The organism is Nocardia kruczakiae NBRC 101016, from assembly GCF_001612965.1.
GTDB classification, from domain to species: Bacteria; Actinomycetota; Actinomycetes; order Mycobacteriales; family Mycobacteriaceae; genus Nocardia; species Nocardia kruczakiae.
On sequence record NZ_BDBL01000022.1, the window covers coordinates 57672 to 112268 of the forward strand.

At 68.1% G+C, this 54597-nt stretch carries 62 protein-coding genes (2 of these 62 running past the window's edge); 38 read left to right on the forward strand and 24 right to left on the reverse strand.

Features of this window, described 5'->3' with window-relative positions; genetic code table 11:
• Nucleotides 1-1165: the 5' portion of a serine/threonine-protein kinase gene (locus NK1_RS16540; RefSeq protein WP_063009630.1), read on the reverse strand. 467 nt of this gene lie to the left of the window's left edge; 1165 of the gene's 1632 nt are visible here — the first part of the coding sequence; it begins with the start codon at nucleotides 1163-1165; the stop codon falls past the left edge of the window.
• A gap of 73 nt (nucleotides 1166-1238) precedes the next feature.
• A complete protein-coding gene (gene metH / locus NK1_RS16545) occupies nucleotides 1239-4817 on the reverse strand; it encodes a methionine synthase (RefSeq protein WP_063009632.1) in 3579 nt (1192 codons plus the stop codon).
• 161 nt (nucleotides 4818-4978) lie between these two features.
• Between metH and NK1_RS16550 the strand changes: the two genes are divergently transcribed.
• Complete coding sequence (locus tag NK1_RS16550) at nucleotides 4979-5839, forward strand: PAC2 family protein (protein ID WP_245660595.1); 861 nt, start codon at nucleotides 4979-4981, stop codon at nucleotides 5837-5839.
• 73 nt (nucleotides 5840-5912) lie between these two features.
• Here the strand turns inward: NK1_RS16550 and NK1_RS16555 are convergent, their stop codons facing one another.
• Nucleotides 5913-6218 carry a hypothetical protein gene (locus NK1_RS16555; RefSeq protein WP_062965122.1) on the reverse strand — a complete coding sequence of 102 codons (306 nt, stop codon included), beginning with the start codon at nucleotides 6216-6218 and terminating at the stop codon, nucleotides 5913-5915.
• A 481-nt stretch (nucleotides 6219-6699) separates the two neighbouring features.
• Between NK1_RS16555 and NK1_RS16560 the strand changes: the two genes are divergently transcribed.
• From NK1_RS16560 to NK1_RS16580, 5 genes are all read left to right on the forward strand, one after another.
• Entirely contained in the window at nucleotides 6700-7644 is a 945-nt protein-coding gene (locus tag NK1_RS16560; protein WP_245660588.1) for an NsdA family TPR-like regulatory protein, read from the forward strand.
• Between the two features lie 58 nt (nucleotides 7645-7702).
• Nucleotides 7703-8467 (forward strand): DUF2127 domain-containing protein, encoded by a 765-nt coding sequence (locus NK1_RS16565; RefSeq protein ID WP_063009636.1) that lies wholly within the window; start codon nucleotides 7703-7705, stop codon nucleotides 8465-8467.
• 159 nt (nucleotides 8468-8626) lie between these two features.
• Nucleotides 8627-10135 carry a TIGR02677 family protein gene (locus NK1_RS16570; protein ID WP_063009799.1) on the forward strand — a complete coding sequence of 503 codons (1509 nt, stop codon included), beginning with the start codon at nucleotides 8627-8629 and terminating at the stop codon, nucleotides 10133-10135.
• Entirely contained in the window at nucleotides 10135-11568 is a 1434-nt protein-coding gene (locus NK1_RS16575) for a TIGR02678 family protein (RefSeq protein ID WP_063009638.1), read from the forward strand. Before NK1_RS16570 ends, NK1_RS16575 begins: the two co-directional genes overlap by 1 nt.
• A 3-nt stretch (nucleotides 11569-11571) precedes the next feature.
• The gene (locus NK1_RS16580) at nucleotides 11572-15795 is read left to right on the forward strand and encodes a TIGR02680 family protein (RefSeq protein WP_063009640.1); all 4224 of its coding nucleotides are present in this window, start codon (nucleotides 11572-11574) and stop codon (nucleotides 15793-15795) included.
• A 44-nt stretch (nucleotides 15796-15839) separates the two neighbouring features.
• On the opposite strand, the gene NK1_RS16585 is transcribed toward NK1_RS16580, so the two are convergent.
• Together NK1_RS16585 and NK1_RS16590 are read right to left on the reverse strand one after the other, a co-directional pair.
• A complete protein-coding gene (locus NK1_RS16585; RefSeq protein WP_063009642.1) occupies nucleotides 15840-16082 on the reverse strand; it encodes a hypothetical protein in 243 nt (80 codons plus the stop codon).
• 219 nt (nucleotides 16083-16301) lie between these two features.
• Nucleotides 16302-16790, reverse strand: coding sequence for a M15 family metallopeptidase (locus NK1_RS16590; protein ID WP_084461061.1), 489 nt, complete (start codon nucleotides 16788-16790; stop codon nucleotides 16302-16304).
• A 158-nt stretch (nucleotides 16791-16948) separates the two neighbouring features.
• Between NK1_RS16590 and NK1_RS16595 the strand changes: the two genes are divergently transcribed.
• Nucleotides 16949-17527 (forward strand): NADPH-dependent FMN reductase, encoded by a 579-nt coding sequence (locus NK1_RS16595; protein ID WP_063009644.1) that lies wholly within the window; start codon nucleotides 16949-16951, stop codon nucleotides 17525-17527.
• 10 nt (nucleotides 17528-17537) lie between these two features.
• Nucleotides 17538-18005, forward strand: coding sequence for a YybH family protein (locus NK1_RS16600; RefSeq protein WP_063009646.1), 468 nt, complete (start codon nucleotides 17538-17540; stop codon nucleotides 18003-18005).
• A 4-nt stretch (nucleotides 18006-18009) separates the two neighbouring features.
• Here NK1_RS16600 and NK1_RS16605 read toward each other — a convergent pair whose 3' ends face one another.
• Complete coding sequence (locus NK1_RS16605) at nucleotides 18010-18468, reverse strand: MarR family transcriptional regulator (protein ID WP_084461063.1); 459 nt, start codon at nucleotides 18466-18468, stop codon at nucleotides 18010-18012.
• 101 nt (nucleotides 18469-18569) lie between these two features.
• Between NK1_RS16605 and NK1_RS16610 the strand changes: the two genes are divergently transcribed.
• Entirely contained in the window at nucleotides 18570-18965 is a 396-nt protein-coding gene (locus tag NK1_RS16610) for a hypothetical protein (protein WP_063009648.1), read from the forward strand.
• A gap of 29 nt (nucleotides 18966-18994) precedes the next feature.
• Here NK1_RS16610 and NK1_RS16615 read toward each other — a convergent pair whose 3' ends face one another.
• Nucleotides 18995-20146, reverse strand: a complete 1152-nt coding sequence (locus tag NK1_RS16615) for a serine hydrolase domain-containing protein (protein ID WP_063009649.1) — start codon at nucleotides 20144-20146, stop codon at nucleotides 18995-18997.
• Nucleotides 20147-20312: 166 nt separating this feature from the next.
• Here NK1_RS16615 and NK1_RS16620 point away from each other — a divergent pair, with 166 nt between their 5' ends.
• Nucleotides 20313-20540, forward strand: coding sequence for a hypothetical protein (locus tag NK1_RS16620; protein WP_063009651.1), 228 nt, complete (start codon nucleotides 20313-20315; stop codon nucleotides 20538-20540).
• 76 nt (nucleotides 20541-20616) lie between these two features.
• On the opposite strand, the gene NK1_RS34570 is transcribed toward NK1_RS16620, so the two are convergent.
• From NK1_RS34570 to NK1_RS34575, 3 genes are read right to left on the reverse strand one after another with little or no spacing between them, the layout of a single operon-like run.
• Nucleotides 20617-20784: a hypothetical protein gene (locus tag NK1_RS34570; RefSeq protein WP_157104308.1), complete on the reverse strand. Its 168-nt coding sequence runs from the start codon at nucleotides 20782-20784 to the stop codon at nucleotides 20617-20619.
• A gap of 37 nt (nucleotides 20785-20821) precedes the next feature.
• Nucleotides 20822-21112, reverse strand: a complete 291-nt coding sequence (locus tag NK1_RS16625; RefSeq protein ID WP_157104309.1) for a hypothetical protein — start codon at nucleotides 21110-21112, stop codon at nucleotides 20822-20824.
• 60 nt (nucleotides 21113-21172) lie between these two features.
• Complete coding sequence (locus NK1_RS34575; RefSeq protein ID WP_157104310.1) at nucleotides 21173-21391, reverse strand: hypothetical protein; 219 nt, start codon at nucleotides 21389-21391, stop codon at nucleotides 21173-21175.
• Nucleotides 21392-21865: 474 nt separating this feature from the next.
• Between NK1_RS34575 and NK1_RS36230 the strand changes: the two genes are divergently transcribed.
• The 3 genes from NK1_RS36230 to NK1_RS16640 are packed head-to-tail and all read left to right on the forward strand — an operon-like array spanning nucleotide 21866 to nucleotide 22943.
• Nucleotides 21866-22432 carry a helix-turn-helix domain-containing protein gene (locus NK1_RS36230; protein ID WP_369689818.1) on the forward strand — a complete coding sequence of 189 codons (567 nt, stop codon included), beginning with the start codon at nucleotides 21866-21868 and terminating at the stop codon, nucleotides 22430-22432.
• Nucleotides 22330-22734: a DUF5753 domain-containing protein gene (locus NK1_RS36235; RefSeq protein WP_369689820.1), complete on the forward strand. Its 405-nt coding sequence runs from the start codon at nucleotides 22330-22332 to the stop codon at nucleotides 22732-22734. The genes NK1_RS36230 and NK1_RS36235 overlap by 103 nt, the downstream gene beginning before the upstream one ends.
• A complete protein-coding gene (locus NK1_RS16640) occupies nucleotides 22731-22943 on the forward strand; it encodes a DUF397 domain-containing protein (RefSeq protein ID WP_063009658.1) in 213 nt (70 codons plus the stop codon). The genes NK1_RS36235 and NK1_RS16640 overlap by 4 nt, the downstream gene beginning before the upstream one ends.
• Nucleotides 22944-23001: 58 nt before the next feature.
• On the opposite strand, the gene NK1_RS16645 is transcribed toward NK1_RS16640, so the two are convergent.
• On the reverse strand, nucleotides 23002-23421 hold the full coding sequence (locus NK1_RS16645) for a MerR family transcriptional regulator (protein ID WP_063009660.1): 420 nt from the start codon (nucleotides 23419-23421) through the stop codon (nucleotides 23002-23004).
• Complete coding sequence (locus NK1_RS16650) at nucleotides 23418-23753, reverse strand: hypothetical protein (protein WP_063009662.1); 336 nt, start codon at nucleotides 23751-23753, stop codon at nucleotides 23418-23420. Before NK1_RS16650 ends, NK1_RS16645 begins: the two co-directional genes overlap by 4 nt.
• A gap of 114 nt (nucleotides 23754-23867) precedes the next feature.
• Here NK1_RS16650 and NK1_RS16655 point away from each other — a divergent pair, with 114 nt between their 5' ends.
• From NK1_RS16655 to NK1_RS16665, 3 genes are all read left to right on the forward strand, one after another.
• Nucleotides 23868-24203, forward strand: coding sequence for an ArsR/SmtB family transcription factor (locus NK1_RS16655; RefSeq protein ID WP_063009664.1), 336 nt, complete (start codon nucleotides 23868-23870; stop codon nucleotides 24201-24203).
• Entirely contained in the window at nucleotides 24203-24907 is a 705-nt protein-coding gene (locus NK1_RS16660) for a cation efflux transmembrane domain-containing protein (protein WP_063009666.1), read from the forward strand. Before NK1_RS16655 ends, NK1_RS16660 begins: the two co-directional genes overlap by 1 nt.
• 205 nt (nucleotides 24908-25112) lie before the next feature.
• A complete protein-coding gene (locus NK1_RS16665; RefSeq protein ID WP_063009668.1) occupies nucleotides 25113-25844 on the forward strand; it encodes a dienelactone hydrolase family protein in 732 nt (243 codons plus the stop codon).
• 51 nt (nucleotides 25845-25895) lie between these two features.
• On the opposite strand, the gene NK1_RS16670 is transcribed toward NK1_RS16665, so the two are convergent.
• Nucleotides 25896-26357 carry a hypothetical protein gene (locus tag NK1_RS16670; protein WP_157104311.1) on the reverse strand — a complete coding sequence of 154 codons (462 nt, stop codon included), beginning with the start codon at nucleotides 26355-26357 and terminating at the stop codon, nucleotides 25896-25898.
• 53 nt (nucleotides 26358-26410) lie between these two features.
• Nucleotides 26411-26806, reverse strand: a complete 396-nt coding sequence (locus NK1_RS16675; RefSeq protein WP_063009672.1) for a DUF3224 domain-containing protein — start codon at nucleotides 26804-26806, stop codon at nucleotides 26411-26413.
• Between the two features lie 198 nt (nucleotides 26807-27004).
• On the opposite strand from NK1_RS16675, the gene NK1_RS16680 reads away from it, so the two are divergent.
• Entirely contained in the window at nucleotides 27005-27760 is a 756-nt protein-coding gene (locus tag NK1_RS16680; RefSeq protein WP_063009674.1) for a class I SAM-dependent methyltransferase, read from the forward strand.
• 82 nt (nucleotides 27761-27842) lie between these two features.
• Nucleotides 27843-28502, forward strand: a complete 660-nt coding sequence (locus tag NK1_RS16685; protein WP_063009676.1) for a nucleotidyltransferase domain-containing protein — start codon at nucleotides 27843-27845, stop codon at nucleotides 28500-28502.
• Nucleotides 28503-28578: 76 nt separating this feature from the next.
• Here the strand turns inward: NK1_RS16685 and NK1_RS16690 are convergent, their stop codons facing one another.
• Nucleotides 28579-28872 carry a hypothetical protein gene (locus NK1_RS16690; protein ID WP_063009678.1) on the reverse strand — a complete coding sequence of 98 codons (294 nt, stop codon included), beginning with the start codon at nucleotides 28870-28872 and terminating at the stop codon, nucleotides 28579-28581.
• Between the two features lie 414 nt (nucleotides 28873-29286).
• Here NK1_RS16690 and NK1_RS16695 point away from each other — a divergent pair, with 414 nt between their 5' ends.
• Nucleotides 29287-30378: an alpha/beta hydrolase family protein gene (locus NK1_RS16695; RefSeq protein ID WP_167354270.1), complete on the forward strand. Its 1092-nt coding sequence runs from the start codon at nucleotides 29287-29289 to the stop codon at nucleotides 30376-30378.
• Nucleotides 30379-30597: 219 nt separating this feature from the next.
• On the opposite strand, the gene NK1_RS16700 is transcribed toward NK1_RS16695, so the two are convergent.
• Nucleotides 30598-31359, reverse strand: a complete 762-nt coding sequence (locus NK1_RS16700) for a TetR family transcriptional regulator (protein WP_063009682.1) — start codon at nucleotides 31357-31359, stop codon at nucleotides 30598-30600.
• 94 nt (nucleotides 31360-31453) lie between these two features.
• Here NK1_RS16700 and NK1_RS16705 point away from each other — a divergent pair, with 94 nt between their 5' ends.
• Nucleotides 31454-32665, forward strand: a complete 1212-nt coding sequence (locus NK1_RS16705) for an FAD-dependent monooxygenase (protein ID WP_063906025.1) — start codon at nucleotides 31454-31456, stop codon at nucleotides 32663-32665.
• Nucleotides 32666-32706: 41 nt separating this feature from the next.
• Here NK1_RS16705 and NK1_RS16710 read toward each other — a convergent pair whose 3' ends face one another.
• Nucleotides 32707-32961 carry a hypothetical protein gene (locus tag NK1_RS16710; RefSeq protein WP_063009684.1) on the reverse strand — a complete coding sequence of 85 codons (255 nt, stop codon included), beginning with the start codon at nucleotides 32959-32961 and terminating at the stop codon, nucleotides 32707-32709.
• 93 nt (nucleotides 32962-33054) lie between these two features.
• Between NK1_RS16710 and NK1_RS16715 the strand changes: the two genes are divergently transcribed.
• Entirely contained in the window at nucleotides 33055-33768 is a 714-nt protein-coding gene (locus NK1_RS16715; protein ID WP_063009686.1) for a hypothetical protein, read from the forward strand.
• Between the two features lie 24 nt (nucleotides 33769-33792).
• Here NK1_RS16715 and NK1_RS16720 read toward each other — a convergent pair whose 3' ends face one another.
• Nucleotides 33793-34191, reverse strand: a complete 399-nt coding sequence (locus NK1_RS16720) for a PPOX class F420-dependent oxidoreductase (RefSeq protein WP_063009805.1) — start codon at nucleotides 34189-34191, stop codon at nucleotides 33793-33795.
• A 411-nt stretch (nucleotides 34192-34602) separates the two neighbouring features.
• Here NK1_RS16720 and NK1_RS16725 point away from each other — a divergent pair, with 411 nt between their 5' ends.
• Entirely contained in the window at nucleotides 34603-35826 is a 1224-nt protein-coding gene (locus NK1_RS16725; protein WP_063009688.1) for an FAD-dependent monooxygenase, read from the forward strand.
• A 243-nt stretch (nucleotides 35827-36069) separates the two neighbouring features.
• Complete coding sequence (locus NK1_RS16730; RefSeq protein WP_063009807.1) at nucleotides 36070-36375, forward strand: putative quinol monooxygenase; 306 nt, start codon at nucleotides 36070-36072, stop codon at nucleotides 36373-36375.
• A gap of 58 nt (nucleotides 36376-36433) precedes the next feature.
• Here the strand turns inward: NK1_RS16730 and NK1_RS16735 are convergent, their stop codons facing one another.
• On the reverse strand, nucleotides 36434-38110 hold the full coding sequence (locus tag NK1_RS16735) for a fumarate hydratase (protein ID WP_051024658.1): 1677 nt from the start codon (nucleotides 38108-38110) through the stop codon (nucleotides 36434-36436).
• Between the two features lie 251 nt (nucleotides 38111-38361).
• On the opposite strand from NK1_RS16735, the gene NK1_RS16740 reads away from it, so the two are divergent.
• From NK1_RS16740 to NK1_RS16765, 6 genes are all read left to right on the forward strand, one after another.
• Nucleotides 38362-38889: a MarR family winged helix-turn-helix transcriptional regulator gene (locus NK1_RS16740; protein WP_083870804.1), complete on the forward strand. Its 528-nt coding sequence runs from the start codon at nucleotides 38362-38364 to the stop codon at nucleotides 38887-38889.
• Between the two features lie 152 nt (nucleotides 38890-39041).
• On the forward strand, nucleotides 39042-39935 hold the full coding sequence (locus NK1_RS16745; protein ID WP_030518330.1) for an STAS domain-containing protein: 894 nt from the start codon (nucleotides 39042-39044) through the stop codon (nucleotides 39933-39935).
• A 12-nt stretch (nucleotides 39936-39947) separates the two neighbouring features.
• Complete coding sequence (locus NK1_RS16750) at nucleotides 39948-40322, forward strand: STAS domain-containing protein (protein ID WP_030518329.1); 375 nt, start codon at nucleotides 39948-39950, stop codon at nucleotides 40320-40322.
• Between the two features lie 17 nt (nucleotides 40323-40339).
• Nucleotides 40340-40738, forward strand: coding sequence for an ATP-binding protein (locus NK1_RS16755; RefSeq protein WP_174552734.1), 399 nt, complete (start codon nucleotides 40340-40342; stop codon nucleotides 40736-40738).
• Nucleotides 40731-41363, forward strand: a complete 633-nt coding sequence (locus NK1_RS16760) for a SpoIIE family protein phosphatase (RefSeq protein WP_063009690.1) — start codon at nucleotides 40731-40733, stop codon at nucleotides 41361-41363. Before NK1_RS16755 ends, NK1_RS16760 begins: the two co-directional genes overlap by 8 nt.
• A gap of 40 nt (nucleotides 41364-41403) precedes the next feature.
• A complete protein-coding gene (locus tag NK1_RS16765) occupies nucleotides 41404-43665 on the forward strand; it encodes a SpoIIE family protein phosphatase (RefSeq protein ID WP_063009809.1) in 2262 nt (753 codons plus the stop codon).
• 1 nt (nucleotide 43666) lies between these two features.
• Here the strand turns inward: NK1_RS16765 and NK1_RS16770 are convergent, their stop codons facing one another.
• A complete protein-coding gene (locus NK1_RS16770; RefSeq protein ID WP_063009692.1) occupies nucleotides 43667-44563 on the reverse strand; it encodes a TetR-type transcription factor C-terminal domain-containing protein in 897 nt (298 codons plus the stop codon).
• 130 nt (nucleotides 44564-44693) lie between these two features.
• On the opposite strand from NK1_RS16770, the gene NK1_RS16775 reads away from it, so the two are divergent.
• From NK1_RS16775 to NK1_RS16795, 5 genes are all read left to right on the forward strand, one after another.
• Nucleotides 44694-45902 (forward strand): acyl-CoA dehydrogenase family protein, encoded by a 1209-nt coding sequence (locus tag NK1_RS16775; protein WP_063009811.1) that lies wholly within the window; start codon nucleotides 44694-44696, stop codon nucleotides 45900-45902.
• The gene (locus NK1_RS16780; protein WP_063009694.1) at nucleotides 45899-46921 is read left to right on the forward strand and encodes a phosphotransferase family protein; all 1023 of its coding nucleotides are present in this window, start codon (nucleotides 45899-45901) and stop codon (nucleotides 46919-46921) included. The genes NK1_RS16775 and NK1_RS16780 overlap by 4 nt, the downstream gene beginning before the upstream one ends.
• Nucleotides 46918-47664: an SDR family NAD(P)-dependent oxidoreductase gene (locus tag NK1_RS16785; RefSeq protein WP_063009696.1), complete on the forward strand. Its 747-nt coding sequence runs from the start codon at nucleotides 46918-46920 to the stop codon at nucleotides 47662-47664. Before NK1_RS16780 ends, NK1_RS16785 begins: the two co-directional genes overlap by 4 nt.
• A 46-nt stretch (nucleotides 47665-47710) precedes the next feature.
• Entirely contained in the window at nucleotides 47711-48466 is a 756-nt protein-coding gene (locus tag NK1_RS16790; RefSeq protein WP_063009698.1) for a methyltransferase domain-containing protein, read from the forward strand.
• A gap of 450 nt (nucleotides 48467-48916) precedes the next feature.
• On the forward strand, nucleotides 48917-49255 hold the full coding sequence (locus NK1_RS16795; RefSeq protein WP_063009700.1) for a hypothetical protein: 339 nt from the start codon (nucleotides 48917-48919) through the stop codon (nucleotides 49253-49255).
• 4 nt (nucleotides 49256-49259) lie between these two features.
• Here the strand turns inward: NK1_RS16795 and NK1_RS16800 are convergent, their stop codons facing one another.
• Entirely contained in the window at nucleotides 49260-49523 is a 264-nt protein-coding gene (locus tag NK1_RS16800) for a DUF3618 domain-containing protein (protein WP_063009702.1), read from the reverse strand.
• On the reverse strand, nucleotides 49520-49933 hold the full coding sequence (locus NK1_RS16805) for a phage holin family protein (RefSeq protein WP_063009704.1): 414 nt from the start codon (nucleotides 49931-49933) through the stop codon (nucleotides 49520-49522). Before NK1_RS16805 ends, NK1_RS16800 begins: the two co-directional genes overlap by 4 nt.
• 270 nt (nucleotides 49934-50203) lie before the next feature.
• On the opposite strand from NK1_RS16805, the gene NK1_RS16810 reads away from it, so the two are divergent.
• The gene (locus tag NK1_RS16810) at nucleotides 50204-50542 is read left to right on the forward strand and encodes an STAS domain-containing protein (protein WP_030517651.1); all 339 of its coding nucleotides are present in this window, start codon (nucleotides 50204-50206) and stop codon (nucleotides 50540-50542) included.
• Nucleotides 50543-50586: 44 nt separating this feature from the next.
• On the opposite strand, the gene NK1_RS16815 is transcribed toward NK1_RS16810, so the two are convergent.
• Nucleotides 50587-51624 carry an LLM class F420-dependent oxidoreductase gene (locus tag NK1_RS16815; RefSeq protein WP_063009706.1) on the reverse strand — a complete coding sequence of 346 codons (1038 nt, stop codon included), beginning with the start codon at nucleotides 51622-51624 and terminating at the stop codon, nucleotides 50587-50589.
• A gap of 232 nt (nucleotides 51625-51856) precedes the next feature.
• Here NK1_RS16815 and NK1_RS16820 point away from each other — a divergent pair, with 232 nt between their 5' ends.
• Together NK1_RS16820 and NK1_RS16825 are read left to right on the forward strand one after the other, a co-directional pair.
• A complete protein-coding gene (locus NK1_RS16820; protein ID WP_063009708.1) occupies nucleotides 51857-52513 on the forward strand; it encodes a cyclodeaminase/cyclohydrolase family protein in 657 nt (218 codons plus the stop codon).
• A 140-nt stretch (nucleotides 52514-52653) separates the two neighbouring features.
• On the forward strand, nucleotides 52654-53394 hold the full coding sequence (locus NK1_RS16825) for a L,D-transpeptidase (RefSeq protein ID WP_063009709.1): 741 nt from the start codon (nucleotides 52654-52656) through the stop codon (nucleotides 53392-53394).
• Here the strand turns inward: NK1_RS16825 and NK1_RS16830 are convergent, their stop codons facing one another.
• Entirely contained in the window at nucleotides 53395-54243 is an 849-nt protein-coding gene (locus NK1_RS16830; RefSeq protein WP_063009711.1) for a bifunctional 5,10-methylenetetrahydrofolate dehydrogenase/5,10-methenyltetrahydrofolate cyclohydrolase, read from the reverse strand. It abuts the gene before it with no gap.
• A gap of 179 nt (nucleotides 54244-54422) precedes the next feature.
• Between NK1_RS16830 and NK1_RS16835 the strand changes: the two genes are divergently transcribed.
• Nucleotides 54423-54597, forward strand: the 5' end (the start) of a protein-coding gene (locus NK1_RS16835) for a YdcF family protein (RefSeq protein ID WP_063009713.1). Its footprint extends 698 nt past the window's final position; 175 of the gene's 873 nt are visible here — the first part of the coding sequence; its start codon is at nucleotides 54423-54425; its stop codon lies beyond the right edge, outside the window.

The window sequence follows — 54597 nt, forward strand, 5'->3', positions numbered from 1 at the left end:
GGGTCGCGGCGCCGGGCGGTGCGAAGGCGGTCGCCGAGGGCTGCTCCGGCGCCGAGGTGGTGCCGTTCCCCGCCGCCGCGGTGTGGTTGTCATCGGACCCGGACGTCGCCACCAATCCGATGATCACCGCGACGACGAGAACGGCGGCAGCGGCTGCCGCCCAGATCCGCCGGTCGCGCAGCGGGCCCGGCTTCGGTTGCGGCGCGGGCGTTTTCGCGGTGGACCCGCCTGCGGCGGGGGTGGCAGCGGCCGTGGTCTTCTCGGGAGTCGACAGCACCGTGGTCGCGGCGGCGTCGACGCCCGGTTGCGGGAGCACCTTGGTGGCCGCGGGGACCAACGCGGCCGATCGGCCGTCGGCGACGGCCTCGAGCGCCTGTTGCGCTTCCCGCATGGTGGGCCGGTCGGCGCCGTCGGCGGCCAGCAGGCTCATCAACACCGGCCCCAGCGATCCGGCGCGCTTCGGCTCGGGCACCTTGGCACTGACCACCGAATGCAGCACCGCGAGCGGATTGTCGCCCTCACCGAACGGCGGCGCGCCCTCGACCGCGGCATACAGCGTCGAGCCCAGCGCGAACACGTCGGACGACGGTTCCGGATCCTCACCGCGCGCGATCTCCGGCGACAGATAGGCCGGGGTGCCGGCCAGGAATCCGGTCGAGGTGACCGTGACGTCGCCGACGGCGCGCGAGATGCCGAAGTCGGTGATCTTCACCGTCCCGTTGTCGGCGACGAGGATGTTCGCGGGCTTCACGTCCCGATGCACGATGCCGGCGTCGTGCGCGGCCGCGAGCGCCGCGGCGACCTTCGCCCCGATCCGGGCCACTTCACGCGGTTCGAGCGGGCCTTTGTCGCGCATCAGCGCCGCGAGGCTCTGCGCGTCGACGTACTCCATGACCAGCCAGGGCTGGCCGTCCTCCTCCGCGACGTCGAAGACGGTGACCGCGTTCTGGTGGTGCAGCCGTGCCGCGATGCGTCCCTCCCGCATGGCGCGCATCTTCGCTTCGAGCGCCTGCGCCTTGGTCAGCCCGGGCGCCAGCAGCAGCTGCTTGACCGCGACGGTGCGCCGCAGCCGGACGTCACTGGCGCGCCACACCACGCCCATGGCTCCGCTGCCGATGGGATCGGCCAGTCGGTACCGCCCGGCGATCAGCCGATCTGAAGTCATGGTGTCGAACCCCTCCTGCGCTCACACGCCGAGCACCCCACCACTATGTGTGACGCACGGAAACGTTAAAAGTTTACGCGTTGAAGTACTTGGCTTCCGGATGCAGCAGAACGAAGGCGTCGGTCGACTGTTCCGGATGCAGCTGCAACTCCTCCGACAGCGATACACCGATCCGGTCCGCCTCGAGCAACGACACCAGTTTCGCGCGGTCCTCGAGTTCGGGGCAGGCGCCGTAACCGAAGGAGTAGCGTGCGCCACGGTAGCCGAGTTTGAAGTAATCCGTCACCTCGGCGGGGTCCTCGTCGGCAACCGAATGCCCTTCCAGCACAAGCTCTTCCCGGATCCGGCGATGCCAGTATTCGGCCAGCGCCTCGGTGAGCTGCACCCCGATGCCGTGCACCTCGAGGTAGTCGCGGTAGTTGTTCGCCGCGAACAGTTCGTTGGCGAAGTCGGCGATCGGCTGCCCCATCGTGACCAGCTGGAAAGGCAGGACGTCGACCTGGCCGCGCTCGGTGGCCAGCTTCCGCGAGCGCACGAAGTCGGCGATGCACAGGAACCGGTCGCGCTGCTGACGCGGGAAGGTGAACCGATACCGTTGCGGCGCAGCGGGATCCGGTTCGGTGAGAACGATCACGTCGTCGCCCTCGGACACGGCGGGGAAGTAGCCGTAGACCACCGCCGCGTGCTGCAGCACCCCCTCGGTGGACAACCGGTCGAGCCAGTAGCGCAGCCGCGGACGGCCGTCGGATTCGACCAGATCCTCGTAGCTCGGCCCCTCATCGCCGCGCTGTCCACGCAGACCCCACTGGCCCAGGAACAACGCGCGCTCATCGAGCAGGCCCGAGTATTCGCCCACCGCAAGGCCTTTGATCACGCGGGTGCCCCAGAACGGCGGCACCGGGACCGGCAGGTCGGCGGCCACGTCCGAGCGCTCGGGCACCTCGACGGCCACCTCCTTGGCGCGCCGCTCGGCCGCGATGCGCTTGGACCGCTCGTGGCGGGCCTTGCGCTCGGCGGCCTTGGCGCGTTCGGCCTCGGCCTCGGGGCTGTCCGGATCGACCGCGCCGCCGCGCTTGCGGGTCATGATGTCGTCCATCAGGCGCAGGCCCTCGAACGCGTCGCGGGCATAGTGCACATCGCCGGCGTAGACGTCGGTGAGATCGTTCTCGACGTAGGAGCGGGTCAGCGCGGCGCCGCCCAGCAGCACCGGGAACTGGTCGGCGACCCCGCGGGTGTTCATCTCCTCGAGGTTCTCCTTCATCACCACCGTCGACTTGACCAGCAGGCCGGACATGCCGATCACATCGGCCTTCTTGTCGGTCGCCGCGTCCAGAATCGCCGAAATCGGTTGTTTGATACCGAGATTGACGACCTCGTAGCCGTTGTTGGACAGGATGATGTCGACCAGGTTCTTGCCGATGTCGTGCACATCGCCCTTGACCGTCGCCAGCACGATGCGGCCCTTGCCCGAGTCGTCGGTGGCCTCCATATGCGGTTCCAGGTGCGCCACCGCGGTCTTCATGACCTCTGCGGACTGCAGCACGAACGGCAACTGCATCTGCCCCGAACCGAACAGCTCACCGACGGTCTTCATCCCCGCGAGCAGGGTTTCGTTGATGATCTGCAGCGGCGGCACTTCCCGCATCGCCGCATCCAGATCGTCCTCGAGGCCGTTGCGGTCGCCGTCGACGATGCGCCGCTCCAGGCGTTCGAACAGCGGCAGCGCGGCCAGCTCGTCGGCGCGCGAGGCCTTCGCCGAGGCCGCCGAGACGCCCTCGAACATGGCCATCAGCGTCTGCAGCGGGTCGTAACCCTCGCGGCGGCGGTCGTAGATCAGATCCAGCGCCGCGGTGCGCTGGTCCTCCGGGATCCGGCTCATCGGCAGGATCTTGGAGGCGTGCACGATCGCCGAATCCAGGCCGGCCTCCACGCATTCGTGCATGAACACCGAGTTCAGCACCTGCCGGGCGGCCGGGTTGAGGCCGAAGGAGATGTTCGACAGGCCGAGGGTGGTCTGCACCTGCGGGTGCCGGCGTTTGAGCTCGCGGATGCCCTCGATGGTCTCGATGCCGTCGCGACGCGATTCCTCCTGCCCGGTACCCAGGGTGAAGGTCAGGCAGTCGACGATGATGTCGCTCTCCGCCAGTCCCCAGTTGCCGGTGATGTCGGCGATCAGCCGCTCGGCGATCTCCACCTTGTGCTCCGCCGTGCGGGCCTGACCGTTCTCGTCGATGGTCAGCGCCACCACGGCCGCGCCGTGCTCGGCGACCAGGCGCATGATCTGCTGGAAGCGCGAATCGGGCCCGGCGCCGTCCTCGTAGTTCACCGAGTTGACCGCGCACCGCCCGCCCAGACGTTCCAGACCGGCCTGCAGCACCGGCGGCTCCGTGGAGTCGAGCATGATCGGCAGCGTCGAGGCGGTGGCGAGCCGGCCCGCCAGCTCCGCCATGTCGAGGCTGCCGTCGCGGCCGACGTAGTCGACACACAGATCCAGCATGTGCGCGCCGTCGCGGGTCTGATCCTTGGCGATGTCGAGGCATTTCTGCCAGTCGCCGGCCAGCATCGCCTCACGGAAGGCCTTGGAGCCGTTGGCGTTGGTGCGCTCGCCGATCATCATGATCGAGGCGTCCTGTTCGAACGGCACCGAGGTGTACATCGAGGACACACTCGGCTCGTGCTCCGGATTGCGCTGGGCCGGAGCCGCATTCGCGACCGCGTCGGCGACCTCGCGGATGTGCTGCGGGGTGGTGCCACAGCAGCCGCCGACCAGCGCGAGGCCGAATTCGGTGACGAAGCCGTGCAGCGCGCTCGCCAATTCGCCCGGGGTGAGCGGATATTCGGCGCCGTTGGCCCCCAGCACCGGCAGCCCCGCATTCGGCATCACCGACACCGGCAGCTGGGCATGCTTGGACAGATGGCGCAGATGTTCGCTCATCTCGTCCGGGCCGGTGGCGCAATTGAGACCGATCATGTCGACACCGAGCGGTTCGATCGCGGTCAGCGCCGCGCCGATCTCACTGCCGACCAGCATGGTGCCGGTGGTCTCGACCGTGACGTGGGTGATGATCGGAATGCGCCGCCCGGCCCGTTCCATCGCCCGGCGGCTGCCGGTGACCGCGGCCTTCACCTGCAACAGGTCCTGGCAGGTCTCGATCAGGATGGCATCCGCGCCGCCGTCGAGCATGCCCAGCGCGGCCTCGGTGTAGGCATCGCGCAGCGCGACGTAGGGAGCGTGGCCCAGGGTGGGCAGTTTGGTGCCGGGACCCATCGATCCCAGCACGTAGCGGGGCGTGCCGTCGCCGGACGGGCCCATCTCGTCGGCCACCTCGCGGGCGAGCCGGGTGCCGCGCTCGGACAGATCGCGGATCCGGTCGGCGATGTCGTAGTCGGCCAGGTTGGGCAGATTGCAGCCGAAGGTGTTGGTCTCGACCGCGTCGGCCCCGGCCTCGTAATAGGCGCGGTGGATGCCGCGCAGCACGTCCGGGCGGGTCTCGTTCAGGATCTCGTTGCATCCCTCGAGGCCGCGGAAGTCGTCGAGCGTCAGGTCCGCGGCCTGCAACATGGTGCCCATCGCACCGTCGCCGATCACGACACGCCGGGCAAGCGTGTCGAGCAACGTGGTATCGAACTCGGCGCGGGAGGACACAGACATGTACCCCAGAGTAGTGGGCGGCCCCGACAATCCTGACCACCGGACCGGCGGCCCGCGCCACATCGCCCTCGACACGCGGTATCCCGCAATATGCGGTGAACGACACCGCCGCCACGCCGTAGGCTGACCGGGTGAACCCCAGTGCCTCATCCGATCCGGCAATGCCGACGTTGCGTGATCCGGTTCTCGTCGCCGCCTTCGAAGGCTGGAACGACGCGGCCGACGCCGCCAGCGGCGCCGTCGAACATCTGGAACTGATCTGGGACGCCGAACCGCTGGCCGAACTGGATTCCGAAGACTACTACGACTACCAGGTCAACCGGCCGACCGTCCGCCAGGTCGACGGCGTGACCCGCGAGATCCAGTGGCCCTCGACCACCCTGTCGGTGTGCTCGCCTCCCGGTAGCGAGCGCGACATCGTGTTGCTGCACGGCATCGAGCCGAATATGCGCTGGCGAGCGTTCTGCTCCGACATCATCGATCTGATCGAGCAATTGCAGGTGACGACGGTGGTGATCCTGGGAGCACTGCTCGCGGACACCCCGCACACCCGGCCGGTCCCGGTCACCGGCACCGCCTACAGCAAGGAAGCGGCCGAACAGTTCAGCCTGGAACAAACGCGATACGAGGGACCGACCGGCATCACCGGCGTGCTACAGGACGCGTGCGTACGAGCGGGCGTGCCGGCCATCTCGTTCTGGGCGGCGGTTCCCCACTACGTCTCCCAGCCGCCGAATCCGAAGGCGACCATCGCGCTGCTGCGCCGGGTCGAAGACGTGCTCGATCTCGAGGTGCGGCTGGGCGAGCTGCCCGCGCAGGCCGAGGACTGGGAGTCCGCGGTCGACGAGATGACCGAGGGTGACGAAGAGGTCACCGAATACGTGCGGTCGCTGGAGGAGCGCGGCGACGCCGCGGTCGACCTCGACGACGCGATGGCCAAGATCGACGGCGACGCGATCGCCGCGGAATTCGAGAAGTATCTGCGCCGGCGAGGCGGCGGCAAGGGCGGTTTCGGCCTGTAACCGGTGGCGGCGCCGGACACTCGGCCGGCGGGCGGGTCCCGCGGACGCGTGTCCGGCGACCGGCCGCACACGGTCAGGTCTCGATGGTCAGCACCTGGGCTTCGGCGTCGTGGGCCAGCTTCGCGATCAGCACGTCGCGCGGAATGGTCTGGCCCGCAAGATGATCGAGCGACGGAACCACCACATGGTGTGCTTCGGCCCGCTTGAGCTCGGCCGTGAGCTCGGCGAACGCGGTGCCGTCACCCTGGGTCGATTCATGGAACGTCGCGGCGAAGCAGAGGCCGACTTCGCTGGCCAGGGTGCACATCGCATCCTCCAGCTCGGCGGCGTGACCGTCGGCCAAGTCGTCACGCACGTATCCATAGATCAACGCTTCCACCCGAACCTCCGTTTGGATGTGTAAGGGACTCGCTGTTCTGTTGTGGATCACCTGCTAGTGGATCACCTGCTGTGGACGGGAAAACCGCCCGAATCGAGCATCCGTCATCTGCAAATGCAATTGCAGATGTCAATGACGGACAACCGCGTGCCCTATCGGGTCCACCGGCGTTAACTGGTGGGATACTACAGACGTGGCCGTGAGTGACGATCGACCCGTCTGGGCTGTCAGGATGCGCTCCGAACGAGACGCGCGGGGGTGGTCCCAAGCGGATGCCGTCCGCGCGATGCGCGCGAAGTCATCCCACAACCTGCCGACAGACAGTACCCTCCTACGCAATTGGCGCCGTTGGGAATCGGGCGAGTCGCGCCCCGACGATTTCTACGCGCCGATCATCGCCGCGGCATTCGACACCGTCACCGCTGCGTTTTTCCCCAAGGCGCGCCCGAATCGGGACGACGAACTTTTGTCGTCAACGGGAATGGACACGCTCGAGTTCATCGGCCGGCTGCGGATGTCCGACATCTCTTCGGCCACACTGGATGCCATTCGCATCACCGCCGAGCGGCTGTGCTGCGAATATCCCTTCGCCGACCCGCACGAACTGCATACGGAGGGCACCGCGTGGCTGCGGCGCATCACCTCACTGCTGGACGGGCGGCTGACCCTGGCTCAGCATCGCGAGGTGCTGGTCCTCGCCGGCTGGGTGGCGTTGCTGGTCGGATGTGTCGACTACGACCTGGGCCGGCGCACCGCCGCGGAGGCGACCCGCCGCGCGGCGCTGTCGCTGGGCCAGGAGGCCGAACATCCCGAAATCGTCGGGTGGGGTGCGGAAATGGCGGCGTGGTTCGCCATCACCCAGGGCAATTATCGTGGCGCGATCGAGGTGGCCGAGTCCGCCCTCGACAATTGCCGCGGCATGGGTGTCGGCGTGCAGCTGGCCGCGCAGCAGGCCAAGGCATGGGCGCGCATCGGCGATCGCGAGGCGATGGAACGCGCGCTCGAGCGCGGCCGAGATATCCTGCGGCAATTGAACAATCCGGCAAATCTGGACAACCACTTCGTGGTCGACGCGCAGAAATTCGATTTCTACGCCATGGATTGCTGCCGGGTCGCCGGTGACGATCGCCCGGCGGAAGCCTATGCCCGCCAGGTGATCCGCAGTGCCACGGGCCCCGACGGTTCGGTCCGTCAGCCGATGCGCGTCTCCGAGGCACAGCTGACCCTGGCCGTAGTGGCGGTCCGCGATCGCGATCTGGAACTCGCCGTCGACGAGGCGATGCGCGCGTTCGAGGGCAAACGCCGCTCGCTGCCGTCGCTGCTGTGGATCGCGGGCGAGGCGGCGCGGGAGATGATCGAACGCTATCCGTCCGATCCACGCACCCGCACCTATCTCGAGCAGTTGCGGGTGCTGTCGATGAGCTGAGCGGATTGCGTTGCGCCGCTGAATTGCGTGACGCCCCCGGGGTTGTACCCTGCGACGAATGGACTTCAGTCTGCGCAGCTGCTCGTGGCACGGGCACGCTACCTACGCCCCCGACGAAGCGGAACTCGCTGCGCGCCTGCATGTTTCGACCGCCGCCGGCGAGGCCTGGCGGTGTCTGCGCTGCGGGAATTTCGTCATCGGCGAGCCGCGCGGGCGCGGTCCCGCCGATGCGGCGCCCGAGGTGCCGCGTGGGCGGCTGCTGCGCGATCGGCTGATCATGCGACTGCTGGCCGCCGAGCGCGTGGTGCGCGGACTGGTGTTCGTGGTGCTCGCCGCCGGGGTGTTCAAGGTGCGCAATTCGCAGGAGCAGTTGCATGCCGCCTTCGATCGGGAGCTGCCGCTGATCCGCCCGCTCGCCGACCAGATCGGCTGGAATCCCGACAATTCCAAGATCGTCGCCTTCATCGAGAAGGGCTGGACGCTCTCGCCGACCGTGCTCACCTGGATCGCGGTGGGGTTGCTGGCATATGCCGCCATCGAATTCGTGGAGGCCGTGGGCCTGTGGTATGTGCAGCGCTGGGGTGAGTATTTCGCGGTGATCGCCACCTCGCTGTTCCTGCCGCTGGAAATCTACGAACTCACCGAGCGCATCACCGTCGTCCGCGCCGGCGCCCTGGTGATCAACGTCGCCGCGGTGCTCTGGTTGCTGTGGTCGAAGCGGTTGTTCGGCCTCAACGGCGGCGGCGCGGCCTACCACCGCGAGCACAGTGAGGAGAGCCTGCTGACCGTGGAACGCTCGGCGGTCGCCACCGACGCGGGGTGACGGCACGCCGAGGCCCGGGTGCGCCGCCGCGGCGCACGGGCAGGTATTACGCTCGTGCCGGTGACCGAGTCCGCTGACCGATTGCTGCCCGCCGAACCCGCACTGTTCGACGGCGTCTCCCCCACCCGGGGTGAGACCGTGATCGAGCGCGCGGACCGGCTGCGGTTGTTCTCCTTCGCCACCGCCGACAAACGCAACGACTATCTCTGGGTGCTACGCGCATTCGACCACGCCCGCGCCGCCTATGTGGTGCTGCTGCACGCCTCCGATGTGGCCGACACCCTGGCTCGGATGCCGGACGCCCCGCATCCCACCGCCACCGAGATCGGTCCGCTGCTCGAGCAGTTGCACACCTGGGGTGTGCTGGAACGCAGTTACGACGGCACCCGCGCGGCGACCCTCGCCGAATATCGCAACCGGCACTACGTCTATCAGTTCTCGCAGGCCGGCTTTCAGGCGTATCGAGCGGTGAACGAGGTATTGGGCGCGCGCCTGGACGAGGCCTCGCTCTCGCGGCTGGTGCTTCCGGAACTGCTGGCCGATCTGCAGGCGCTGGCGCAGGCCAATCGCGACGGTGACGCCGAACGGGTGTATCGGATCCTGAAGCGGCTCGACACCGCGCTGTCCGAATTGGCCGACCACGCGGCGCATTTCTACCTCACCCTCGGCGATCTGGTCCGCACGACCGAGGCCACACCGGAAGCCTTTCTGGCACACAAGGATGCGCTGCTGGCGCATATGCGCGAATTCAGTATGGATCTGGCCCGCTACGCGCCCCGGCTGGCGGCCGCGATCGCCGAGGTCGACGACACCGGCGCCGAGTCGCTGATCAGCCGGGCCGCGTCCTGTGACGAGCGGGTGTTGCTGGACCTCGCGGCGCGCGAGGCCGATTGGCGGGCCCGCTGGCAGGGGCTGCGCGGATGGTTCGTCGCGGTCCGCGATCGCAGTGCGCCCGACCCCGGCGCCGAATCCGCCCCGGCGACCGAGGCCGAACGGTTGCGGGAGGCGACCATGAGCGCGATCGCCGCGGTGCTGTCGCTGCTGCGCCGCGTGACCGAAACGCGCAAGGGCGGGGTGAGCCGGGAGTCGGCGCTGCGGCATCTGGCCGGCTGGTTCGCCGCCGCGCCCACCACCGACAGCGCGCACGCTCTGTTCGACGTGGTGTTCGGATTGGGCAAACCGCGGCATCTGTCGATGGAACATCCGGACTCCGACATCATCCCCGCGCACCGATCCTGGTGGGAGGCAGCGCCGCTGGAGATCGCGCGCACGCTGGCCGAAACCGGCCGCCAGCCCACTCCGGGCGCGCCCGCGCGGCTGGTGCGCAACGATGCCGGGGTGCGGCGGCTGCGCCAGGCCCAGCTGGAGACGCAGCGGGCCCGCGCGGCGGCCGCGATGTCGCTGGCCGCCGCCGATGTGCACGACCGGGTGCTCGACGAACGCGAGACCGAGGTCCTGCTGCGACTGCTCGACGCCGCCTCCACCGCATGGGTGCCGGTGAGCGGCCGGGTGAGCACAACCGGCTCCGACAGCGGCGTCACGCTGACGGTCCGCGAACATCCCGGCTCCACGGTGGTGCGCACCGCCCAGGGTCTGCTGTATCTGGATCATCGACGGCTCGAGGTGCGCGAGAATTCCCGCGCCCGTACCGCCTCCGGGCGGTCGTGATGCACGCGAAAACCATCGATCCGCTGGCATTGGACAACTACCAGCGCGCCGCACGGGTCCTGCTTGCCAATCATCTGGTGACGCGCACCTTTCCGGATCGCATTGCGCTGCCGCTGATTCGGCGCTGGGCCACCGAACTGCGCGAGGACATGGCCGAACTGCTCGGCTACCGGCTCGAGGTGACCGAGACCACGGCGCGGCTGTTCCCGATCCCGGACCGGCTCGACACCGGCCGGCCCGCCCGCACCCCCGGCGATCGCGTCTTCGACCGTCGCCGCTACGCGTATCTGTCGCTCGCGCTGGCCGCCCTCGGTCGCGCCGGTGATCAGATCACGCTGTCGGAGTTGGCCGATCAGGTCGCCGCCTACGCGGTGCGGGTGGAGGGACTGGAACTGTCGACCGAACGGGCCGCCGACCGGGATGCGTTCGTGGACGCGGTGGCATGGCTGGCCGCCCGCGGCGCGTTGACCCTCGCCGACGGCGACGCCGGTGGCTGGGCCGCCGACCCGGAAGCGGGTGAGGCGCTCTACGACATCGACCGCTCGGTGGTGTTCGCGATCTTCCGGCCGCCGCGCGCATTGCAGCATCTGCACAGTGTGCGCACCCTGCTGGCCGACGACACCGATTCCGTCGCAACGACTTCCGTGCCGTCGCGGGCCGCGGCCGCGCGCCGGGTGCGGCGGGCGCTGATCGAACTTCCGGTCGTCTACACCGAAACCCTCGGTGCGGCAGAACAATCCGCGCTGGGCAGCGAGAAGATCGTGGCGGAGGTGGAGTTGCTCACCGGGCTGCGCGTCGAGCGCCGCGGTGAGGGAGTGGCCCTGATCGACACCTCCGGCCGGTTCTCCGACGTACGCTTCCCCAGCACCGGAACGCTCGCGCAGGTGGCGCTGCTGCTGATCGGCGAGATCGCCGACCGGGTCCTCGACATCGACGATCCGCTACCCCGGCAACCGCGCCCGCCCGCCGCCACCGGCACGGCCGACGGACTCGATGCCGCCATTCCGGCGGCGACCGTCTTCGCGCCGCTGGTCACGGCGCCGCAGGAACCCGTCGACGCGGAGGATCCGGCCGACGACGAGGAAAGTCCCGAGCCGGTCACCCATCCGTTCGTCGACGACGAGTGGATTCGCGCGACGGTGCACGCGCTCACCGAGCGGTACGGTTCGACCTTCGCCGCCCAATGGCAGGCCGATGTGGGTGGGCTCACCACCGAGGTGGTCGGTCTGCTGACGCGGTTGTCCCTCGTGGAGACGGTCGAAGGCGGCGTTCTGGCCCTGCCCGCGCTCGCCCGCTACCGGGGCGCGGTGGTCACCGTGCGCACGCGCGCCGAATCCGAATTGTTCGCCTCGGCACGATCGCTGGGCGCGCACGCCACCGGAGAACCGGCGGCCGCGGCGGGATCCAGCATTCCAGGAAAGGGGACGGAGTAACCCATGGACCTCATTCACGGTGGTGTCCGCTTCATTCCCACCCGCGCCGGGATCGTCAACCTGTGGGACTACCGGGATCAGGAATTCTGCTTCGCGGACGGACGGCTGGTGCTGCGCGGCCCGAACGGCTCCGGTAAGACCAAGGCGCTGGAGGTGTTGTTCCCCTTCGTCTTCGACGGCCGCATCGAGCCGCGCCGGTTGAATCCGTTCGCCGGTGAAGAGCGCACGATGAAGTCGAATCTGCTCTACCGCAAACAAGATTCGGCCTACTCCTACGTCTGGATGGAATTCGCGCGCGGGCGCTGGTCGGAGCCCGAGGTGGTGACCGTCGGCATCGGTATGCGCGCCACCCGGTCCTCGGACAAGGTGACGCGGTGGTATTTCGTCGCCGACGGCCGGGTGGGCGTGGACTTCTCGCTGATCGGTCCCGACGATCGGCCCTTCACCCGCAAACAGCTGGCCGAGCAGATCGGCACCGACGCGATCGTGGACCGGCCCGTCGACTATCGCGCCGCAATCGACGCGCGCATGTTCGGTCTCGGTGTGCAGCGCTACGACCAGCTGATCAATCTGATTCTGACCCTGCGCCGCCCGCAGCTGGCCAAGAACCTCGATCCGCGCGGACTGTCGCAGGCGCTGACCGACGGTCTGCGCCCGCTCGACGATCAGCTGATCCTCGACGCCGCCCGCTCGTTCAGCGATATGGAGGAGGTCGGCCGCACGCTCGAGGGGTTGGTCGCCGCCGATTCCGCCACCCGCGCCTTCGTCGACGTCTATCGCAAATACCTTGCGGTGCAGGCGAAGTCGGATGTGGATCAGGTGCGCTCCCGGTTGGACGCGGTGACCCACGGCAGCACGGCGCTGTTCGCGGCCGCGGCACTGCGGCAGCGTCGCGAGGCCGAGCGCACCGCGGCCGAGCATCGCGGCGAGGAGGCCGATCGCGCCTACGAGCAGGCCCTCACCGATCGGGAGACGCTGCAGCGGTCCAGCGCCTACGAGGGTAAGCAGCAGCTCGACGATCTGGCCGATGCGGTGCGGCGGCTGGAGACCTCGGCGGCGGTCCACCGCGACAAGGCGACCAAGGCCCAGCAGGCGGCCGATCAGCGCGGCGACGAATACGAACGCGCCACCGCCGCGGTCACCACCGCCGCCGCGGCCCTGGCCCGCGGTGAGGACGAACTGCGCGCGGCGGCCGAGGAAGCCGGAATCGCCTGGGCCGCGCTGCCGGAACAGGCCCGCACCGAACAGCTCACCACCACCGTGCGCAGCCACGCCGAGGAACGCGACGCCGATGTGCGCGCGGTGCGCCAGGCGATGACGGTGGCCGATGCCGCCGCGGCCGACCGCACCCGCGCGGAACGAGCCGTGGAACGCGCGAGCCGCCATCGCGATACCGCCACCGCCGAACTGGCCGAGGCGGAGGCCGCGGTGGCGCTGGCGCGCGCGAATACCGCCGCCTCCCTACGCGATTGGTGGGACACCTACCGCGACCTGCACTCCCCCGCGGCCGCCGGAGTGTTCGAGGCGCTCGACGCGGCACTCGCCGAGGCCGGCGGTGACGATGCGCCGCCGCTGCCGCAGGTGCTGGCCGAGCACACTGAATCGCTCACCGAAACGCTGCGGGACCGCCGCCGCCAGGCCCGCGCGGCCGCGGATCAGGCGCGCGACCGCGCCGCGGCGCTGCGTGCCGAACAGCAGCGGGTCGGGGCCGAACAGGACGACGCGCCCCCGGCGCCGCAGAGCCGCACTGATTCCCGGGCGATGCGTGCCGGTGCGCCGCTGTGGCGGCTGGTGCGCTTCGCCGACGACGTCGACGCCGAGCGCGCCGCCGGGATCGAGGCCGCTCTGCAGGCCGCGGGTCTGCTCGACGCCTGGGTCGGAGCCAAGGACGAAGCGCCGCAGACTGATTCGGATATCTTCCTGACCCCGCTCCCGCCCGCCGCACGGCCCGACGGCCCCACGCTCGCGCGGGTGCTGGTCGTCGAGGACGGTGTCGGCGACGATTCCGATGGGCCGATCGCCGCGATCTCGCGCACCCGTCTCGCCGACATCCTGGCCTCGATCGCACTGAGCGACAACGACTCCCATGCCTCTGAGAATTCGGTCGCCGTCGGCGGCGACGGTGGCTTCCGGCAGGGCGTGCAGCTCGGCCGCCACCACAAACCGCAGGCGGAATTCATCGGCGCCACCGCCCGGGCCCGGCGCCGGGAACGGCGCCTGGCCGATCTGGCCGAGGAGATCGCCGCCACCGAACAGGCCGAGCAGAGTGCCCGCGCGGACGCCGACGAGGCCTCCGGCGAGTTGGCCCGGCTGGCGGCCGCCGCGAAGGAATTGCCGCGCAGCAGTGCGGTGATCGCGGCGCTGCGTTCGGTCTCGGAGGCGGCGGGTGTGCTGCGCTCGCATACCGAGGCGGCGGCGCAGGCCGAACACGATCTGGACCAGGCCGTCTCGGCGTTCACCGCGGCCGACAAGAAGGTGCGCGCGGTCGCCGCCGCCCGCAACGCACCGCGCGACCCCGCGGAACTGGACGCGCTCGCCGCGGCGGTCCGCCATTTCGAGAACACCGGCACCGCCCTGCTGCGGCTACGCGGCGACCAGCAGCGTGAGGCCGAGCGTGCCCGCGAGGCGAACGACCGGCTCGCCGAATCCCGGGATCTGGCCGAGGCTTTCGCCGAGGAGGCCGAGGCCGCCCGTGCCGGATACGAGGAGCAGCTGCGCAAACTCGAGACACTGCGCGAGGCGTTGGGCGCCGACGCCGCCGATATCGACCGCGAACTCGAGCAGGCCCGCGAGCGCATCGACGCCGCCCGCGCCGAACAGCGCGCCGCCCGCAAGGCCGCCGCCGAGGCGATCGAAGCGGTCGGATCGGCCGAGGGCGCCTATCGCGCGGCCCACGAGTCGCTCGGCACGGCGCTGACCGAATTGCTCGCCGACGTCCGTCACCTCGCCCCCTACGCGCGGCCCGATCTGCTGTCGCTGCTGGGCGCGCCCACCGAGAGCCGGTGGCCGAGTTCACCGGCGGCCTGGTCGACCGCCGATCAGCTGCTCTATCGCATCGAATCCGGCGGGCCGGAGAGTGAGACCGCCGTCCTGCCCGTCGAGGTGCAGGAGTTGTTCGACAACCTCTGCGCCGCCACGGCTTCCGTGCGCGCCGGGGAGTCCGCCCGCAAGTCGACCCGCAGTGCGGTGACCGCGGCGCTGCAGGAATTCGACGCCGCACTGGCCTCCGCTCGCCAGGACTACCGTCTGCAGTGGGATGCCGCCGACGGCCTGACCGTGGTGCAGGTGCACGACGACAACGGGATGGCGGCCCTGGCCGATTTCGCCGACCGCATCGCCGCGGCCCGCGCGGATCAGGAACTGCTGCTGACCGATGCCGAACGGCGCATCCTCGAGGACGCGCTGCTGACCGGCCTCGCGCAGCAGATTCACGAACGCACCTGCGACGCCCGCGATCTCATCGCCCGGATGGGCGCGGAGATGAAGCAGCGGCGTATGTCCTCGGGTAACACCATCGGTGTGCACTGGGTGCTGGCCGACAATCTGTCGGAGTCGGCGCGCGCGGTGTGCAAGCTGCTCGACCGGGCGGCTGCCGATCTGGGTCCCGGCGAATTGGCCACGGTGCGTGCGCATTTCGCCGCCGAGATCCGCGCCGCGCGGGCGGCGCATCCGGAACGGTCCTATCCGGAGATCCTGGCCACCACCCTGGACTACCGCGCGTGGCGGGTGTTCTCGTTCACCCTGGTGACCGCCGACGGCTCCGAGGATCGGCTCACCGTGGCGCGGCACAGCGCGCTCTCGGGTGGCGAACAGTCGGTGTCGCTGCACCTTCCGCTGTTCGCCGCCGCACACGTGATGCTGGACTCGGCCGATCCGCAGGCGCCGCGACTGCTCGCGCTGGACGAGGCGTTCGCCGGCGTCGACGACAACGGTCGCAGCGAATTGCTCGGCCTGTCGGTCGATTTCGATCTGGACCTGTTCATGACCGGCTACGACCTGTGGATCACCTACGATCACGTGCCCGCGTGCGCGCATTACGATCTCGCGCATTCGGCGGCCGAGAACACCGTCAGCGCGACGCTGCTGGTGTGGGATTCCTCGGCGCTGCTGGCCGAACACGACGGCTCCGATCTGACCACCGCCCTGGGGTCCCCCAACCGGCGGCGCACCCCGCACACCGTCGAGGGCGGCATCACCTTCGACGAGGCGCTGGAACCGACAAGCTGAGCGTAACCCGTTGCGCGCCGGGCACATTCGCACCCGGCGGACGCTCAGCGGTCGCCGAAGGTGACCGAAAGTGAATCCCGGTCGCCGGGTGCGACCACGACGGTCATCGGCGGATCGGGAATCGGCCGGTCGGAGGCGGCGTAGCCGACCCAGCCGGTGCCGACGAAGACCGCGATGAGCAGTGCGGTCGGCAGTTCCGGCAGCAGCCATCCGCACGGGATCGAGGCCAGACCGGTTTCGGGGATCAGCTGGACCGTGGGTATCTCCGGACTGGTCTCGCTGTGCACCGCATTGCCACGTATCGCACCGCTCCGCCGTACCGGAACCCGCCCTCGCACCCGAACCTCCATCGCTTCGAGCGTCCCGGCCCGTCCGCCGGGAAACCGCCAGACATTTACAGTGCCCCATCCGCGAGTGCGCCACACCGGTATTGGACAGGACAATCGGCGTGTCTCCGAAAGTTTGCTGAATACCGGTTGGTAGCTATCCGATTCGCGAGTTTCGCGCTATCGGTGCGAACGAACGCCGGCGTCGGGCCATCGGGGCGGGCAGGCGCCGCCGGGGAACGTCTGGAGCTCGAAGTGCCACCACTCGTTGTCGAACGTCCGGCACAACCCCCACTGACTTCCGTTGTCCTGCAACCACTGTGCGCCCTGTTGCGGGCCGACGTCGATCGCCTTTCCGGTCACGTGCGTGGATTCGTCCGGCGGCAGCACCCACCGCCGCGCGGCGTCGGGGCCGCCGTAGGTGGCGATGCCCTGCTCCCACAGCTGTTCCTGCTCGTCGCGGGTGCGGTGCCCGGAGACGATCTCGAGCGGCACGCCCTGCTGATGGGCCTGGCGTTCGGCCATCGTGTAGGCGGCGGCCAGCAGCGGATCCAGTCCATCGGTGCCGGCGGCGAATGCGGTGTGGGTGGGTTCGGCCAGACCCGGTCCCGCCGCCCCGGCCAGAGCGACACCGACCACCACGGCAGTACCAGCAAGTCCTCGCAGCATGAAAACGATCCTAACCAGCGCCGATCCGCACATCGCGCAACCGGGCCCCGGCCCACCGTCGCGACCGCGAGCCGCCGGGCACACCCAGCGCCTGACATTCCGGGCGGCTGCGTCGTCGGAAGGATGTACCAGTTTTCAGCCATCCAGGAGTTCCGGAAATGACCAGAATCGGCATCATCCTCGGCAGTACCCGTCCCAACCGCAACGGGCCGCAGGTCGCCAACTGGGTTCTGGACTCGGCATCGCAGCGCGACGACGCCGAGTTCGAACTGATCGATCTGCGCGACCATCCGCTCCCGCATCTGGACGAGGCCGTGCCGCCGATGTTCGGCCCGTCGGTCCATGCGCACACCCGTGCCTGGGCCGAGCGAATCGCCCCGTTCGACGGCTTCGTGATCGTGACCCCGGAGTACAACGGCGGCGTCCCCGGAGTGCTGAAGAACGCCCTCGACCACCTGTTCGCGGAGTGGACCGACAAAGCGGTCGGGTTCGTCTCCTACGGTGCGGGCGGCGGCACGCGCGCCGTGGTTCAGCTGCGGACCGTGTGCAGCACGCTGGGTATGGCCGATGTGGGCCATTCGGTCGCGATTTCGGTGCTCACCGATTTCGAGAACCACACGACCTTCACTCCGCGCGACCACCACGGCGTCGCATTGCACAAGACGCTGGATCAACTCATCGCCTGGAGCGGCGCGCTCGCGCCGCTGCGCGCCGACACCACTCTCGTCAACTCCTGAGGAGCCGAACATGACCGTATCCAACGACTTTCCGTCCCGCGCCGACCGCATCGCGGCCGACGAAGCCGAGATCCGCCGGCAGATCGGCCGGGTGATCGACGGACTGCGCGCCAAGGATCTCGAGGCGGTGCGGCAGGCGTACGCGCCCGACGTGGTGTCCTTCGATGTCGAGCCGCCACTCCAGCACGTCGGTATCGCGGCGAAACTCGACAACTGGGCCAAGGTGTTCCTGTTCTTCGAGGACGTGAACTACGAGATTCGCGACCTGACGTTCACCGTGGGCGAGGACGTGGCATTCGGGCACGCGTTCGCGCGACTGCACGGCACGATGAAGAACGGGGTGGCCAACAGCGGTATGTGGGTCCGTGTCACCTACGGAATGCGAAAGATCGACGGCACGTGGCTGATCGCACACGATCAGGTGTCGGTACCTTTCGTCATCGCAAGCGGCACAGGCGTCGTCGATCTCGAACCCTGAGGTGTCAGCCGGATGAGACGGCTTCCTCGTAGGCGCGCAGTGTCGTGATGACCAGGGCCCGCTGCTCCGCGGTCAGCGGGCCCAGCGCGGCGCGCCACCCCCGATCCGCACCGCCGAGCCAGTCCGCCACCGCGGTTCGGTGCGCGTCGGCGATCGCGACGAGGGTGCGCCGCCGGTCGTTGTCGTCGGGGCGGCGTTCCAGGACGCCTTGCCGGCTGAGATCGCCGATCATCAGGCTCACGGTGGTCGGCGCCACCTCCAGTCGCCTCGCCAGTTCGTTGACCGTGATCGGCCCGTCGAACAGCACGTACGTCAACAACGACAGGTGGCGCGGGGCCAGATCGAACGATCGCAGCGCCTCGGGCACCGGCAGGCGTTTCGCGCGACCGACCAGTCGCGGCATCAGCAGCACCATCGCCCGGACACTCTCGTCCAGGGACAACCCGTCGTTCTCCGTTGACATACCTCTCTCCCTCAAATATCTTTGCTTTCAAAGCTAAATTGCCGAACAGGCCCATCGTCCCACGTGGACGAGCAGCCACCCCCTTTCCCGCAGGAGAAACGATGACCGATCCCACCGCCCGCCTCCGCGCACTGACCATCGGATTGCATCCACGAGCGCTGGACTACAGTCGTTTTCCCGATCTGAACGAGGAGCAACTCACAGCCCGGGTCGACGCCGCCAACGCCGCCCTTCGGGACACCGAATTCGACATCACACCGTGCCTGGTCTCCGCCTCACCCGACGAGGCCGAGGCCGAGCTCCGCGCAGTGCTGGCGAACCGATCGTTCGACCTCGTCATGGTGGGCGGGGCGGTGCGAGCCGTCCCCGAGCACACCCTGCTGTTCGAACGCGTCATCAATCTCGTCGCCGAGGCAGCGCCGGGAATCCGGTTCTGCTTCAACACCTCACCCGAAACCACTCTCGACGCCCTCCGCAGAGCGGCCGCATTCGCCTGAATCCGCGGTCCGCGAGACCGCGGTGACCGTCACAGGCAGTCGTAGACGGCGGTGACCAGGTCGTAGGCGCGCCGGTCACCGGCGAGCCAGTCGCGGCGCAGATTCGGAACGAAGGCGATCGCGACCCGGTTGTCGACATCGCCCATACCGATCGAGCCGCCCGCGCCGGGATGCCCGAACGCGGTGGGGGCCGCGGTATCCGGCAGCACGAAATTCTGCGACGGCAGCATGTATCCCCAGCCGAGCGCCGTCTCGAGTCGCAGCACCGCGTCCACCCCGCGCACCCGCTCCCGCGTGGCCTCCGCGAGGACCGCCCGCGGCAGCAGCGTTCCCGCGACGAGGTCGCGATAGAAGCCGGCGAGGGCGCGGGCGGTGACCACCAGACCGGATGCCGGCCACCCACCCGCCAGCACCTCTGAATTGTTGTACGCGGCAGCCGGATTGGACGAGGATCGCATCAGCAGCGAATCCGGATCGCGATAGGCCTCCACCAGACGGGCCGCGCCAGCCGCATCGATGGGCCCACTGTCGTCCGTCCATGCCATCTCGGCAGCGGGCGGGCGGGCCAGGCGCGCCGCCTGCGCAGCCTCCTCGGCGGAGACACCGATGCGCAGATCCGCGCCGAAGTGGCCGCGCACATACTCGCCGACCGTCGAATGCGTGTGGCGGCGAACGAATTCGCCCACGAGCCAGCCGAAAGTCAGTGCGTGATAACCATGTTCGCCACCCGGCCGCCAGATCGGGCGCTGCGCTGCGAGAGTACGCGCCATCAGTTCCGGATCGGCGGCCTCGGCCACCGTGATCGGCCGCTCGAAGACGGGCAGCCCGGCCCGATGGGTCAGCATGTCGGTGAGTGTCGTGGATTCCTTACCGGCGACGGCGTATTCGGGCCACCACCGCGCTACCGGCTCATCCGGGTCGACGCCGACGTCCTGCGCGACCGCGAGGGCCGCCGTCGCGGTGAGCGCTTTCGTGCACGAGAAGACCACGCAGGCCGTGTCCCGCTCCCACGATCGCCCGGTGCGTTCGTCCGCGACGCCGCCCCACAGATCCACCACCGGACGCCCGTCCACGCACACCGCCACCGAGGCGCCCAGATCACGCCCCTCGGCCAGGTTGGCGGCGAACACCTCCCGGACCGCCTCGAAGGCCGGATCCGCCCATCCCCGCACGTCGGTCATGCCGAAATTAGAACACGTTACAGAGAACCGTGGCCGATGTTCGCCACCGCACCTCGGCGCGCCGGGCGAATTGCGCGGCGGCGTGTCGCCCTGCCGTGGGTCCGAATCACCCGATAGCGTGCGAAGCGGTCGTGTGTTCTCTCGACCCGAGGACGAGGAGGCAGTCATGGCTCTTCCGCTGACCGCGAACGCTCTGGTGCCGCTGGCCGCCGCGCTGGGGGCGAGCGCGCTGGTCGCAGTCGCCTCCCTGGCGCCGGGACGGACGCGAAGGATCGCCGCGCAGGCCGACGAGGTGACCCGGCTGCGCCTGGTGCGCCAAGGCGGGGTCGCACCCGGCGGCCGGCACCGCGCGAAACGGTCCCGGTGGGGTGCGGTCACATCGACGTTTCGCTGACCGGTGACCGAGCCCGCCCGCCGCACCGTTCGTCACCCGCTGCCGCGCCCCCCTCGCGACGTCGTCGCAGTACGGATCACGAATCGAGCCATTCTTCGATCGCGTCGAGTTCCGCGGCACAGAAGACCTCTTCCCCGCTCTCTCTGTCGAGCAGTTTCCATTCCGGTTGCGGACGGACGCTGCGGAGGAGAACGTAGCCGGTGGTTTCGGCGCGCGCGGTGAGCTCGCGAACTCGTTCCGACATCGAATCTGCTTGCGCTGCTGCTGTATTCGTCTCGCGGTCACTCATCGTCTTCGCTCCTGACGGTGTTCCGGCGGGTGGAATCGGGCCGAATCCGGCCGGCCGCGACCAGCGCGGCGAAGGCCTCACGTTTGCGTGGGCAGTCGTGATCGCGATGGATCTGCATCCAGTGGTGGGCCTCGGCCGTAGTGAAGGATCGGGCGGGCGGGGCGCAGCTCCAGTCCGTGAGCCGCGTGATCGGCGGCCCGGGGTTCGCGCCGTTCGATCGCTCGACGCGCCCGGTACGCGGAGGATCATCGCTCGGCCAGAAACATCCGACGGCGAGCAGCACGACGCCGCACCCCGACAGCACCGTGACGACGCTCGACAGGACGTTCCAGGTTCCCATCGCTCACCGTTCACGAATGACGTTCGGGTGCATGCTATTCGCCAGTTCGGTCAACCCGGCGAGCACCTGCTGGAAAGTCTCGACAGGCACGGCGTTCTGACGGGACAAACCGGAAACGCCACTGCCGACCGGGAATTCGACCCCGCGCCGATGCGCGCGCTCGCGCGGGCTCAACCGCGTCGGCTCGATCCGCCGGAGATGCACCAGGGTCCGATAGGCCACCTGTCTCCACGCGCACTGTTCGATTCGGCAGCATCGGTGCTGCTGCATCAGATCGTGAGCCAGTTCGACCGGCGACAGATCGCAGATATCCGGTAGCGCGAGGAGAGCATCCTCGTCGATCGGCGAGTACGGCACTGGTTGCATCTCCTTCGATAATGTTGGGCTGGAAGGCAATTCACGACCGGCGCTCGCCGGGCCGTACCGACTCGGCTATCATGGGCGGTAGCCGTGGCACAGGGGGCGCACTCCACCTGTAGCCGCACTAGCGATTCGTCAGGTTCCTCTGTTTGTGCCGACCGCAGGAGCGGTCATGGTCTCGCGTCGGTCGTGGTCGCAGCACCAGAACACCATCGACCGGCCTGGTCCGCGCGCGCGACATGAAATCCCGCCGGAAGTGCCGCAAAGCGCCAGGACGGATTACAGGAATCCAGAGGCACCATTTCACTTCGGAATGAACAGAAAAGGGGGCATTCGATGGCCGAACGCGGGGAACCGCTGTCTCTGCCGAAACGCCAGCTCGGCTACTACCTCAGGCAGGCCCGGGAGGAGACCGGCATGAGCCTGGCCGAGGCCGCGGCACATATCGGACGCTCGGCACCGACGTTGATGCGGATCGAAAAGGGGCTCACCCAGAAGCTGTCGGTTCCCGAGATCGAGGCGTACTGCCGACTGTACGACTTCGATCAGGAGAAGATCGAAGCGATGAAAGGACTTGCTCAGCAGGCCAATACACAGAACTGGTGGCACGAATACGACGATCTGATTCCGGCCGGCTTCGACATCTACGTGGGGTTGGAGACCGCCGCACAGGAGATTGCCACGTACCAGCCCGAACTGATCCCCGGCCTACTTCAAACCCCCGACTATGCCCGGTGCTTTCGCGAAACGCATTGCCGAACGGCACGGATGACGCGATCGAACGGCATGTCCAACTCAAAATTCGACGGCAACTCCTCATCACTCGCAAGGTCAGGCCAGTCGGATTGCAACTCATCGTTCATGAGGCGGCTCTTCGTCGCGTCGTCGGAAGCGGCAAAGTGATGAGTTCCCAGGTGCGCTACCTGGCAGATATAAGTACACGCGCGAATATCGACATTCGGGTCGTTCCGTTTACCGCCGGCATCCCGTTGGGCGATCAAGTCGGCGCCTTTGTCATGCTGCGTTTCGGCGATGCCGCACACAGTGTTGTATACGTCGAGACCTTCACAGGCGACCTGTATTTGGAAAAACCCGCTACCGTCCGCCGGTACGCTGATGCTTACGAAGTCATGCGGTTTGCCGCTCTCGACGCGGCCGCCAGCAGGGCAGCGTTGCGACAGGTAGCGAAGGAGCATGCACGATGAACATCGACCTATCCCGGGCGCAGTGGTTCAAAAGCAGCCGGAGCAGCGGCACACGGGAGTGCGTCGAGGTCGCATTCCTCGACGGCGGCGCGGTCGGCGTCCGCGACTCCAAGAACCCAAGTGGCCCAGCCCTCGTGTTCACCCCCGCTGAGTGGGACGCCTTCACCAGCAGCGTGCACAACGGCGGATTCGCACCAGCACAGGCTTAGTCGACCAGCGCAGCGAGGCGGCCGGACAACGCGCAGTCGTTGGCTCCATCTCGGCGGGCTAAGCGCCGGCGCCGCCGGGAACATCGAAAGGAACTGGGCAAGAGGGCGATTCACTGCAGGCGAGTAGATCCTCGCATCCGGCGGCCAGCGCGGAGCGCAGGGTGTCGCGGACCGCGCCGAGTTCGACCAGCTTGGCATCGACCTCCGCGAGCTTGGCCCGCGCCCGGGTGCGCAATCCGGCATCGCGTCGATGGTGGCCGGTGCCGGAGAGCAGGTCGGCGACCTCGGCGAGGCTGAATCCGAGCCGCTGGGCAGCCTTGATCACCCGCAGCACCGTCACGGCCTCCTCCGGATACAGGCGGTGCCCGCCGAGGGTGCGCTGTGGTTCGGCCAGCAGGCCGCGGCGTTCGTAATAGCGCAGAGTCTGCGTGTTCACTCCGGCCGCGGCCGCGAGCTCGCTGGTGCGCAGCGCGGTCACCGTGTACCGCCGGTGGCGCGGGCGGCGAATGCGTCGAGCACCGCCGTATAGGCCGGTGGCACACCGATACTCAGCACCGGCCCTTCTTCTGCGGCGCCGACGTCGAACACGAAGAACGAACAGCAACTACTCTCCCGCGCCGCGAGGTCCCGGGCGCGCGGCTCGGCGCCGGGGGCGAGGATCAGTTCGAGCCGGTGCGGATTCGGTCGACGGACAGTACGGACCGCATCAGCGAAGAACCGATCGAACTCGGCCACCCGGATCGGTTGCTCGACCGTGGGCAGGGTGCACGCCGAGGGCACCCAGTCGTTCCGAGCCGGCGAAATCGTCATAGATCGACGGTAAACCTGTACCCCGGTACCGGATGCAACCTCTGGATTCACCCCAGCACGACCAGGCATGAATTCATGATTTTCTGTATACAGATTTCGATGTACCGTAGGTGTATGCAGACCTTACCGGTGGCCCATACCGATGCACTGGCTCGTTTCGGGCACGCCCTGTCGGATGCGACCCGCACCCGGATTCTGCTGAGCCTGCGTACCGGCCCGGCCTATCCGTCGGAGATGGCCGAGCAGATCGGGGTATCCCGGCAGATTCTGTCCAATCATCTCGCGTGCCTGCGTGGATGCAGACTGGTCGTGGCGGTCCCCGAAGGCAGGCGTAGCCGTTACGAACTCGCCGACCGCCGCATCGCCGCTGCTCTCGAGGATCTGCTCGGACTGGTGCTCGCGGTCGATCCGGCCTGCTGTCCCGCCGCCGAGACCGAGGGCTGCTGCTGATGTCGCGGTCACTGGGCATGCCGGCGGCCGTGGCGGTCGGTCCGTCACCGCAGCGGCGTGCGGTGCTGGCGCGGCGGATCCGCTGGTTCGTGGCCGCGACCATCTCCTACAACGTCATCGAGGCGATCATCGCCCTCACCGAGGGCAGCCGGGCGTCATCGACCGCGCTGATCGGGTTCGGACTGGATTCGGTGATCGAGGTGTCCTCCGCCGCCGCGGTGGCGTGGCAGTTCGCCGGACCGACCCCGGAGGCCCGGGAGAAGATCGCGCTGCGCATCATCGCGTTCTCGTTCTTCGCTCTCACGCTCTACGTCACCGTCGACTCGATCCGCGGCCTGCTCGGACTCGGAGAAGCACGCCACTCCCCCATCGGAATCGGTTTGGCCGCAGTCAGTTTGGTGATCATGCCGATCCTGTCGGCCGCGCAGCGCCGCGCCGGTCGCGAACTGGGCTCCGCCAGCGCGGTCGCCGATTCCAAACAGACCCTGCTCTGCACCTACCTGTCCGCGGTGCTGCTCGTCGGCCTACTACTCAACGCCCTGTTCGGATGGTCGTGGGCCGATCCGATCGCCGCATTGGTCATCGCCCTGATCGCGGTGAAGGAGGGGGTAAACGCCTGGCGCGGCGACACCTGCTGCCCCACCCCGGTCGCACAGCAGACCGACGACCACGCCTGCGACTGCTGCGACCACCAGCACCCTTGATCCCGCGTGTCAGTAGCCGCACATCGGCGCAATAATCCGTTGCCGGGCAACCGGGACCGCTGCTACCTTTCCCGAGACCGTGCAACAGAACGAGGAGGTGGTACCCGTGAACGCAGTATCGACATGGGTGCTCCCCTCCGGGGTCACGGTCGGGCGATAGGTCGTCCGGGAGCGCCGCGCGAGAGCACTCCCGAAAGGCACGACCATGCACTTCACCTCCGAACAGCGTCTCGGCGACGACGTCCTCGAACGCGAGTTCACCCTCGGCGAGATCCCCGGCATCCTGTGGACGCCCGTTTCCGCCTCCGCACCGACACCGCTCATCCTGCTCGGCCATCCCGGCGGACTGCGCAGGATGTATCCCCGGCTGGCGGGCCGCGCTCGGCATGCCGTGGCGGAAGGCTACGCCGCGGCCACCATCGAACTCCCCGGCAGCGGTGACCGGCCCCCGTCCGCCGCCGCCGAACAAGCCCGCGCCGACCTGCGCCGGGCCGTGCAGGCCGGCGAACCGGTCGACGACGAGATCGTGGACCGGCTCATCCTTCCGCTGGCCGACAAGGCGGTACCGGAATGGCGGGCCACCCTGGACGCACTCCTCTCGCTGCCGAGTATCAGCGGCCCGGTCGGCTTCTCGGGAGGGGTGATCGGCATCGCGGTCCGGCTGGCGGTCGTCGAGCCGCGCATCGCGGCCGCCGTCCTGTTCGCCGGAAGTTACGTGCCCCGCAGCATGTTCGACGAGGCCCGGCAGGTCACCATCCCGCTGCTGGTCCTGCTGCAGTGGGACGACGAAGGCAACGACCGGCAGCAGGCCCTGGACCTGTTCGACGCCCTCGGCTCGAAGGAGAAGACGCTGCACGCCAATATGGGCGGGCACACCGGCGTCCCGCAGTTCGAGGGAGACGACGGAAGTCGTTTCTTCGCACGGCATTTGAAGTGAGAGCGGGCGGTCCGGCCGACAGCAGCGAGGAGCTGCCGGCCGGGCCGTCGATCAGTTCTCGGGCCGGGTTCGGACGACATCGTCGATGGTGCGCGTCAAACGCGGCGCCGCCTCGTCGATGTCGTGAGCCGACAATGCCTGGTTGACGATCAGCCAATCCTCGATGTCGTCACCGCTCACGTACTTGCGAAAACAGTTGTAGATCGCGTAGTAGGCGAACTCGACCGGATCGGGGAAGACGAGATCATCGTCCTGCATCGCGCAAATGGGTTCGAGATATCGATCGCCCACACCCGCGAGATCCACACCGGCCCGAGCGGAGCGAAGGGCATCAGCCGGAAGCTCGACCTCCACCTTATGCCGCATCCCGACAACCGAGTCGCGATAGCGCAGCTCGCGGGGCTCTCCCCGGACGTAATCGACCCAAGTCGACAGCGCATCCTCGCACAGCGACAGATGAACCTCTCGTCTGTGCTCAGCTCCCAGCTGGAAGAAGAGATCGCTCGGCGTCATGAACGGCACTCTGCCAGAACGTGGATTGCCCTAGAGTCCGGCGACACGCCCGGTCACAGCATGTAGGTGAGGGTCAGGACCTCCTGCTGGGCCTCAGTCGCCTGGCCGGAGATTTCGGCGAGTTCCCCGGTACCCGAGCCTGGAACAATGGTCCCGTACGTGCTCTGGGTATCTCCCTGCATCACACCGCCGTGCTGAATGACGAAGGACCCCCGACGCCCGTCGAGGATGCCGTCGATGCGCTCCGAGGCAACGAATCCGGCGCCGGAATCTCCCTGGGCGGTAAGCACTTCCACAACGCCGGAGCCTTCGATCACACCGCTGTAGTTCTTGCGGATCTGCACCCGTGTCAGCTTGGGCCCCACCTCCGGCTGGTCATAGACCGTCTCGGTGAAATCGACGATCTGAAAACGCGCTTCGACGGTGCGGGCCTGGTGCTGGTCGGTCATGCCTGGGAGCCTATTGAGTCGGCCGCCGGCAGATTCCGATGGGTCGTACCCGTTGCCCCGATCCGCACCGCAGCCGAAACCTCCTCTCCGGCCGCGGCCGCGGATACCGCCCCACATCGCACGAGATGGTCCTCCGGATTGGTTGGCCGACAAGCCCTTACATCGCATGCGCGGCTCTGACGTGCCAGGATGAGGCGTATGACTCCGGTTCCCGAAGGCCATGCAGTTCCCGCCGATCCGGCCCCGGTGAGCGGCTACGACAGCATCGCCGAGGGCTACGCGGCCGAAAACGAGACCGGCCTTCTGCACGCGTACTACAACCGGCCCGCGATCCTGGAACTCGCCGGGGACGTGTCCAAGCGGCGAATCCTCGACGCCGGGTGCGGCTCGGGTCTGCTGTTCGCCGCGCTGCGCGACCGTGGCGCCGTCGTGACCGGCATCGACGCGAGTGCCCGGATGCTGGAGCAGGCCCGTCAACACCTCGGCGCAGACGCGGACCTGCGAGTCGCCGACCTGGCCGGCCCGTTGCCCTTTCCCGACGGGGAGTTCGACGACGTCGTCGCGTCTCTGGTGTTGCATTACCTGCGCGACTGGGGACCGGCTCTCGCCGAGTTGCGACGCGTGCTGGTCCCCGGCGGCAGGCTCATCGTCTCGGTCGAGCATCCCTTCGCCAACTTCCTCGGACAGCGTCTGGCCGGAGACTCGACCGACTATTTCCAGACCCGCAACCGAATCGACGAATGGACCATGGGCGACCAGACCGCCCGACTGAGTTTCTGGGACCGGCCATTACACGCGATGACCGACGCCTTCACCGCCGCCGGCTTCCGCATCGGCGTCATCAGCGAACCGCCGGCCCTGCCCGCCGCTCGCGAGCTGATCTCCGAGGTGCTCGGCGACAGCACCGACAACAGATTCCTGTGCTTCCTGTTCTTCGTCCTGCACGCCGACTGACACTCGCAGTCAGTCGTGAGCCGCGAAGCCCAGGATGGTGCAACGACCGCCGGCCCGTCCGATGTGAAGGAGGCGACCTGAGATGACCGGACGTCCATTGTCCGTCGAGGAATGCGACCGACTCTGGAAAGCCTGGACGCCCACCGAAGTCGCCGAACGACTGTCGGGCACCCCGACAGCCTGGTATGTCGCGGCCGGGTGGGCGCTGGATCTGTTCGTCGGCGGCCTCGGACGTGCGCACTCCGATCTCGAAATCGGTGTTCCCCGTGAGCAATTCGACGAAATCGCGGAAGCGCTCCCCGGCTACGAATGGGACGTCGTCGGCGACGGGCACGCCTGGCCATACCCGGAGGAAGCCGGCAACCACCATCAGACGTGGCTGCGCGAACCGGCGACCGGGCTCTATCGCCTCGACGTATTCCGCGAGCAACACTGCGGCGGTCGATGGGTGTGCCGCCGCGACGCCTCGATCACCCTGTCCCACGACGAGCTGATTCTCCGCACCGCCGACGGCATCCCCTACGTGATCCCCGAGGTCGTACTCCTGTTCAAGGCGAAAGCCCGGCGAGCCAAGGACGAGGCCGACTTCCTGCACGCACTCCCCGCGATGGACACCTCACGGCGATCCCGATTGTCCGGATGGCTGTCGCGAGTGCACCCGGGCCATCCCTGGCTGGAAACCCTCTCGGATTACGACGCCCTCGAGCCGAATGATCACGTGTCAAAAACAGAGTATTTATGAGACAGTCGGGCGATCGTGGGAAGTTGTGAGATTCCGGTTGTGGCCTTCGGCGATGGATGGCGCGGGATCTTCGGCGTTATCTGGCCGGTTGTTCGTCGCTGAACAGGTGCAGTTGCTGCGGCGCGGGGGTAGGGCCGCCGAGTTTGCGTAGGCAGCGGGCGCAGGTGATTTCTGCGCGTGTTGGTTCCAGTGCGGTGGGTGACCATCCGGCGACGCCGGTGTGGCACAGAAGTTCTGGGGCTTGTTCGTCGCCGATCCAGTGGCCGAGGCTGACTGCGTGCACGGTGCGTCCGGCTCGGACGACGGCGTGGACGCCGGGGTCACCGAATACTGCCCGCGTGGAGGCGGCGAGCGGGGCGATGTCGGTCATGTGCCCAACGATAAGGGCAGCCTCCGACACTGCGGCCTGTCGGCAAGTTGGTCGTTCAGATGGTGCCGATGACGAGGGATTCGCGGGTGGTGTCGACGACTTCGTTGGTGATGGTGTGGAGTTGGTTGATGTCCATGATTCGGTGGATCTGCGCCATGAGGCGGGTGGTGAGCCGGAAGTTGCCGCTGGTGATGCGGATCCGGTGCGGTCGCGGTGGTCTCGAAGTGCGTCGAGGCTGGGGGTTGTGAGCCGGTCGGCCTCGTCGATGATGACCAGTTCGGTGCAGAGAAGGGATGGGGAATAGTCATGAAACGCAGAGGGTTACGACGACCGATCGCCGCAGTCGCCGCCGCGGCGGTGGCTTGCACGGCGGCTGTCGGCGCAGCGGAAGCAGCCCCCTCGCAGAACCCAGTGGTGGTGAATCTGCCTGCGCCGACGGGCTATTACCCGGTCGGCGTCACTGATTGGTACCTCGACGATGCCGAGCGCGCGGATCCGTGGACATCGGGACACCGTGAACTGATGGTGCAGATCTGGTACCCCGCCGCCGACCGGCCGACGGCACCGACTGCGGCATGGATGCCGCCTGGCGGCCGGGAAGAACAGGCCGAGTACCTCACCAGACTCGGTGTCCCCGCCGGCAGTTGGACTCTGGCGCCCAGCCACAGCCGCCGCGACGCAGCCGCCCGCGCCGACGGACGACCGTTCCCCGTGCTGCTGAACTCACCCGGTATGGACGACACGACCGGATGGAGCACCGCTCAGTCCGAAGACCTCGCCAGCCACGGCTACATCGTGGTCGCGATCAACCACACCCACGAAGCGTTCGCGGTGCAGTTCCCCGATGGACACACCGAACACACTCAGGTGCCACTGGATTCACCGCAACACATCCTTCCCGGTCTACTCCTGCCGACCAGGGTCGCCGACACACGCTTCGTCCTCGACCAACTGATGACCGCTGCCACCGAACAACCGGGACGTGCGGGACTCCCACCGCAACTCGCCGAGGACCTCGACCTGTCGAAGGTCGGAATGTTCGGACACTCGCTGGGCGGGTCGACAACCGCACAGACCATGCACGACGACCACCGTGTCCGGGCCGGTGTCGATCTGGACGGCCCGATCCTGGGCTCCGTCGCCACGGACGGGCTCGACCGGCCGCTGCTGATGCTGGCCAGCGACACCTCACCATGGTTCGGCAATCCGGGCTGGGAACCGCGCTGGGCGACCAACACCGGAATGAAGATCCCCCTGCGCATCGCAGGAACACAGCACATGTCGCTGTGCGACCAGCAGATCATCCTGCCGCAACTGACCGCGGCCGGCCTGCTCGAGCCCGCCAAGCAGGCCGAAGCAGTCGGCACCATCGACACGGCCCGTTCGATCGACCTGCAACGGGCATACCTGCTTGCCTACTTCGACGCCAACTTCAACCAGACCGGCGCCGACATCCCCCAAACGCTCGCCAGGCTCGCTCAGCCGGAGATGCTTCCTCACCCGTGAAGCCAGCCTGCATACGTAGATCTGGGGTCCGCGTTGAGCTCGTATTCGCGAATGCTCACCGGCTCAAGATAGTTGGCTTTGATCGTCGACGGCCCATCAGCTAGAACGACACCTTCGAGCCGTGCGGTTGGGGTAGGAGCCCATACCGACAGAACGCTGAAGGTCACAGCCGAGGTAGACATCGCGCCGGAATCCGATTTCTGTATCAAAACAGAGTATTTATGAGACGGTGGGACGATCGTGGGAGGTTGTGAGATTCCGGTAGACGGTTGCGCGGGATACGCCCAGGGTTGCGGCGATCTCGTCGACGGTGTATTCGCCGGAATCCCGCATGCGGCGAGCGGAATCGACCATGTCCGGGGTCATCGCGCCCGGGCGGCCGCGGGCGGTCCGGCGTCGCGGGGTGTCGGCGGGTCGCTCCGACGGACGAGCAGATTCACGAGGCGGTGACCCACCCAGCAGTCGGTGCACGCCGTCGAGAATCGCTGTGCGCAACTGTTTTTCGGGCTGGTCGGCGAAGAACACCACCGGATCGCTGAGTGCCGCGTAGATCTGTGCGGCCCGGACCCGCGCGGTGAAATCGGCGTCGGGGCCGGCGAGCAGTCCCTGCGCGGTCAGGGCGATGTCGCGCAGCCGACGATAGGTCGCGGTATCGGCCGACAGTGCCTGGTCCTGCATGTGGATCCGCAGCACCGACCGATGCCGGAGCCAGGTGTCGAGGAGCCCTTCGGCCACCGCCCACCGTCGTGCGTCCGCATTCCGGATGGACCGGACGGATTCGAGCATGGCCTCGGTGTCTGCCAGCAGTGGTTCGACCAGAGCGACGACGATGTCGATCTTGCTCGAAAAGTGATAGAGCACAGCGGTTTTGGTCAGACCGACCTGCTCGGAGATTTCCCGCACGGATACCGCGTGGAAGCCACGTTCGGCGAACATCTCCAGTGCGGTGCGCAGGATTCGAGTACGCGAATCGTCAGTCACGGTTCCGAATTCTACCCCTTGACTGACCGACGGTCAGCAACCTATTGTGACATCACTGACCAATGGTCAGTAATTATGAAACAAGGAGGACGCGGTGAAGAACGAGCGGATTCTGATTTCCGGCGCCGGTATCGCCGGCCAGGTGTTGGCGTATTGGCTTGCGCGACACGGATTCCGGCCCACGGTGGTCGAACGAGCGGCCGGGCTACGGACCGGCGGGCAAGGGGTGGATATCCGCGATCAGGCGATCGAGGTGGCCGAAAAGATGGGAATCATGGCGCGGGTGCGAGACTCCGCGGGCGACGTCGCGGGAATGAGGTTCGTCCGCGCCGACGGACGCGACCTCGCTCGGATCGACATGCAAGGAATCAAGGACAAGTACGGCAGCGCCGAGGCGGAGATCATGCGTGGCGATCTCGTCCGAATCCTGCACGACCTCACCGCGCACAATGTGGAGTACATCTTCGGCGACTCCATCCGCGGGCTCGAGCAGGACGACGACGGTGTCACGGTCACCTTCGAGCACGCGCCGATGCGACGCTTCGACCTGGTGATCGGAGCAGACGGCCTGCACTCGACGGTCCGGCGACTGGCCTTCGGCCCGGAGTCCGACTACGTCCGGCATATGGACCACTACTTCGCCTTCGGAAACACCGACTCGGCGCTGGGACCCGATCGATGGATGACGGTCTTCAATACTCCAGGACACTTCGCCGGGATCTACCGCTCGGGCAACCACCCTCAGGCCAAGGCGTATCTCATGTTCCGCAGTCCACGGCGCGATATCGATCCGCGCGACCAGGAGGCGGCGCGGGCGCTGCTCGCCACCGAGTTCCGTGACGAAAACGCTTGGCACGTACCGGAATTGCTGAAGGGTGTACTCGCCGATCCGGACGCCTACATCGACACGCTCGGCCAGGTCCGCATGCCGTCCTGGTCGATCGACAGGGTCGCGCTGGTGGGCGACGCCGCCTACTGCGCGTCTCCGGCCTCCGGCGCCGGGGCCGAACTGGCGTTGATCGGGGCCTACCGGCTCGCCGGTGAGCTCGCAGCCGCCGCCGGTGACCACCGCCTCGCCTTCCGCCGGTACGAGCAGGCTCACCGACCGCTGGTCGACCGCAAACAGAAGATCGGCCCCAACCTGCGACTGATGGCACCGAAATCCCGGGTCGGCATTGCGGTGCGCAATCTCATCACCCGCCTGCCGCTCCTGGAATCGATGGCCGGAATGGAACGCATCATGGCTCCCAAGTCCACCGGGCAGCTCCCCGACTACGACCTGCCCGCAGCTTCGATCGCGAAATGAACCTGATTCGGCTGCCGACCGGCTACACGGTTCGCCCGAAATCAGGAATCGTTGTCCTTGCGCAGTTCGTCCGGCGGTTTGTTCTCGGTGATCTGCTCGTCGACCGAGTCGGCGAAGGCGGTACCGGCGACCATGCCGTCGGTCCCGGGTACGACGACGCTCGCGCGTGCACCCGGCTCGTAGATCTCGTCCAGCCTTTCGGCTTCCTTCTTCGCCTGCTCGCGGGTTTCCTCATCCGGTTCGGGTGCGACCGTCTCAGCGGGCTTCGTGGTTGAGTCCGATGTGTTCTCCGTCATACCGCAGTGGTTCCCGCCCAGCCCGCTCCTACACGAGCTCTGCGATCATCGAGGGTCGGTGTCCGACATCCGGGCCGGTGGGAGAAGGTACGAATGACCACGATGCGGCGGTTCTGGATCGAATTCGATCCGGACGAGAACTACGACGCCCGATTCCGGCGGGGTGCCGGCGTGACCGGCGTCGACGCGCGGGATTGCCTGTCGATGGTTGCGACCCAGTTCCCCGATGGGGTTCTGCCGACCGTGCACCGGATTACCGTCGACATCTCGCTGGCAGAACCACTGCCGGTGAACCCCCGCTTTCTCGGAGTCACGGCGTGGCGCGGCGTGTGGTACCCGCCCGCGAATCTTGCGACCGGGCCGACTCGCGACATCGACCGACGCGGTGCTCCCGCCGTCTACCCGGCGCCGGTCACGGCATCACGAGGCCGAGCGCGGGCCGGCGAAACCCCTCACAAGACCTTCACGTGGTGGGACGAGATCCCCCACATCAATGGACTGCGTTGGGCGCTGGTCGACATGCACTGCGCTGAGCACCGAGACGGAAGGCGGCAAATTGCCTCAGCGCTGCGTGACGCCTGCGCCGGGGATCCGACCCTGGGGCTGTTGGTGCGCGACGCGCTCGACTACATGATCGCGTGGCGACCGACGCCGGAAGAATGGTTCGATCCGACCGGAATCAGGTTCGCCGAACAGGAGGCACTCGGCGAGTACCTGCGAGCCTTCCGCGACTACCTGCTCGGAGATCGCGCGGAGCCGATCTTCCCGCCCGAGCCGGAAACCCTCCCCTCCGGCGCGATACCATGACGTTCCACCGACGGCGACGCGGGACTACTCGGCCTTGCGACTGGTGAATTCGAAGGATCCGCCGTCGATGCCCCAGGAGATGATCCGTTCGGGGTGGATGCGGATGACCGCGCGTTCCTGCGGCGGGAACGGGGGCTCCTCGTCGTCGAGCGCGACGGCCGTGCCGCGTACCTCGATGCCGCGAATTTCGTACGGCTCCAAGGAAACCTGTTGGTCGACGACGAACGACACGCGGCTGCCCGCCTCGACGTTGCGGTACTTCCGGCTGGCGCGCATCCGCATACCCCCGATATCGATGGTGCCGTCGGCGTTCACTCGGTAGTTGGTCGGGTTGTTCTGCACGACGCCGTCGGGCGACACCGTGGCGAGCCGGCCGATCCCGGCCTCGGCGAGAAACTTCTGTTCGTTGATGGTGAAGGTCATGTCGTTCACTCCTCGTGAAGTCGAAATCAGGTGTGCCCCCGGCGATCAGCCGGAAACCGCGTGTGGCGCCGAGCGCGAATCTTTCGACCACGCCGACCGAAATCTATCAGCGCTAGCGACTAGAGCGAAGATAACACCTCGGTCGATAGATTGTCTAGTGCTGCTAGATTTTCGAACGGGCCGACGATCGCGCTCGAATCATCAGGCTGCGTAGACCCTTCCGTACGAGCAGACACGACGATCTCGGCGGCACCGATTAATTCTCTGTCACCCCACCGTCGACACCTCTGGATACACCAGCACTGGGCGCGTTCCAGCGCGGGAAATGCACAGGGAGGCAACGATGGACACGGACAGACCCGAACAGGAAACGACCCGGTCGGCGATCGACACGAGTGAGCAGAGGGCGCAGTGAGCGGCACGAACGTATTGGTGGCGGGGGCGAGTATCGCGGGGCCCGCGCTGGCCCACTGGCTCGTCCGGCGGGGCGCCGAGGTGACCGTGGTGGAGCGAGCTCCCGAGTTGCGTCCCGGCGGGCAGGCCGTGGACGCGCGCGGCGTGACCAGGGAGGTCATCCGGCGGATGGGGCTCGACGCCGCGGTGCGCGCGGCACGCACCGAGACCGCCGGCGCGTACACCGTGGACGCGGACGGGAAGGTGCTGGAGACCTTCCGTGCGGAAGACGACGGCGGCGACGGGTACATCTCGGAAATCGAGATCCTGCGCGGGGACCTGTCGCGGGTGCTGTACGACGACACCCGCGAGCGTGTCGAGTACATCTTCGGCGATCGGATCGCCGAGCTCACTCAGGACGCGGACGGGGCCGACGTCGTCTTCGCGAGCGGCGATCGACGGCGCTTCGACCTGGTGATCGGGGCGGACGGACTGCATTCGGCACTGCGCGCGATGGTCTTCGGCCCGCGCGAACAGTTCATCCGTCACCTCGGGCAGGCGCTGGCTTTCTACAGTGTGCCCAACGAATTCGGCATCGACCGCTGGCTGGTCGACTTCCAGGAGTCCGGGCGGTCCGCCGGCCTGCGACCCCTGCCGGACGCTACCCAGGCGATGGCGATGTTCTCCTTCCCCGCCGCGGACCTCGACGTCGACTACCGCGACGTCGCGGCCCAGAAGCGTCTGCTCCGGGAGCGGATGGCAGGAATGGGCTGGCTGACCTCGAGCATCCTCGCGCATGTGGACGACACCCCGGACTTCTACCTCGACCAGGTCGCCCAGGTGGTGATGGACCGCTGGTCCAGCGGCCGTGTCGGATTGCTCGGAGACGCGGCGTTCAGCTCGTCGCCGCTGTCCGGCCAGGGCACCGGCCTGGCCCTGGTCGGCGCCTACTTGCTGGCCGGAGAGCTGGCCGCCGCCGACTGGGACCCGAAGATCGGATTCGCCCGCTACGAGGAACAGATGCGCCCCTACGTCGAGGCCAACCAGGAAATCGGCCGGTTGCACGCCCGCAGCCGTGAGGTGCCCGGACCCGACTCCGAGCCGGCCCCCGATTTCACCGGCGAATGGTTCGCCGAGCTGATCGAACGTGCGCTCAACGGCGTCGAGCTGCCCGACTACGCGGGGGTTCCCGACTCCGGCATCACGGCCGCACCGCCCACCACATCACCGGGATTTCGGTAGGCCAGCGCCGAGTCGAGCTCGCCCTCTCGCCCGCTCCCCTGAGCCGGAGGACCGGTTCGGCTCGGCTCCCGGCCCGAAGTGAGCCGAGAGGCGCACGCACAACGCCGTTCAGAACATCCCGTTCGGGATCTGATCGGATTCCGGAACGGGCTGGACCACATCCCAGTGTTCGATGATTTGCCCGTCCTCGAGCCGCCAGATGTCCACGACGGCGACACGGGGCCGGCTGCTACCCTCCGCTTCATGCCTGTGATCGTTGCCACCATCACCCCGAAGCCCGACAAATTCGACGAGGTCGCGGAAGTTCTCACCCGCCTCATCCCGGAAGTCCACACCGAGGACGGGTGTGAGCTCTACGCCCTGCACCGGGGCAAGGACCGTTTCGTATTCGTCGAGAAGTGGCGGGACATGGCAGCGCTGGGCGCGCACGGCGGCTCACCGAACCTCAAAGCCTTGAACGAAGGACTCCAAGGGCTGGTAACCGGCTCGCTGGACGTCCAGGTCCTCGAAGCCGTCCCGGCGGGCGACCCGGACAAGGGCGCCCTCTAGTTCCGTTCAGCCGCGGGTCACTGCCCGGGCCGCTGTCGACGGCGGCCCGGGCAGTTGCTCAGACCCGCTCTTTGGAGCGCGTCCGCACGCGCAGCGCGATCGGCTTCTGGGTTTCGGCGAAGAAGTCGTTGCCCTTGTCGTCGACCACGATGAAGGCGGGGAAGTCTTCGACGTCGATCTTCCAGACCGCTTCCATGCCGAGTTCCGGATATTCGAGGACCTCGACGTTCTTGATGCAGTCCAGGGCCAGTCGGGCGGCCGGACCGCCGATGGAGCCGAGGTAGAAACCGCCGTGCTCCTTGCACGCCTTGGTCACCTGCGCCGAGCGGTTGCCCTTGGCGAGCATGACGAACGAACCGCCGGCGGCCTGGAACTGGTCGACATAGGAGTCCATGCGCCCCGCGGTGGTCGGGCCGAACGAACCCGACGCGTAACCCTCGGGGGTCTTGGCGGGACCGGCGTAGTAGACGGCCATATCGCGCAGGTACTGCGGCATCGGCTCGCCGGCGTCGAGGCGCTCCTTGATCTTGGCGTGTGCGATGTCGCGGGCCACCACCAGCGGACCGGTGAGCGAGAGCCGCGTCTTCACCGGATACTTCGACAGTTCGGCGCGGATCTCCGACATCGGCCGGTTGAGGTCGACCTTCACCACGTCACCGCCGAGGATCTCGTCGGTCTGCTCCGGAAGGTATTGCGCCGGTTCGCGTTCCAGCTGTTCGAGGAACACGCCCTCGGGGGTGATCTTGGCCAGCGCCTGCCGGTCGGCCGAACACGACACCGCGATCGCGACCGGGCAGCTCGCACCGTGGCGCGGCAGGCGGATCACCCGCACGTCGTGGCAGAAGTACTTGCCGCCGAATTGTGCGCCGATACCGAAGGATTGGGTCAGCTTGAAGACCTCCTCCTCCAGCTCCAGATCCCGGAAGCCGTGCGCGGCCATCGAACCCTCGGTCGGCATCGCGTCGAGATAGTGCGCGGAGGCGTATTTCGCTGTCTTCAGGGCGAATTCGGCGCTGGTGCCGCCGATGACCACGGCCAGGTGGTACGGCGGGCAGGCGGCGGTGCCCAGCGAACGGATCTTCTCGTCGAGGAATTCCAGCATCCGGGTGGGGTTCAGGATGGCCTTGGTTTCCTGGTAGAGGAACGACTTGTTCGCCGAGCCGCCACCCTTGGCCATGAACAGGAACTTGTAGGCCGGATGCGTGGGATCGCCTGCGGTGGAATACAACTCGACCTGCGCGGGCAGATTCGAGCCGGTGTTCTTCTCGTCCCACATGGTGATCGGCGCCAGCTGCGAATACCGCAGGTTCAGCTTGGTGTAGGCGTCGAACACACCGCGCGAGATCCATTCCGCGTCGTCGGCGCCGGTGAGCACACCCTCGGACTTCTTGCCCATCACGATCGCGGTACCGGTGTCCTGGCACATCGGCAGGATGCCACCGGCGGAGATGTTGACGTTCTTGAGCAGGTCCAGCGCGACGAAACGGTCGTTACCGGAGGACTCCGGATCGTCGATGATCTTGCGCAGCTGGGCCAGGTGCGCCGGGCGCAGATAGTGGCTGATGTCGTGCATCGCCTCGGCGGTCAGCATCCGCAGCACGTCGGGGTCGACCTGCAGGAACGTGCGTCCGCCCGCTTCGAATGTGCTGACACCCTCGGTGGTCAGCAACCGGTAGGGGGTCTCGTCGGCTCCGGTGGGAAGCAGATCCGAATAGCGGAACTCAGGCGCGGTCACGAATCGCACTCCTTGTGTGTCTGCGGGTGCACTCGGCCGGCGGGAGAACCGCTCGCGGCCGAAACAACGCTCCGACTCTAATCAGCACACCGCGTCACACCGAGGTCAGGCCAGCCTAATCTTCATTGCTGAGCACAAAGGTTGCACCTTCAATGTGGTGGGTGTAGGTGTCGATCCGATACCGCGACTTCGGGTATCGCCGACAGCGGGAAGGCAATACCATGACCGACGCAGAACCCTGGAGAGGAATCGTGACCGAACCCCGTTGGCTCGACGATCTCGAAACGCGAGCGTGGCTCGGCTTCGTCTTCACCCGTGATCTCATCGCCGCCGCCGTCGGCCGCGACTCCCTGCGCGCCTCGAATCTCACCTATGTCGAGTACACGGTGCTGGCCCGGCTGGCCGACGCCACCGACCACCGGCGCAGCTTCGCCGAACTGGCCTCGGTGCTGGAATGGTCGCAGAGCCGGCTCTCCCACCAGATCACCCGCATGGAGAAGCGCGGGCTGGTCGCCCGCGAGGCCATCCCCGACGACGCCCGCCGCACCGCCGCCGTCCTCACTCCGAAGGGCGCGGAAGTGCTGGCCACCGCCGCTCCGGCCCACGTCGAGAGCGTGCGGCGGCACATGATCGACGTCCTCGACCGCGACCAGCTGGCCGCACTCGCCGACATCTACGACACGTTGCTGACCCATCATCGCGCGCCGGATCCGGGCGGCGAGGCCTGCATCGATCACAGCGGGGCCGTGCCCCGCGAGCCCAGTCCGCAGCCGGGCTGATGGGGTGGCCGAGCACACACCTTCGCGACATGTTTCGATTGTTCGCCAGCGGGTATCGAGTGAGACTAGGCTCGACTGCGGCTTCTCGACGGCAGCCACGCGCGAGCGACCCCGACGAACCGACCTCCCTTAGGAAAGGGGCACGAGTTTTCATGTCCGACGTGTCCATCGGCCTCTCTCCGGATTCGATACCGGCGGGTCCGGTCGAGAATCTGCTGCCGCAACTGGTCGAACACCTGCGACAGAATCGCACTGAGCTACGTGAGGAATGGGCACGTCGTATCGGGGACGCCGCACTGCTGACCGCGATGACCCCGGAGGAGATCTTCTCCGAGGCCACCTCCATCTACGACAACTACGTCGAGGCGCTGCAGACCGGTAGCGTCGAGGCGCTGCAGGCCTACGCCCGCGACCTGTCCGAACGCATCATCCCGCGAGGCGTCGAAACCGACGAGGTCGTCGGCATCGTGCTGCTGCTGCGAGATGTGCTCGCGCGCAGCCTGTTCGAGAAGTACCAGTCCGACTTCGAACTGCTCAAGCGGGTATTGGACGCCTACGAGCCCGCGGCCAACCGGATCGCCAACACCGTGGCCATCTCGTTCGTGCAGGAGCGCGAGCGCGTCATCCGCCAGCAGCAGGAAGCCATCCGCGAGCTGTCGACGCCGGTGCTGCAGGTGCGCGAGCAACTGCTGATTCTGCCGATCATCGGCGTGCTCGACAGCCAGCGCGCCCGGCAGCTCACCGAACAGCTGCTGCGCGCGATCCGCGCCAATCGCGCCAAGGTGGTCGTCATCGACATCACCGGTGTTCCGATGATCGACTCCACGGTGGCCAACCACCTCGTGCAGACCGTCGACGCGTCGAATCTGATGGGCGCCAACGTCATCATCACCGGCCTCTCGTCGGAGATCGCGCTCGCGCTGGTCACCATCGGCCTGGATCTGACGAAGATGAACGCGGTCGGTGACCTACAGGGTGGTATCGAGGAGGCCGAGCGACTGCTCGGCTACGAGATCTCGAGACTCACCGACCGCGACGGACGGTAGTCAAGGCCCCTCATGCCGGTACCCATTCTGAAGCAGGGCACCTACCTGATCGCGTCCGTGCAATCGGCTCTCACCGACGCCGATACCGAACGCCTGCAGGACGACTTGATGACTTATGTCAGCAAGTATCGTGCCCAGGGAATCATCGTCGACGTCACGGCCATCGACGTCATGGACTCCTTCGCCGCGCGCTCGCTACGTACCATCGCGCACATGACCAAGCTGCGGGGCGCGGAGACGGTGATCGTCGGTCTGCAGCCCGAAGTGGCATTCGCGATGGTCCAGCTGGGTCTGACCTTCGAGGGCATGCATACGGCTCTGGACCTCGAGGAGGGGCTGGCCTGGCTCAACAGACAGCTGCCCAACGGCCGGCGAAGCGGTCGGTGATCGTGGCCTCCGACAACATGGTGATAGCGGTGAAGGTGTCGGGCGACATCGTGACCGCGCGTCAGGCAGGGCGGGAGCTGGCGACCGAGCTGGGTTTCACGTTGACCGACATCACCATGATTTCCACGGCCATCTCCGAAATCGCCCGCAATATCACGAGTTACGCCGGAACCGGTGAGATCCGGGTCGCGGTGCAGGAGCGCGACGGCCGCCGCGCCCTGGTCGTACAGGCCCAGGACCAGGGGCCGGGTATCCGGGACATCCCCCGGGCGCTGGAAGACGGCTACTCCACCGGCCGCGGACTCGGGCTGGGGTTACCCGGCGCGCGACGGCTGATGGACGGATTGATCGTGGAGTCGGCGCCCGGACAGGGAACGCTGGTGGAGATGTGGAAGTGGGTACCCACCGGTGCATGAGGACGGATCGGTCGGCACTGTCGAATGGGCGGTGGCGGGCCGGGCCCTGCCGGGTCAGCGCGTCTCCGGCGACCGGTCGGTGGTGCTCGACGCCGGCGACGGGTCGGTGCTGTTCGCGGTGCTCGACGGACTGGGGCACGGGGCCGCGGCCGCCGATGCCGCCGACCGGGCCGCGCAGGTTCTCGCCGACAATCGCGCCGAACCGCTCGACGTGCTGATGGTGCTGTGTCATCGCGCGATGGCCGACACCCGGGGTGCGGCGGTCTCGCTGGTGCTGTTCACCGGCGACGACGAACTGCACTGGCTCGGGGTCGGCAACGTCGAATCGCGGGTGGTCGCCATCGGCCCCGGCAAGCCCGCGGTCCGCGCGACGGCGCTGCTGACCGGCGGGATCGTCGGCTACCTGCTGCCGCCGAATCTGCAGACCCAGACCGTGGCGATCCGGCCCGGTGATGTGCTGGTGATGTCGACCGACGGCATCGTCAGCGATTTCGTCGACACCCTGGATCTGGCACAGCCGACCACCGATATCGCCGACGACATCCTGCGCCATCACGTCAAGGACACCGACGACGCGCTGGTGCTGGCCGCGCGCCACCGCGGTCCGATCGCGGGTGCCTCGTGAGCCGGCCGGGCCGGCCGACGAGCGCACCCCGGGTGCGGCGATGAGCGCGGTACTGGCCGCGTTCCGCGAGGCGTATGCGAATGCGCTTCGGCTGCACATGGATTCACCCACCCAGAACACGCTCGCCGAAGGGTACGAACTCGGCCGGCGCGCACTGGTCGAGGGCGTGAGCATTCTTGATCTCACCGAGCACCACTTCCGGCTGCTCGACGAACAAGGCCTGATCGCCGGCCCCGCGGCGCAGCAACTCGACGGTGATGCCGCGCAGCGCGCGCAGGCGGCGCTGGAATTCCTGCTGCAAACCCTCGCCGCGCTCGATGTCGCCACCCGCGGCTTTCTCGACAGCACCCGCAGCTACGAATTGCAGCGGCTGCGCGCGGAAGACCTCGAGGGCCGCGACGCCTTCCGCACCGCCCTGGTGGAGTCGCTGCAGGACGGCTTCTTCGTCGCGGCCGACGACGGAACCATCACCGAGGTCAATTCGGCCTTCGGCGCGCTGACCGGATACGGGCCCGACTCCGTCCCCTACCCGCTGCCGCATCCGTGGACCGACGACGAAACGGCCACGCACTATCCGGCGCTGGGCACCGAGGCCGCCCGATTCGTGATGCCGGCCCGCCACCGCGACGGGCGGCGGGTGTGGCTGGCGGTGAGTACGTCGTCGCTGCGCAATCCGGAAGACGACGAGCGGCTCTTCGTCGGCACCATCCGCGACGTCACCGCCGAACACGACGCCCAGGCCCGCGACCAGGCGGTATCGCTGCTGGCCACCGCCGTCGGCGCCGCCACCACGGTGGCCGAGGTGCTGTCGGTGGGGCTCGAGGAACTGCGCCGGGCCATCGGCGCGGAAACCGCCGTGGTGTCGATGTGGGCGAATCGACAGACCGCACCGGAGTTGTACGTTTCGGGCCCGGTGGCCGGCGGCGACGCCGTCTCGCGTCAGGTCATCGACGCGCGGGCGCGGGCGCTGCTGGACCGCACCCGGATGCGGCCGCATCGCGCCATGTTCGCCATCCCCGAAGGCGCGGCGAGTTCCGAGGGCATCGTGGCGCCGCTGGGCGAAACCGGTGACGCCGCACTGTGGGTGCGCTTCGCCGCGCCGCGGGCGATCAGCTCCGGTGACTGGGCGCTGTTCTCGCTGCTGGTCGGCCACCTCAGCCTGGCCGTGCAGCGCGCCCGCAACTTCGACCAGGCCCGCTCGACCTCGCTGACGTTGCAGCGGGCCATGCTGGGGCCACTCGAACTGCCGCCCGGATTCGCGGTGCACTACGAACCGGCACTCCCCCCGCTCGAGATCGGCGGCGACTGGTACGACGTGGTGCAGTTGCGCGACGGCACCCTGGGCATCGTGGTCGGCGACTGTGTCGGCCGCGGCCTGTCGGCGGCGGTAGTGATGGGCCAATTGCGCACCGCCGCACAGGCTTTGCTGCTACGCGGCGCCGGGCCCGCCCAGCTGCTGGCCGAACTGGACGCGGTGGCCGCCCGCATCCCCGGCGCCATGTGCACGACGGTCTGCGCCGCCATCCTCGATCCCGCGCGCGGGCTGGTGCGGTACTCCAGCGCTGGGCATATGCCGCCCGTGCTGGCATCGCCCGGGCAGACCGGCCGGCTGCTCGAAGGCGGGCGCGCGGTACCGCTGGCCACCTTCGACACCCCGAACCGGCCCGAGGCGACCACCGCGATCGAACCCGGTTCGACACTGGTGTTGTTCACCGACGGCCTGGTCGAGCAGCGCGGAATCGACATCGACATCCGGTTCGATCAGATCGCCGACGAATTGTCCGGCGCCGCAACGCATCTGCCGCGCGAGGTGGCCGACGCGGTGCTCTCGCGGTTGCGCCCCGACGCCGGCTACGACGACGATATCGCGATGGTGGTCTACCGCCAGCCGCCGCAGCCGCTGCATCTGGACATCCCCGCCGAACCCGCGCGGCTGTCGGGTGTGCGCCGCGCGCTGACGTCGTGGCTGTCCGCGGCCGCCGTCGGCCACGACCTCGCCGCCGATCTGGTCGCCGCCGCCAACGAGGCCTGCACGAACAGTATCGAGCACGCTTATGCCCCCGGCGCTTCCGGCCACGTGACCCTCACCGCCGCCCATGTGCGCGGCGCGGTCTGCCTCGAGATCGTCGACACCGGGACGTGGCGCCCGCAGCCCGAGGATCCGGGCACCCGCGGCCGCGGGCTGTCCATGATGCGCGCCCTCACCGACGAGGTGGAGATCGAGCAGACCGATGCCGGCACGCGGGTGCGGTTGACCGCGAAGCTGCCGCTGGTGACGTTCTCGGCGGCGAGCAGGGTCTGACTCAGTCCGTCGACGGTAACGCGTCGCGCGTCTCGATTCCGAGGAGTCCGAGGGCGAAGTCGGCGTACTCGGTGGCGATCTGCTCGGGACTCGCGGGCCCGTCGAGCCGGAACCACTGCGGCAACGACGTGCACATCGTGGCGATCGCCCGGCCGGCGACACGCGCATGTGCGGCAGGCAGGTCCGCCTCGGCCAGGGCGGTGTCGATGTCCGCGTCGAGCAGATACTGAATCTCGTTGCGGGATGCGGTGATTCGTCGGCGATTGTCCGGCGTGAGACTGCGCATCTCGCTCGCGCCGATGAAGGCCAGCTCGCGGCGGTGGGTGTGGAACAGGGCGAGGGCCTCGACCACGCGGATCAGGCGGTCGCGGCCACCCGCGGCCTCGCCGCGCGCTGCCCTGGTGCGCCAATGCAATTCGTCCATCGTGAGGTCGAGCGCGCGGACGAGAAGTTCCTGTTTGTCGCGGTAGTGGTGATAGACGCCGGGCACGCTCATCTTGGCGCGGTGGGCGATCGACCGCATGGTCGCACCGTGATATCCGGTCTCGACGAAGGAATCGATCGCGGCGGCCAGGACCGGATCGATGTCCAGTGGCGGGAATTCGCGCCAGGCACGGGTGGCGTCCCGCTCGTGCGCACCGCTCGGTCGCAGGCGCGGACGGGACGGCCGCGGCGCGGGAGATTCGTCGATCAGCCAGGCGACCGTGGTGTCGAGCGCCGCGGCCAAGGCACGCAGCCGGGTGATCGAGACGCCGGTCTTGTCGTTCTCGACCGCGCTGAGGGTGGCCGGACTGACGCCGATCCGGTCCGCGGTCGCGCGCAGCGACAGCCCGGCATCGGTTCTCGCCTGCCGTACCCGGCCGCCCACACCGTGTCGATCCCGCTCCGCACCGTTCATGATGTTCAGAATACCTGAACAGTAGCGCTGAGCGAAGAACACCGAATTGACAGGCTTTATCGTGACCTGCAAGTCTGCATGACAGGTGATTGCCGAGCGATCGTTCGGCGACTGAGATCGAGGAGTGGACGTGGCGATCGAGCTGTCCCTGCCGCCCGAGGTACACGAACTGACCGAACGTACCCGCGACTTCATCCGCGAGCGGGTGCTGCCGCTCGAGGATGCGCACGACGGCGACATCGCCGCGGCCGGTGGCGATAGGTTCCGCGTCGAACTGCAGCAGGCCGCGCGCGAGGCGGGAGTCTTCGCGCCGCACGCGCCGGTCGAATACGGCGGCCACGGTCTCGGAATGTCCGATCGCGCGCCCGTCTTCGAGGAGGCCGGCTATTCGCTGTTCGGCCCGACGGCACTGAATATCGCCGCACCCGACGAGGGCAATGTGCACATGCTCGCCCATATCGCGAACCCGGAGCAGAAGCAGCAGTATCTCGCGCCGCTCGCGCACGGCGATGTGCGGTCCGCCTTCGCGATGACCGAACCGGCGCCCGGCGCGGGATCGGATCCGTCGGCGCTGGCCACCCGCGCGGTCCGCGCCGACGGCGGATGGCGGATCAACGGCCGCAAATGGTTCATCACCGGCGCCGATGGCGCGGGATTCTTCATCATCATGGCCCGCACCTCGGGAGAGCCGGGTCAGCGCGGCGGCGCGACCATGTTCCTGGCGCCGGCCGATACTCCCGGCATCCGGGTCGGACGCCACCTCGACACGCTGGATCGCTCGATGGTCGGCGGACACTGCGAGGTCTTCTTCGAGGACCTGCTGGTTCCGGACGCGGCCGTTCTCGGCGAGGTCGACCGCGGCTTCGAATACGCCCAGGTCCGTCTCGGCCCGGCCCGCATGACGCACGTGATGCGCTGGCTCGGCGCCGCCCGCCGCGGACACGACGTCGCGGTCGCGCACGTGGCCCGCCGCGAGGGTTTCGGTTCGCGCCTCGGCGACCTCGGCATGGTGCAGAAGATGATCGCCGACAACGAAATCGATATCGCCGCCACCCGCGCGCTGCTGACCCGCGCGTGCTGGGAACTCGACCGCGGCGAGCCGGCCGCCAACGCCACCTCGATCGCGAAAACCTTTGCCGCCGAGGCCATTTTCCGGATCGTCGACCGCAGTATGCAGATGTGCGGCGGCCTCGGTGTTTCCGGCGATCTGCCGCTGGCGCGGCTGTCGCGTGAGGTGCGGCCCTTCCGTATCTACGACGGACCGTCCGAGGTTCATCGGTGGGCGATCGCCAAGCGTGCCGTCGGCGCCGCCAAGCGCGCATTGCGAGACGCCGAATGAGCCTGCCCGGAATGGATGTGCCCGCGCTCGAGCGGTTCCTGGCCGAGCAGGGCGTCGACGTGCGCGGTGAGCTGCGCGTGGAGTTGATCAGCGGCGGCCGGTCGAATCTGACCTTCGTCGCCTCCGACGAGGTGTCGAGGTGGGTGGTGCGCCGCCCGCCGGTCGCGGGGCTCACCCCGTCCGCGCACGATATGGCCCGCGAGTTCACGGTGACCCACGCCTTGCGCGAATCGGCGGTACCCGTGGCGAAGACGGTCGCCTTCGACGCCGACGGGGCCGCACTCGGCGCGCCGATGACCGTCGTGGAGTTCGTCGACGGCACCGTGATCCGCGATCAGGACGATCTCGCCACCCTCACCGACACCCAGATCGACGCCGCCGTCGATGAACTGGTCCGGGTACTGGCCGAGCTGCACGCGGTGGATCCGGTCGCCGTCGGACTCGAAAAGTTCGGTCGCCCGGACGGATTCGTGACCCGGCAGGTCAATTTGTGGGCCTCCCAATGGGAACGGGTGAAGACCCGCGAACTTCCCGACGTCGCGACCCTGCACGCCGCCCTGGCCGAGGCGGTGCCGGACCGGTCGGCGGCCTCGATCGTGCACGGCGACTTCCGCATCGACAACACCATTCTCGATGCGCGCGATCCCGGCCGGGTCCGCGCCGTCGTCGACTGGGAGCTGTCCACCCTCGGCGATCCGCTCACCGATGTGGCGTTGATGTGCGTGTACCGGGCACCGATCTTCGATCTGGTGCTCGGTTCGCCGGCCGCGTGGACCAGCCACCGCATGCCCGGCGCCGACGATCTCGCCCAGGCCTACGCCACGGCCTCGGGCCGTGATCTCGGCGATTGGGGTTTCTATCTCGCATTGGCCAATTTCAAGCTCGGCGTGATCGGGGAGGGCATCACCCACCGCGCGCTGCGGGGCTCGGATGCCGGCTCCGCCGCCGAACGCGCGGCCGAGGCGACACCGGAGTTCATGGCCGCCGGGCTGCGCGCACTGAAAGGAGTCCGGAAGTGACCGGAAATCGTAAGTCCGCCTTGATCAGCGGGGCGTCCCGCGGTATCGGGCTCGGCATCGCGAACCGCCTTGCCGAACAAGGCTATTCGCTCACCGTCACCGCCCGCGATGCCGCACGCCTCGACGAGGTCGCCGCACAGCTGCGGTCGGCCGGCGCGGCGGACGTCGTCGCCGTGGCCGCCGACATGTCCGATACCGACGGCGTCGACCGGGTGGTGGCCGAGCACGCGAACCGGTTCGGCACCCTGTCGGCGCTGATCCTCAACGCGGGCGTCGGCACCGCAGGTCCGCTCGCCGACACCTCGATGCGGCGCTTCGACAAAACCCTCGCGGTCAATCTGCGTGCGCCGTTGCAACTCATCCAGGGCGCGCTGCCGATGCTGCGCGCCGCCGCGGCGGCCGCACCGGATCGCGGCGCGAAAGTGATTGCGCTGTCGTCGATCACCGGCGTCTACGCCGAAGCCGGACTCGCCGTCTACGGCGCGGCCAAGGCAGCGCTCATCTCCCTGATCGCCACCCTCAACGCCGAGGAATCGGGTAATGGCATCAGCGCCACCACCCTCGCTCCCGGATATGTCGACACCGATATGAGCGCCTGGATCCACGACCGCATCCCGCCGGAGCAGATGCTCGCCGTCGGCGACATCGTCGAAATGGTCGATGCCCTGCTGCGGCTGTCGTCGCGAGCGGTGGTCCCGAACATCGTGCTGTCCCGCGCGGGAACCGACGCCTACCGCGCATAGCGACCTGCCTGCCGCCGGATTCCGGTCCGGCGGCAGAATTCGACGGATGGAGCGGACTTTCGAGGAATTGCTCGACGACGCCGCGGCGGCTCCGGTGGACGGCTGGGGTTTCGAGTGGCTGGACGGGCGGGCGACCGAACAGCGGCCGTCGTGGGGCTATCAGCGGCTGATGAGCGCGCGTCTGGCGACCGCGACGGCGGCGCTGGACCTCGAGACCGGCGGCGGCGAAGTTCTCGCCGAGGCCGACATCTTCCCACCGACGATGGCGGCGACCGAATCGTGGCCGCCGAATGCCGCCGCGGCGACCGCGCGGTTGCATCCACGCGGGGCCGTGGTGGTCGCGACCGCCGACGACGCGCCGCTGCCGTTCGCCGACGCCGCCTTCGATCTGGTGACCAGCCGGCATCCGGCCGTGGTGCGGTGGGAGGAAATCGCCCGGGTGTTGCGGCCCGGCGGGACCTACTTCGCCCAGCACGTGGGACCCGCGAGCGCCTTCGAACTGATCGAATACTTCCTCGGACCGCAACCCGAGGCCCGGCGCCGCCGCCACCACGACGACGAAGCGGCCGCCGCGCGAGCCGCGGGACTGCGGATCGCCGAACTGCGCCACGAACGACTGCGGATGGAATTCTTCGATATCGGAGCGGTCGTGTACTTCCTGCGCAAGGTGATCTGGCTCGTCCCCGGATTCACCGTCGAGCGCTATCACGACCGGCTGCGGGAGCTGGACGACCTGATCCGGCGGGAGGGGCCGTTCGTCGCTCACTCCTCGCGCACGCTGTTCGACGCCGTCAAGCCCTGAACCGGCGGAGAGCTGGTACCCCAGCGGCACCGTCTCGGAAATTAGCTGCAAATACGCCGCGGCCGGCGCGGAGGATGGCGGCATTCCACACGCCAGCGCGCCGACGCTCGCCGTCGCCAGCGAGCGTTCGCTCCACCCGAGGAGCGGACACGACGCGGCGATGTAGATGACCTCACTGCCCTGCCCGGGGCAAGGCCGCCGTTCGCAAGATCAACGGAAAACCGCCCGTCACGTCGAGAATGCCCCGGCAGATCCCAGCAAACCGCACCGGACGAGCGAAGGCGTCAACCTCCGGACACGGGTTTGCCCGCTTTCGCGATCGGGAAATACCTTCTGAGTTTGCTAGGTATTCGCGGGTCTGTCCGCGAGAGGTACAGCGGCGGAACGAACCGGCGTGCGGACACCATGTCGCCGGTGGTTCCGGATTGCGGACACGCGAGGAGGACTGCCATGTCTTTTCTGGCCCTCGGCTTTTTACGCACAGAGGTCTCACGCCTGCACCAGGAATGGGATGCGGCGCAGATCCGTTGTGTGGCAAGACGTCTGGGATACAAGCTCTCGGAAACGGTCGCCTTCGGCGATCGCACCGACAATCCGGTGCAGTTCCTGATCGGCGCGGCGATCACCCACGATGCCGAAGCGGTGATCGTGCCCAGTCTCGACCACTTCCCGGACGGCATCGTCCCGGCCGAACTCGTCGAGGTCACCGACGTGATCACCGTCAGGCCGGAACGCACCTACGCGCGCTGGCCCTTGGGCGAGCCACCCGGGGCGAACGGCGCGAACTGACTGCTCACGCCCGCTTCCGCCGCACCAGCCAGATCGCGGCGACCGCGCCCGCCGCGGTCACACCGATCGCCGGCAGTGGGATCTGCTTGACGACCTGCGCGGCCCGGTCCGCATTGTCCTGAGCGGAGCGGGCACCGCGATGCAGCCGTTCGCGGGTGCGACCGGGCACGTCGAGCTTGTCGCTGAGCGCCTGCACGGTGCGGCCCAGCTCCTCGCGCGTCAGATCGCGGTCGTAACGCAACGCTTCCGGATCGGAAGGGATGTTCATCGCCGAGTCCTCTCCTTGATGACGGCCACGTCTTCCCGGACGTTCGCGGCGGCCTGCTCGGGTATCGGCGGACTCCCCTTGCGGATGCTCGTCCGCCCGAGGAGACCGAAGACCCCGGCGACCACGGCAAGCGCTGCCGCCACGATCAACGCGGACGCCCACACGGGCAGCACCAGCGCCAAGCCCGTGATCGCGGCCGCGACCAGCGCGCCGAGGACGGCAAGCCCCAGCACGGCGGCCACGCCGAGCATCCCCGCACCGGCTCCCAGCCGCTTCGCCTTACCCTGCGCCTCGACGACCGCCAGTTTCGCCTCTTCGCGCACCAGCCGGCTCAGTTGCTCCGTGGTCGTGCCGACCAGTTCGGCCACCGACGCCGTCTCCGGCGCTCGGCCGTTCTCGATATGCGACATCTGACCCACCACTCCTCCGGGCACCGATCGAATCGGGCGAACTCGCTCCGCCCGCGAGCGAACCGCCTCTCCGGTTATTGCTCGCGATACCCGCGAAATCCGGGGCGACACCTCCTCCGGTGCGCGCGGGCGACGAATTCGCGTGCGGCGGGCGGTTAACTCCTTGCGCCGGAAAGCAATTGCCCGGCCGGAGAGAGCCACGAGTACCCAGCAGGTAGATTGACAACCGTGACCAATACTTCCGGAGACGCGTATCCCCTCGCCGACGCGATGACCACCTCGGTCAGCGTGCACGACGATGCGACCGTGCTCACGGTGGCCGGCGAGGTCGACCTGGCGACCGCTCCCGCACTGGAGAGTGCGATCGAGGCGACCCTCGGCGGTAAACCCGCGGCACTGATCATCGACCTGTTGCAGGTGAGTTTCCTGGCCTCGGCCGGAATGGCCGCGCTGGTGGCCGCCCATCAGCGGGCCGGCTCCGCGACGAGCATCGTCCTGGTCGCCGAGGGACCGGCCACGAGCAGACAGCTCAAACTGACCAATCTCGATCAGGTGTTCGCCCTGCACCCCACCCTCGATGCCGCGCTCGCGGCGCTGCACCAGGGCTGAGCGGAGACGGCCGGCAGACCGGAGCGGACTGCCGGCCGGACCGATCAGACCAGCTCGCGCAGCTGTTCGATCAGCTTCACCCGTTCCCCCGCGGTCGCGGCCAGCGGCACCACGTTGAGGACCGTGACACCGGCCTCCCGGAACGCCGCCACCCGCTCCTTGACGAAGCCCGCCGAACCGATCAGCGAGATGTCGCGCACCAGCTCGTCGGGTACGACCTTGGCGGCCTCGTCCTTCTTACCGGCCAGATACAGTTCCTGAATGCGGTCAGCCTCGGCGCCGTACCCGTACTGCGTGGCCAGCGAGTGGTAGAAGTTCTTGCTCTTGGCGCCCATACCGCCGATGTAGAGCGCCAGATGCGGTTTGACGAACTCTCGCAGCGGCTCCACATTGTCGCCGATCGCCAGCGCCGGTCCGGCGTAGATGTCGAGGTCGCCGAGCTCCGGATCGCGTTTCGCGGTGCCGGCGGCCAGCGCCTCACCCCACACGTCGCGGGCCTTCTCGGGCAGGAAGAAGATCGGCTGCCAGCCCTCGGCCAGTTCCGCCGCCAACTGCACGTTCTTCGGCCCCAGCGCGGCCAGCAGCACCGGGATGCGGTCGCGCACCGGGTGGTTGATCAGCTTGAGCGGCTTGCCCAGCCCGGTGCCGCGTTCGGCGGGCAGCGGGATCGTGTAGTACTTGCCCTGATATTCGAGGCGTTCGCGCCGCCACACCTTGCGGCAGATCTCCACGACCTCGCGCGTGCGGCCGATCGGCGCGTCGTAGGGCACGCCGTGGAACCCCTCGATGACCTGCGGTCCCGAGGCGCCCAGGCCGAGGACGTAGCGGCCGTCGGAGACGTAGTCCAGACCCGCCGCGGTCATCGCCGTCAGCGTGGGCGTGCGGGTGTAGAGCTGCAGAATGCCCGAGGCCAGCTGCACCCGCTCGGTCTTGGCCGCCAGATAGCCCAGTCCACTCACCGCGTCGTAGGAGTAGGCCTCGGGCACGAAGACGATGTCCAGCCCGGCTTGTTCCAGGTCGGCAACCTCGGCCGCGACCTCCTTGAAGCCCCCCGCATAGTTGATGCCCAACCCGATCCGCATCTTATGCAACTCCGTTCATATGCAACTAGTTGCAGTGAGGTTATCGCACTGCACCACCCGTCACAAACCGCGATCCGCGACCACGGCCGGGGTGGCCTCGGGTTCCATCCTGCACACCGCCCGCACGCCCTCCGCGACAGGGCCGCGCGGCCCGCTCGATGACCGGTCGCGCGGCCCGGTACGGTTATCGGCGTACCGCACGCCGATTCCTCGAAACGGGAGGCCCCGCAGCATGTCTCAGGACACCGCATCGTCGCCGGACACCACGACGTTCGGAGAGTCGACGATCGGCCGCTACCTGGACGATCTGGCCGCCAAGATCCCCGCCCCCGGCGGCGGTGCGGTCGCGGCGCTGCATGCCGCCCAGGGAGCCGCCCTGGTGGCGATGGTGGCCCGCTACACCACCCGCGCCAAGGATGCCGACAACCGCCCGGCGATCGATCGGATCATCGCGGCCGCCGACGCCGCGCGGGAGCGTGCGCTGGCTCTCGCCGACGCCGACGCCACCGCCTTCACCGCGGTCGGGGCGGCCTACAAACTGCCCAAGGACACCGACGAGCAGACCGCGGCCCGCAAGGAGGCGATCGCCTCGGCACTGCTGCAGGCCGCGCGGGTGCCGGCCGCGGTGGTCGCCGAAGCCGACGAGGTGCTCTCGCTGGCCGCGGATCTGCTGCCGATCGGCAATCCGAACGTGGTCACCGACATCGGCGCCGCCGCCGATGCCGCCCGCTCCGCCGCCGCCAGTTCACAGTTGAATATCGCCATCAACGTCGCCTCGCTCGGCGACCACGAGGCCGAGGAGTTCGCGCCCGCGCTGCAGCGCATCGAGGAGATCTTCGCCCGCGCGGACGCGCTGCACACGGACGTTCTCGCTGCCGTCGTCGGCTGATCGCATTACCACACCCCTCGGCTAAACCTGGTTTGCCACACCGTAACTGTCGTTACGAAGCGAAAACTATTCCGGCGACCATGATCATCCGGAACTAGGATCGAGGTCCTGATACGCAAACCACCTGAGGGGGTGGAGCCATGAGGAACATGATGCGTCATTTGTTCCTGGCGACAGTCATCGCAGTACTGGCCGCAGTCACCACGGGCACCGCGGCAGCGGTGCTGGCCACACCACAGACCACATCCGTGGCCTCGATTTCACCGGGCAACGGCGCCGTCGTCGGAATCGCCCATCCGATCACCGTCCGATTCAGCGCACCCGTCACCGATCGCGCCCGCGCCGAACGGTCCGTGCACGTCGGCTCGCAGGCCGGTTCGTTCTCCTGGACCAACGACAGGGAACTGGTCTGGAACTCCACCGGATACCTGCCGGCCGATGCGCGATTCACCGTGACCGCGGGCAACGCCCGGTCCGAATTCCGGACCGACGGCGGCACCAGCGCCGATGCCGACATGTCGGCGCACACGTTCACCGTGTTCATTCCCGGACAGGCGCCGCGGGTCATGCCCGCCTCGATGGGTAAGCCCGGACGCGAGACCCCGGTCGGCACCTTCCCCGTGATGGAGAAGGACCGCACCATCATCTTCGACTCGCGCACCATCGGCATTCCGCTCGACGACCCGGAGGGCTACTACCTGACCGGCGAATTCGCCGAACGGCTCACCTCGGGCGGCGTCTTCGTGCATTCGGCGCCGTGGTCGGTCGGCCAGCAGGGTAATTCCAATGTCAGCCACGGCTGCATCAACCTGGCCCCCGCCGACGCCGAGTGGTACTACGACAACGTGAGCGTGGGCGATCCGGTGACCACCCACTGGTGATCAACGCGTCGCTTCGGCCGCCTCCACCACGTGCCGCATCAGCAGCGCGGTGGTGACCGGTCCGACACCGCCGGGCACCGGACTCAGTGCCGCTGCCCGGCCTTCCACCGAGCCGGCGTCGACGTCGCCGACGATGCCACCGTCGGGTCCCTCGTTGGTTCCCACGTCGATGACCACCGCGCCCTCGCGCACGTGATCACCACCGATCAGTCCGGCTCGCCCGGCCGCCGCGACCACGATATCGGCGGCCGAGGTGACCGCCGGCAGGTCGGTGGTCCGCGAATGGCACACCGTCACCGTCGCGTTCTCCGCCAGCAGCAGCTGTGCCAAAGGTTTGCCGACCACGTTCGACCGGCCGACGACCGCGACATGCCGGCCCGACAGCGCGATGTCGTGATGCTTGGCCAGCTCCACCACCGCCTGTGAGGTAGCCGGCGGAAATCCGGGCAGTCCCGCGGCGAGCAGTCCCAGCGACAGCGGGCTGACGCCGTCGACGTCCTTGGCCGCGGCGATGGCCGAACTCACGTCGTTGAGTTCCACACCGGCGGGCAACGGCGTCTGCAACATCACCGCGTGCACCGCCGGGTCCTCGCTGAGTTCCGCCAGCGCGACGCGAATCTCCGCAGCGCTCGCCTGCGCGCCGAGATCGTTTGTCTCGCAGTCGATTCCGAGGCGTCCGGCCGCGCGCTGCAACGAGTTGACATACCACCCACTGGCCGGATCGTCGTTGGCCACCACCAGCACCAGACGGGGGGCGGCCCCGGCTTCGGCCAGTGCGGCGGCGCGGTTCTTCGTCTCGGCGTTGAGGTCGGCGGCGAGTTGTTTCCCGGTCAGCGGTAAGGTGTCCACCCGGCCACCCTATCGGGCCGCGCACCTGCGCCGACGGCCGCCGCCACCCGCGCGAATACCGACTGGAGCGGGGGTAAATCCGGGGCCCGCACCGATTCGGGTCGTATGGTGGGCACGGCTGTGCCCACGCCCCACCCACCCACGCGGGATCCCGCTCGCCCGGAAAGGTGACAACTGCAGTGAACATCGCCAGACATGTGAAACATCTTCTCGTCGCGGCCTCGGCGGCCGCGCTGCTGGCCGGACCGCTCACCACGACGGCCACGGCCGCCGACGGACCCGCGCCGCTGTACAACTCGGCGCAGGAGAACTTCGTCAACGGCAACGACGCGGCAGGTCTCGCCGATCTGCGCT

What these genes read in the sequence shown, in the direction of transcription:
- metH (WP_063009632.1), bottom strand. Translation starts at nt 4,817, where the DNA reads ATGTCTGTGTCCTCCCGCGCCGAGTTCGATACCACGTTGCTCGACACG.
- NK1_RS16550 (WP_245660595.1), top strand. Translation starts at nt 4,979, where the DNA reads ATGCCGACGTTGCGTGATCCGGTTCTCGTCGCCGCCTTCGAAGGCTGG.
- NK1_RS16560 (WP_245660588.1), top strand. Translation starts at nt 6,700, where the DNA reads ATGGACACGCTCGAGTTCATCGGCCGGCTGCGGATGTCCGACATCTCT.
- NK1_RS16565 (WP_063009636.1), top strand. Translation starts at nt 7,703, where the DNA reads ATGGACTTCAGTCTGCGCAGCTGCTCGTGGCACGGGCACGCTACCTAC.
- NK1_RS16575 (WP_063009638.1), top strand. Translation starts at nt 10,135, where the DNA reads ATGCACGCGAAAACCATCGATCCGCTGGCATTGGACAACTACCAGCGC.
- NK1_RS16580 (WP_063009640.1), top strand. Translation starts at nt 11,572, where the DNA reads ATGGACCTCATTCACGGTGGTGTCCGCTTCATTCCCACCCGCGCCGGG.
- NK1_RS16590 (WP_084461061.1), bottom strand. Translation starts at nt 16,790, where the DNA reads ATGCTGCGAGGACTTGCTGGTACTGCCGTGGTGGTCGGTGTCGCTCTG.
- NK1_RS16595 (WP_063009644.1), top strand. Translation starts at nt 16,949, where the DNA reads ATGACCAGAATCGGCATCATCCTCGGCAGTACCCGTCCCAACCGCAAC.
- NK1_RS16600 (WP_063009646.1), top strand. Translation starts at nt 17,538, where the DNA reads ATGACCGTATCCAACGACTTTCCGTCCCGCGCCGACCGCATCGCGGCC.
- NK1_RS16605 (WP_084461063.1), bottom strand. Translation starts at nt 18,468, where the DNA reads ATGTCAACGGAGAACGACGGGTTGTCCCTGGACGAGAGTGTCCGGGCG.
- NK1_RS16610 (WP_063009648.1), top strand. Translation starts at nt 18,570, where the DNA reads ATGACCGATCCCACCGCCCGCCTCCGCGCACTGACCATCGGATTGCAT.
- NK1_RS16615 (WP_063009649.1), bottom strand. Translation starts at nt 20,146, where the DNA reads ATGACCGACGTGCGGGGATGGGCGGATCCGGCCTTCGAGGCGGTCCGG.
- NK1_RS16620 (WP_063009651.1), top strand. Translation starts at nt 20,313, where the DNA reads ATGGCTCTTCCGCTGACCGCGAACGCTCTGGTGCCGCTGGCCGCCGCG.
- NK1_RS34570 (WP_157104308.1), bottom strand. Translation starts at nt 20,784, where the DNA reads ATGTCGGAACGAGTTCGCGAGCTCACCGCGCGCGCCGAAACCACCGGC.
- NK1_RS36230 (WP_369689818.1), top strand. Translation starts at nt 21,866, where the DNA reads ATGGCCGAACGCGGGGAACCGCTGTCTCTGCCGAAACGCCAGCTCGGC.
- NK1_RS16640 (WP_063009658.1), top strand. Translation starts at nt 22,731, where the DNA reads ATGAACATCGACCTATCCCGGGCGCAGTGGTTCAAAAGCAGCCGGAGC.
- NK1_RS16650 (WP_063009662.1), bottom strand. Translation starts at nt 23,753, where the DNA reads ATGACGATTTCGCCGGCTCGGAACGACTGGGTGCCCTCGGCGTGCACC.
- NK1_RS16655 (WP_063009664.1), top strand. Translation starts at nt 23,868, where the DNA reads ATGCAGACCTTACCGGTGGCCCATACCGATGCACTGGCTCGTTTCGGG.
- NK1_RS16660 (WP_063009666.1), top strand. Translation starts at nt 24,203, where the DNA reads ATGTCGCGGTCACTGGGCATGCCGGCGGCCGTGGCGGTCGGTCCGTCA.
- NK1_RS16665 (WP_063009668.1), top strand. Translation starts at nt 25,113, where the DNA reads ATGCACTTCACCTCCGAACAGCGTCTCGGCGACGACGTCCTCGAACGC.
- NK1_RS16670 (WP_157104311.1), bottom strand. Translation starts at nt 26,357, where the DNA reads ATGACGCCGAGCGATCTCTTCTTCCAGCTGGGAGCTGAGCACAGACGA.
- NK1_RS16675 (WP_063009672.1), bottom strand. Translation starts at nt 26,806, where the DNA reads ATGACCGACCAGCACCAGGCCCGCACCGTCGAAGCGCGTTTTCAGATC.
- NK1_RS16680 (WP_063009674.1), top strand. Translation starts at nt 27,005, where the DNA reads ATGACTCCGGTTCCCGAAGGCCATGCAGTTCCCGCCGATCCGGCCCCG.
- NK1_RS16685 (WP_063009676.1), top strand. Translation starts at nt 27,843, where the DNA reads ATGACCGGACGTCCATTGTCCGTCGAGGAATGCGACCGACTCTGGAAA.
- NK1_RS16690 (WP_063009678.1), bottom strand. Translation starts at nt 28,872, where the DNA reads ATGACCGACATCGCCCCGCTCGCCGCCTCCACGCGGGCAGTATTCGGT.
- NK1_RS16710 (WP_063009684.1), bottom strand. Translation starts at nt 32,961, where the DNA reads ATGACGGAGAACACATCGGACTCAACCACGAAGCCCGCTGAGACGGTC.
- NK1_RS16715 (WP_063009686.1), top strand. Translation starts at nt 33,055, where the DNA reads ATGACCACGATGCGGCGGTTCTGGATCGAATTCGATCCGGACGAGAAC.
- NK1_RS16720 (WP_063009805.1), bottom strand. Translation starts at nt 34,191, where the DNA reads ATGACCTTCACCATCAACGAACAGAAGTTTCTCGCCGAGGCCGGGATC.
- NK1_RS16730 (WP_063009807.1), top strand. Translation starts at nt 36,070, where the DNA reads ATGCCTGTGATCGTTGCCACCATCACCCCGAAGCCCGACAAATTCGAC.
- NK1_RS16745 (WP_030518330.1), top strand. Translation starts at nt 39,042, where the DNA reads ATGTCCGACGTGTCCATCGGCCTCTCTCCGGATTCGATACCGGCGGGT.
- NK1_RS16750 (WP_030518329.1), top strand. Translation starts at nt 39,948, where the DNA reads ATGCCGGTACCCATTCTGAAGCAGGGCACCTACCTGATCGCGTCCGTG.
- NK1_RS16755 (WP_174552734.1), top strand. Translation starts at nt 40,340, where the DNA reads ATGGTGATAGCGGTGAAGGTGTCGGGCGACATCGTGACCGCGCGTCAG.
- NK1_RS16765 (WP_063009809.1), top strand. Translation starts at nt 41,404, where the DNA reads ATGAGCGCGGTACTGGCCGCGTTCCGCGAGGCGTATGCGAATGCGCTT.
- NK1_RS16770 (WP_063009692.1), bottom strand. Translation starts at nt 44,563, where the DNA reads ATGAACGGTGCGGAGCGGGATCGACACGGTGTGGGCGGCCGGGTACGG.
- NK1_RS16780 (WP_063009694.1), top strand. Translation starts at nt 45,899, where the DNA reads ATGAGCCTGCCCGGAATGGATGTGCCCGCGCTCGAGCGGTTCCTGGCC.
- NK1_RS16790 (WP_063009698.1), top strand. Translation starts at nt 47,711, where the DNA reads ATGGAGCGGACTTTCGAGGAATTGCTCGACGACGCCGCGGCGGCTCCG.
- NK1_RS16795 (WP_063009700.1), top strand. Translation starts at nt 48,917, where the DNA reads ATGTCTTTTCTGGCCCTCGGCTTTTTACGCACAGAGGTCTCACGCCTG.
- NK1_RS16800 (WP_063009702.1), bottom strand. Translation starts at nt 49,523, where the DNA reads ATGAACATCCCTTCCGATCCGGAAGCGTTGCGTTACGACCGCGATCTG.
- NK1_RS16805 (WP_063009704.1), bottom strand. Translation starts at nt 49,933, where the DNA reads ATGTCGCATATCGAGAACGGCCGAGCGCCGGAGACGGCGTCGGTGGCC.
- NK1_RS16810 (WP_030517651.1), top strand. Translation starts at nt 50,204, where the DNA reads ATGACCACCTCGGTCAGCGTGCACGACGATGCGACCGTGCTCACGGTG.
- NK1_RS16815 (WP_063009706.1), bottom strand. Translation starts at nt 51,624, where the DNA reads ATGCGGATCGGGTTGGGCATCAACTATGCGGGGGGCTTCAAGGAGGTC.
- NK1_RS16820 (WP_063009708.1), top strand. Translation starts at nt 51,857, where the DNA reads ATGTCTCAGGACACCGCATCGTCGCCGGACACCACGACGTTCGGAGAG.
- NK1_RS16825 (WP_063009709.1), top strand. Translation starts at nt 52,654, where the DNA reads ATGAGGAACATGATGCGTCATTTGTTCCTGGCGACAGTCATCGCAGTA.